The sequence below is a fragment of the Psychrobacter sp. Sarcosine-02u-2 genome, assembly GCF_002836335.1.
GTDB lineage: Bacteria > Pseudomonadota > Gammaproteobacteria > Pseudomonadales > Moraxellaceae > Psychrobacter > Psychrobacter faecalis.
Genome location: NZ_PJBX01000161.1, coordinates 1 through 57,671 on the forward strand (window position 1 = coordinate 1; position 57,671 = coordinate 57,671).

49 protein-coding genes, 1 tRNA gene and 1 pseudogene (1 of these 51 running past the window's edge) are annotated in these 57,671 nt (G+C 43.4%); 21 read left to right on the forward strand and 30 right to left on the reverse strand.

Annotated elements, in window-relative coordinates:
* Positions 1–65 precede the first annotated feature (65 nt).
* The 3 genes from CXF58_RS07555 to cobT are packed head-to-tail and all read right to left on the reverse strand — an operon-like array spanning position 66 to position 2,666.
* Positions 66–662 (reverse strand): histidine phosphatase family protein, encoded by a 597-nt coding sequence (locus CXF58_RS07555; RefSeq protein WP_068405510.1) that lies wholly within the window; start codon positions 660–662, stop codon positions 66–68.
* 37 nt (positions 663–699) lie between these two features.
* Entirely contained in the window at positions 700–1,599 is a 900-nt protein-coding gene (gene cobS / locus CXF58_RS07560; RefSeq protein WP_082894306.1) for an adenosylcobinamide-GDP ribazoletransferase, read from the reverse strand.
* The gene (gene cobT / locus CXF58_RS07565; protein WP_228706566.1) at positions 1,599–2,666 is read right to left on the reverse strand and encodes a nicotinate-nucleotide--dimethylbenzimidazole phosphoribosyltransferase; all 1,068 of its coding nucleotides are present in this window, start codon (positions 2,664–2,666) and stop codon (positions 1,599–1,601) included. Before cobT ends, cobS begins: the two co-directional genes overlap by 1 nt.
* Before the next feature lie 234 nt (positions 2,667–2,900).
* Between cobT and CXF58_RS07570 the strand changes: the two genes are divergently transcribed.
* Positions 2,901–4,256 carry a GntP family permease gene (locus tag CXF58_RS07570; protein ID WP_102077086.1) on the forward strand — a complete coding sequence of 452 codons (1,356 nt, stop codon included), beginning with the start codon at positions 2,901–2,903 and terminating at the stop codon, positions 4,254–4,256.
* An 82-nt stretch (positions 4,257–4,338) separates the two neighbouring features.
* The gene (locus tag CXF58_RS07575) at positions 4,339–5,484 is read left to right on the forward strand and encodes a glycerate kinase (RefSeq protein ID WP_102077087.1); all 1,146 of its coding nucleotides are present in this window, start codon (positions 4,339–4,341) and stop codon (positions 5,482–5,484) included.
* Positions 5,485–5,570: 86 nt separating this feature from the next.
* On the opposite strand, the gene CXF58_RS07580 is transcribed toward CXF58_RS07575, so the two are convergent.
* The 4 genes from CXF58_RS07580 to CXF58_RS07595 form a co-directional block, all read right to left on the reverse strand.
* Positions 5,571–5,993 (reverse strand): Replicative DNA helicase, encoded by a 423-nt coding sequence (locus CXF58_RS07580; RefSeq protein ID WP_102077088.1) that lies wholly within the window; start codon positions 5,991–5,993, stop codon positions 5,571–5,573.
* A 176-nt stretch (positions 5,994–6,169) separates the two neighbouring features.
* Positions 6,170–6,508: a RidA family protein gene (locus CXF58_RS07585; RefSeq protein WP_102077089.1), complete on the reverse strand. Its 339-nt coding sequence runs from the start codon at positions 6,506–6,508 to the stop codon at positions 6,170–6,172.
* A gap of 110 nt (positions 6,509–6,618) precedes the next feature.
* Positions 6,619–7,866 carry an NAD(P)/FAD-dependent oxidoreductase gene (locus tag CXF58_RS07590; RefSeq protein ID WP_102077090.1) on the reverse strand — a complete coding sequence of 416 codons (1,248 nt, stop codon included), beginning with the start codon at positions 7,864–7,866 and terminating at the stop codon, positions 6,619–6,621.
* Positions 7,867–8,099: 233 nt separating this feature from the next.
* Complete coding sequence (locus tag CXF58_RS07595) at positions 8,100–10,322, reverse strand: ATP-dependent helicase (protein ID WP_102077116.1); 2,223 nt, start codon at positions 10,320–10,322, stop codon at positions 8,100–8,102.
* Positions 10,323–10,678: 356 nt separating this feature from the next.
* Between CXF58_RS07595 and ychF the strand changes: the two genes are divergently transcribed.
* The 3 genes from ychF to CXF58_RS07610 all read left to right on the forward strand — a co-directional run bounded on the left by ychF (position 10,679) and on the right by CXF58_RS07610 (position 14,283).
* Positions 10,679–11,770, forward strand: coding sequence for a redox-regulated ATPase YchF (gene ychF, locus CXF58_RS07600; RefSeq protein WP_102077091.1), 1,092 nt, complete (start codon positions 10,679–10,681; stop codon positions 11,768–11,770).
* A gap of 191 nt (positions 11,771–11,961) precedes the next feature.
* A complete protein-coding gene (locus tag CXF58_RS07605; protein ID WP_102077117.1) occupies positions 11,962–13,425 on the forward strand; it encodes a deoxyguanosinetriphosphate triphosphohydrolase in 1,464 nt (487 codons plus the stop codon).
* Positions 13,426–13,602: 177 nt separating this feature from the next.
* Positions 13,603–14,283 carry a TetR family transcriptional regulator gene (locus CXF58_RS07610; protein WP_102077092.1) on the forward strand — a complete coding sequence of 227 codons (681 nt, stop codon included), beginning with the start codon at positions 13,603–13,605 and terminating at the stop codon, positions 14,281–14,283.
* 47 nt (positions 14,284–14,330) lie between these two features.
* On the opposite strand, the gene gspK is transcribed toward CXF58_RS07610, so the two are convergent.
* From gspK to CXF58_RS07650, 8 genes and pseudogenes are all read right to left on the reverse strand, one after another.
* Positions 14,331–15,434 carry a type II secretion system minor pseudopilin GspK gene (gene gspK / locus CXF58_RS07615; protein WP_228706568.1) on the reverse strand — a complete coding sequence of 368 codons (1,104 nt, stop codon included), beginning with the start codon at positions 15,432–15,434 and terminating at the stop codon, positions 14,331–14,333.
* A gap of 42 nt (positions 15,435–15,476) precedes the next feature.
* A complete protein-coding gene (gspJ, locus tag CXF58_RS07620) occupies positions 15,477–16,373 on the reverse strand; it encodes a type II secretion system minor pseudopilin GspJ (protein ID WP_102077093.1) in 897 nt (298 codons plus the stop codon).
* Positions 16,370–16,849, reverse strand: a complete 480-nt coding sequence (gene gspI, locus CXF58_RS07625) for a type II secretion system minor pseudopilin GspI (RefSeq protein ID WP_102077094.1) — start codon at positions 16,847–16,849, stop codon at positions 16,370–16,372. The genes gspJ and gspI overlap by 4 nt, the downstream gene beginning before the upstream one ends.
* Before the next feature lie 3 nt (positions 16,850–16,852).
* The gene (locus CXF58_RS07630; protein WP_102077095.1) at positions 16,853–17,557 is read right to left on the reverse strand and encodes a prepilin-type N-terminal cleavage/methylation domain-containing protein; all 705 of its coding nucleotides are present in this window, start codon (positions 17,555–17,557) and stop codon (positions 16,853–16,855) included.
* A gap of 203 nt (positions 17,558–17,760) precedes the next feature.
* Positions 17,761–18,444: a TetR/AcrR family transcriptional regulator gene (locus CXF58_RS07635; protein WP_102077096.1), complete on the reverse strand. Its 684-nt coding sequence runs from the start codon at positions 18,442–18,444 to the stop codon at positions 17,761–17,763.
* A gap of 232 nt (positions 18,445–18,676) precedes the next feature.
* Complete coding sequence (locus CXF58_RS07640) at positions 18,677–19,465, reverse strand: TatD family hydrolase (RefSeq protein WP_102077097.1); 789 nt, start codon at positions 19,463–19,465, stop codon at positions 18,677–18,679.
* Between the two features lie 194 nt (positions 19,466–19,659).
* Positions 19,660–21,447: pseudogene (locus tag CXF58_RS07645) on the reverse strand (GspE/PulE family protein).
* A gap of 70 nt (positions 21,448–21,517) precedes the next feature.
* Positions 21,518–22,393, reverse strand: a complete 876-nt coding sequence (locus tag CXF58_RS07650) for a tRNA (N6-threonylcarbamoyladenosine(37)-N6)-methyltransferase TrmO (RefSeq protein WP_102077098.1) — start codon at positions 22,391–22,393, stop codon at positions 21,518–21,520.
* A 445-nt stretch (positions 22,394–22,838) separates the two neighbouring features.
* Between CXF58_RS07650 and CXF58_RS07655 the strand changes: the two genes are divergently transcribed.
* Both CXF58_RS07655 and CXF58_RS07660 read left to right on the forward strand, forming a co-directional pair.
* Complete coding sequence (locus tag CXF58_RS07655) at positions 22,839–23,612, forward strand: ferredoxin--NADP reductase (RefSeq protein WP_068405560.1); 774 nt, start codon at positions 22,839–22,841, stop codon at positions 23,610–23,612.
* A gap of 138 nt (positions 23,613–23,750) precedes the next feature.
* Positions 23,751–23,837 (forward strand) — tRNA-Leu (locus tag CXF58_RS07660).
* A gap of 131 nt (positions 23,838–23,968) precedes the next feature.
* On the opposite strand, the gene CXF58_RS07665 is transcribed toward CXF58_RS07660, so the two are convergent.
* From CXF58_RS07665 to hppD, 6 genes are all read right to left on the reverse strand, one after another.
* Complete coding sequence (locus tag CXF58_RS07665; protein ID WP_068405569.1) at positions 23,969–24,667, reverse strand: hypothetical protein; 699 nt, start codon at positions 24,665–24,667, stop codon at positions 23,969–23,971.
* Positions 24,668–24,860: 193 nt separating this feature from the next.
* Complete coding sequence (locus CXF58_RS07670; RefSeq protein WP_102077099.1) at positions 24,861–25,562, reverse strand: IS1 family transposase; 702 nt, start codon at positions 25,560–25,562, stop codon at positions 24,861–24,863.
* Positions 25,563–25,658: 96 nt separating this feature from the next.
* Positions 25,659–27,083: a Na+/H+ antiporter NhaC gene (nhaC, locus tag CXF58_RS07675; RefSeq protein ID WP_102077100.1), complete on the reverse strand. Its 1,425-nt coding sequence runs from the start codon at positions 27,081–27,083 to the stop codon at positions 25,659–25,661.
* Between the two features lie 93 nt (positions 27,084–27,176).
* Complete coding sequence (locus tag CXF58_RS07680; RefSeq protein ID WP_068405575.1) at positions 27,177–27,521, reverse strand: 4a-hydroxytetrahydrobiopterin dehydratase; 345 nt, start codon at positions 27,519–27,521, stop codon at positions 27,177–27,179.
* A 120-nt stretch (positions 27,522–27,641) separates the two neighbouring features.
* Complete coding sequence (phhA, locus tag CXF58_RS07685) at positions 27,642–28,580, reverse strand: phenylalanine 4-monooxygenase (protein WP_102077101.1); 939 nt, start codon at positions 28,578–28,580, stop codon at positions 27,642–27,644.
* Positions 28,581–28,738: 158 nt separating this feature from the next.
* Entirely contained in the window at positions 28,739–29,851 is a 1,113-nt protein-coding gene (gene hppD / locus CXF58_RS07690) for a 4-hydroxyphenylpyruvate dioxygenase (protein ID WP_068405578.1), read from the reverse strand.
* A 154-nt stretch (positions 29,852–30,005) separates the two neighbouring features.
* Here hppD and CXF58_RS07695 point away from each other — a divergent pair, with 154 nt between their 5' ends.
* The 4 genes from CXF58_RS07695 (at position 30,006) to CXF58_RS07710 (ending at position 34,523) form a co-directional block, all read left to right on the forward strand.
* Entirely contained in the window at positions 30,006–30,935 is a 930-nt protein-coding gene (locus CXF58_RS07695; RefSeq protein ID WP_068405582.1) for a LysR family transcriptional regulator, read from the forward strand.
* 177 nt (positions 30,936–31,112) lie between these two features.
* A complete protein-coding gene (locus CXF58_RS07700; protein ID WP_102077102.1) occupies positions 31,113–32,309 on the forward strand; it encodes an amino acid aminotransferase in 1,197 nt (398 codons plus the stop codon).
* Positions 32,310–32,511: 202 nt separating this feature from the next.
* Positions 32,512–33,813, forward strand: a complete 1,302-nt coding sequence (fahA, locus tag CXF58_RS07705; RefSeq protein ID WP_068405589.1) for a fumarylacetoacetase — start codon at positions 32,512–32,514, stop codon at positions 33,811–33,813.
* Between the two features lie 134 nt (positions 33,814–33,947).
* Complete coding sequence (locus tag CXF58_RS07710; RefSeq protein ID WP_068405592.1) at positions 33,948–34,523, forward strand: VOC family protein; 576 nt, start codon at positions 33,948–33,950, stop codon at positions 34,521–34,523.
* A gap of 67 nt (positions 34,524–34,590) precedes the next feature.
* Here the strand turns inward: CXF58_RS07710 and CXF58_RS07715 are convergent, their stop codons facing one another.
* Complete coding sequence (locus CXF58_RS07715; protein ID WP_068405595.1) at positions 34,591–35,460, reverse strand: IclR family transcriptional regulator; 870 nt, start codon at positions 35,458–35,460, stop codon at positions 34,591–34,593.
* An 84-nt stretch (positions 35,461–35,544) separates the two neighbouring features.
* Here CXF58_RS07715 and maiA point away from each other — a divergent pair, with 84 nt between their 5' ends.
* The 3 genes from maiA (at position 35,545) to queA (ending at position 39,404) form a co-directional block, all read left to right on the forward strand.
* Positions 35,545–36,192 carry a maleylacetoacetate isomerase gene (gene maiA, locus CXF58_RS07720; protein WP_102077103.1) on the forward strand — a complete coding sequence of 216 codons (648 nt, stop codon included), beginning with the start codon at positions 35,545–35,547 and terminating at the stop codon, positions 36,190–36,192.
* Between the two features lie 689 nt (positions 36,193–36,881).
* The gene (gene dinB, locus CXF58_RS07730) at positions 36,882–37,967 is read left to right on the forward strand and encodes a DNA polymerase IV (RefSeq protein ID WP_102077104.1); all 1,086 of its coding nucleotides are present in this window, start codon (positions 36,882–36,884) and stop codon (positions 37,965–37,967) included.
* Positions 37,968–38,141: 174 nt separating this feature from the next.
* Complete coding sequence (queA, locus tag CXF58_RS07735) at positions 38,142–39,404, forward strand: tRNA preQ1(34) S-adenosylmethionine ribosyltransferase-isomerase QueA (protein ID WP_180952550.1); 1,263 nt, start codon at positions 38,142–38,144, stop codon at positions 39,402–39,404.
* 69 nt (positions 39,405–39,473) lie between these two features.
* Here queA and CXF58_RS07740 read toward each other — a convergent pair.
* Positions 39,474–40,225 (reverse strand): IS5 family transposase gene (locus tag CXF58_RS07740; protein ID WP_228706569.1). Its coding sequence is split into 2 segments (ribosomal slippage): positions 39,474–39,982 and positions 39,982–40,225, totalling 753 coding nucleotides; the frame shifts between segments, so codons are not numbered across the junction.
* Between the two features lie 134 nt (positions 40,226–40,359).
* On the opposite strand from CXF58_RS07740, the gene CXF58_RS07745 reads away from it, so the two are divergent.
* The 5 genes from CXF58_RS07745 to infA all read left to right on the forward strand — a co-directional run bounded on the left by CXF58_RS07745 (position 40,360) and on the right by infA (position 46,394).
* Positions 40,360–42,147, forward strand: a complete 1,788-nt coding sequence (locus CXF58_RS07745; RefSeq protein ID WP_102077105.1) for a type IV pilus assembly protein FimV — start codon at positions 40,360–40,362, stop codon at positions 42,145–42,147.
* Between the two features lie 57 nt (positions 42,148–42,204).
* Positions 42,205–43,872, forward strand: a complete 1,668-nt coding sequence (locus CXF58_RS07750) for a FimV/HubP family polar landmark protein (protein ID WP_102077106.1) — start codon at positions 42,205–42,207, stop codon at positions 43,870–43,872.
* Positions 43,873–44,019: 147 nt separating this feature from the next.
* Positions 44,020–45,120, forward strand: coding sequence for an asparaginase (locus tag CXF58_RS07755; RefSeq protein WP_228706570.1), 1,101 nt, complete (start codon positions 44,020–44,022; stop codon positions 45,118–45,120).
* Positions 45,121–45,157: 37 nt separating this feature from the next.
* Positions 45,158–46,030 carry a tRNA pseudouridine(38-40) synthase TruA gene (truA, locus tag CXF58_RS07760; RefSeq protein ID WP_227678648.1) on the forward strand — a complete coding sequence of 291 codons (873 nt, stop codon included), beginning with the start codon at positions 45,158–45,160 and terminating at the stop codon, positions 46,028–46,030.
* 142 nt (positions 46,031–46,172) lie between these two features.
* Positions 46,173–46,394 (forward strand): translation initiation factor IF-1, encoded by a 222-nt coding sequence (infA, locus tag CXF58_RS07765; protein ID WP_021814850.1) that lies wholly within the window; start codon positions 46,173–46,175, stop codon positions 46,392–46,394.
* A 231-nt stretch (positions 46,395–46,625) separates the two neighbouring features.
* On the opposite strand, the gene CXF58_RS07770 is transcribed toward infA, so the two are convergent.
* From CXF58_RS07770 to leuC, 5 genes are all read right to left on the reverse strand, one after another.
* Complete coding sequence (locus tag CXF58_RS07770) at positions 46,626–47,729, reverse strand: L,D-transpeptidase family protein (RefSeq protein ID WP_102077107.1); 1,104 nt, start codon at positions 47,727–47,729, stop codon at positions 46,626–46,628.
* Positions 47,730–48,152: 423 nt separating this feature from the next.
* Positions 48,153–49,256 carry a 3-isopropylmalate dehydrogenase gene (gene leuB, locus CXF58_RS07775; protein WP_102077108.1) on the reverse strand — a complete coding sequence of 368 codons (1,104 nt, stop codon included), beginning with the start codon at positions 49,254–49,256 and terminating at the stop codon, positions 48,153–48,155.
* 171 nt (positions 49,257–49,427) lie between these two features.
* Positions 49,428–50,186 (reverse strand): hypothetical protein, encoded by a 759-nt coding sequence (locus tag CXF58_RS07780; RefSeq protein ID WP_102077109.1) that lies wholly within the window; start codon positions 50,184–50,186, stop codon positions 49,428–49,430.
* A gap of 157 nt (positions 50,187–50,343) precedes the next feature.
* Entirely contained in the window at positions 50,344–50,994 is a 651-nt protein-coding gene (gene leuD, locus CXF58_RS07785) for a 3-isopropylmalate dehydratase small subunit (RefSeq protein WP_102077110.1), read from the reverse strand.
* 54 nt (positions 50,995–51,048) lie between these two features.
* Positions 51,049–52,467, reverse strand: a complete 1,419-nt coding sequence (leuC, locus tag CXF58_RS07790; protein ID WP_068407655.1) for a 3-isopropylmalate dehydratase large subunit — start codon at positions 52,465–52,467, stop codon at positions 51,049–51,051.
* 380 nt (positions 52,468–52,847) lie between these two features.
* Between leuC and CXF58_RS07795 the strand changes: the two genes are divergently transcribed.
* Together CXF58_RS07795 and putP are read left to right on the forward strand one after the other, a co-directional pair.
* A complete protein-coding gene (locus tag CXF58_RS07795) occupies positions 52,848–53,720 on the forward strand; it encodes a LysR family transcriptional regulator (RefSeq protein WP_068407658.1) in 873 nt (290 codons plus the stop codon).
* A gap of 547 nt (positions 53,721–54,267) precedes the next feature.
* Entirely contained in the window at positions 54,268–55,767 is a 1,500-nt protein-coding gene (gene putP / locus CXF58_RS07800; protein WP_102077111.1) for a sodium/proline symporter PutP, read from the forward strand.
* 94 nt (positions 55,768–55,861) lie between these two features.
* Here putP and CXF58_RS07805 read toward each other — a convergent pair whose 3' ends face one another.
* A complete protein-coding gene (locus CXF58_RS07805; RefSeq protein ID WP_319802576.1) occupies positions 55,862–56,416 on the reverse strand; it encodes a surface lipoprotein assembly modifier in 555 nt (184 codons plus the stop codon).
* 16 nt (positions 56,417–56,432) lie between these two features.
* Positions 56,433–57,671 carry the 3' portion of an outer membrane protein transport protein gene (locus CXF58_RS07810; RefSeq protein WP_025651395.1) on the reverse strand. The gene runs 243 nt beyond the window's last position, so 1,239 of the gene's 1,482 nt are visible here — the last part of the coding sequence; its start codon lies off the right edge, out of view; its stop codon occupies positions 56,433–56,435.

A 57,671-nucleotide genomic window follows, 5' to 3' on the forward strand; every position in this document is an offset into this window, starting at 1 on the left:
ATTAGAGGTTTTTATTGCTATATTGATGAAAGATAAACGATTATAAAAATTAGATAGAAAAATCATTACTCAAAAAGCTGGCTGTTATAAACAGTCAGCTTTTTTGGTTGAAAATCTAGTTTACGGCATTGTAAATAATTTACTGCTTGTGGCCAATCAGCCGCTATTTTTGGCGCCTCTTGCCGAGCGGCAATCATACTGGCAGCATTTATCCAGCCCGCATGACCGACTGCTAATACTGGTTTTTGACCACTATTTTGCGCAGCCATCTCATTTAACCAGTTTTCCACACGCTCAAATAACTGCTGTAAACTCTCGCCGCCCTTAGGGGCAAAATCTGCAAAATGATCACACCAATCATCAATCTCTCCTTTAGGAATTTGCGCCCAAGGCCTGCCATCCCAGCCGCCAAAATCAATCTCTGCCAGCTCAGGGGCGACATGATATTGAAAGCCATGCGGCGCCAATATTTCTCCGACTTTTAACGAGCGCTGTAGTGGGCTGACCCAAATCACTTTTGGCAATTGATGAAAACGCACGAAGCGCTGTATTTTATTAGCAAGGCGTTTAATTTTGCGTTTATCGACACTGATATCAGTCTGTCCGATACAAAAGCCATTAGCCGCAATGGGCTTTGGATGGCGCCAAATATACAAAACCATTCGCTATCATTATCCTTTCTAAATAGTACGCTTAAAATTAAATAAAAGGGTTCGAGGCAGCAAGTCCGATATAAATAGCAATTTCACTTAACTGCTGCGTGGCGCCTAACCCATCACCGGTATAGCCATCTAAACGCCTGCGCAACAAGCGCCGCATATAATCCGTCGCTACGATGCCTAGTAATAAAGCCAATGACCATTGCCAAATACCAATTTGCTGCACGGTATTAGGAAATAGGAGCACGACCAGCAAGCCCGCTAATATGAGCCAACCACTGCTCAATAATCCTTGTAATGGCGTCAGCTGCTGCGCCATCGGTTTGGCTTTAGCATGCTCAATCTCACCGCCGTAAGGCAATAGCGCCAGTAAACTAATACATAATAAACGTGAGAGCGTATGTCCAATAATCAGCGCCACAATAGCCACTGATAAAGACATAGACGCCAATAAGCTGATTTTGATAAGTAACGCCGAGACCAATCCTAGTACACCATAAGTCCCTAAGCGCGAATCCTTCATAATGGTTAAAGTACGCGCGCGAGTCAGACCACCACCTAGACCATCACAGCTATCCGCAAGTCCATCTTCATGAAAAGCGCCAGTGAGCCTAATTCCAAAGGCCGTACTTACCACTGCCGCCACCAAAGGCGTAAATAAAAAACTACACAGCCAAAATATACCTGCACAAAGCAACCCAACTAACAGACCTACCCCAGGAAAATGACGGCTGCTCTGGTGCAACCACTGCGGATTGTAATTGGCAAATTGCGGTACGGGCAGACGCGTTAAAAACTGTACTGCTACTAACAATAAACGCCATTCATACTTTATAAATTGACTAATACTTGGTTTAGACGGAGACTGGGGTAATGCATTTGGTTGATTCAATGTCTGATTTAATGGTTGTTTTGATGGCTTTTTTGATAATTGTGACATTAGCTATTTTGTCCACTGATACCAGCATCATTAAAACTTGCCATCTCATTGATAATCGCACAAGCCGACTGTAATAATGGATACGCCAGCGCCGCGCCACTACCCTCACCTAGGCGCATACCCATATTGAGTAACGGCTCAGCATTGAGCAGTTTTAATAAATGCGTATGTCCCGGCTCGACAGAATGATGAGCAAAGACAGCATATTGAGCAACACCAGGCGCTAGACGCTCGGCGACCAATAACGCACTACTAGCGATAAAACCGTCGATAAGAAGAATACGGCGCTCACTGGCTGCTTGCATCAGCGCCCCTGCCATCATCGCAATCTCAAGCCCGCCTAATGCCGCAAGTATGTCGAATGGCGTTTGCGCTTCACTGTGCCGCGCTAATACTTGAGTTAAAATACTTGCCTTGTGCTTTAATCCTGCATCATCAAGGCCAGTGCCGCGACCGATACAAGCATTAATCGGTATATCGCCCAATCTTGCCAGTAATAAACTGGCTGCGGATGTATTACCGATCCCCATTTCACCGACAACCAATAGATTGCCCACTGAGTTTTCGACAACTTTCATGCCGTTCTCTAATGCCGCTAAGCACTCTTCTGCTGTCATGGCAGGCTCGCTAAGGGCGTCGCGGCTTCCATGACGCACTTTATAATCGAGCAGTTGCGCGTGGTCTTTAAAAGGAGAATTGGCAAAGTCGGCATTGACACCAGCATCGACCACTTTTAGCTCCATATGATGCTGACGCGCTAAAACATTGATAGCAGCACCGCCTTGCAAAAAATTATAAACCATCTGCGCCGTTACCGCGCTAGGATATGCTGAGGTACCATGCTTGGTTAGGCCATGGTCGGCAGCAAATACCCGAATTTGCGGTTGCGTAATTTGCGGCGTGGTCGTACCTTGAATCATGCCCAAATGCACCGCGAGCGTCTCCAAGCGTCCAAGGGCGCCCAGTGGCTTGGTTTTTTGGTCAACGATTTGCTGCAATTGTTGGTACAGCTCGTTATTTTCTATGTTTGCAATCGTTGGTGCTATAAATGTGTTCAAGCAAACCACCCTAGTATTTATACAATTAAAACAAAACCCACATACTAGCAGAGTATCTCAGCTTTACCACGAATAAAATCAAATGAGAGCCGAATAGACTCCCTAGTAGGATAGATTTACGATAGAATATGCACCTTTAAAAATTCATATCACTATTGATGTTAAGCTAGACGCCAAACTCACTAAATGCTGTGTGAGTTGCATTAATAGCGATAAGAGATTAACAACTATATAGAGACAGTAATGATCGTATTTTGGCTGCTGCTGACCATTCTTTTTATCATTTTTGCCACTGCGAAGTTAAAATGGCATCCTTTTTTAGTATTGATACTATCTGCCTTTCTGGTCGCGCTTTTTTATCAAGTACCGCTTAATACGGTCGCAAAAACTATCTCTGATGGCTTTGGCGGTATCTTAGGATATATCGGGTTGGTGATTGTGTTTGGAACCATTATTGGCCTAATCCTTGAGAAAACGGGTGCCGCCATCGTGATGGCAGAAACCGTCATTAAAGTTTTGGGACCGCGTTTCCCTACTTTGACCATGTCTATCGTTGGTGCTGTCGTATCTGTACCCGTGTTCTGCGACTCAGGCTATATTATTTTAAACTCGTTAAAAGAGTCTTTGGCTGAGCGTTTAAAAGTTTCGAGCGTGGCAATGAGTGTCGCATTAGCGACTGGCTTATATGCCACTCATACCTTTGTGCCGCCAACACCCGGTCCAATTGCAGCAGCGGGCAACTTGGGTCTTGAGTCAAACTTGGGCTTGGTCATCATGGTCGGTGTTGTCGTCACCACCGTTGCGGTACTTGCTGGTTGGCTGTGGTCAAATCGCTTCCTTGACGCCACGCCTGACAATATTGATGCCCTTGACGCAGTCGCCGTACCAGATAATATGAAGACTCGTGACGACTACAGCAAACTGCCATCAGCGACTATGGCATTTTTACCTATTATCGTGCCCATTGTATTGATTTGCTTATCGTCTATTGCCAATTTACCCAGCACACCATTTGGTAGCGGCGGCATACTAACCGATATTCTCATATTTATTGGCAATCCATTAACCGCCCTATTAATTGGTTTGTTTTTATCATTCTTACTGATTAATACTGACCAAAAAACACAGCAGATTAGTGACAGCATCTCACAAGGCTTGGTAGTCGCAGCGCCTATTCTTTTAATTACTGGTGCGGGGGGCGCGTTTGGCGCTATGCTAAAAGTCACGCCAATCGGTGATTATTTGGGTACTACGTTATCTGCCCTAGGGCTTGGTATTTTTATGCCATTTATCGTTTCTGCGGCGCTCAAAACAGCACAAGGTTCAACCACTGTTGCTTTGGTCACTACTTCGGCGATGGTCGCCCCATTATTAGGTCAAATAGGTCTTGATAGTGAGCTTGGTCGCGTATTTTGTGTGATGGCGATTGGTGCAGGCGCGATGACTGTCTCGCATGCTAATGACAGCTTCTTTTGGATTGTTAGCCAGTTTAGTCGTATGAGTGTGGCGCAGGCTTACAAAGCCCATTCTATGGCGACAGGTATTCAAGGCGTGACCAGCATCATCTTTATTTGGCTATTGACCTTGGTATTTATCTAGCGCCTTAAGTAAATTATTGAAAGTCAATTTTTAAAATTTAAGTAATTAAAAAAGACTCAAAGAAACATTTAAAGAGAAAGTCATGAAAATTTTAATCGCCCCTGACTCGTTTAAAGAAAGTGTAGAAGCACTGGATGTCTGCCACGCTATTCAATCTGGCTTCAGCCAAGTGTTTCCTGACGCTGACTATAAACTGCTACCGATGGCGGATGGCGGCGAAGGGACTTCTGCAGTGTTGTCTTATGTGTTAGGTGGACGCTGGAAAGAAGTGCGTGTCCATGACCCTTTAATGCGACCGATTAACGCAAAATATTTATTACTCCCTGATGCAACTGCGGTCATTGAAGTCGCTCAAGCTTGTGGCTTACATCTATTGACGGTAGCAGAGCGTAATCCTGTCATTGCTAGCAGCTATGGCGTCGGTGAACTGATTGCGGATGCTCTAAATGAAGGCGTCAAGCGCATTATCATTGGTCTTGGTGGCAGTGCTACCAATGATGCAGGACTTGGTATGTTAACGGCGCTTGGTATGACGTTTCATGATAGTAATGACAACATCTTAGCCCAAGGCGGCGGCGCACTTGCTAACTTGCAACGGTTGGATGCGACCAGCTTTCATGCAAGCGTCTTAAACACAGTATTTGAGGTGGCTTGTGATGTCACCAATCCGTTATGTGGTGAATTGGGTGCCAGTGCCATATTTGGTCCTCAAAAAGGCGCTAGCCCGCAGCAAGTCCATGAGTTAGATAAATCGTTAACGCATTTTGTAAATGTGTGCGAGCATCATGGCTATCAAGGCCATCAAGAGGTAGCAGGTGCCGGTGCAGCAGGTGGACTGGGCTATGCGTTAATGAGCTTTTGCCAAGCGGAGTTAAAGTCAGGTTTTGATACAGTGGCAAAAGTGGCCAATTTATCAAAGCACATTGCCGAGGCAGACTTGGTCATCACTGGTGAAGGCAAGCTTGATGCTCAGTCTGCTATGGGCAAAGTAGCGGGTGGTATTAGCCAAATTGCTAAATTGAGTCATACCCCCGTGATTGCTATTTGCGGCAGTGTTGATGGGCTAAAATCCGCTCAGACTAGCCAGTTTGACGTCATTGTGCCCAGTATCCAAAAGCTAGATTCCCTCGATAATGTCTTTAAAAACGCTTATAACAATATTGAAATTACCGCTACTAATATTGCCGCAGCGATAAAATTGGGTCAACGCCTAAAACAGTATTTATAGAGCTATATTATAGATGCTTAATTGGTAAGCTCGCTTTTTGTATCATAAAAAATGCCTTTCTCAATAACCAATAGCTTTAATAAAAGCTACTCTGCCAACAACTTCGCCAACAATTCATTTATTTCGACTTTAAATTCTCTGTCTTCGATTTTATTAGCGCTGATTTTAGCGTTTTGTAGACTTTTGATCGCAGCATCGGTTTGGCCCAATTCGATTTGCAGCTCAGCCATAGAAAAAGCGATCGATGCCAAATGGTCTTTTGAATTAATGGCCGCGGCTTTATCTAACGCTTTTTGATAAATAACTAACGCTTCATCCAAATCCTCGGTAAAGTCAGCCAAGGTTTCCCACTGTTCAGGATGGTCTTTATCGCTTTTTTCATTTTCGTTACACAAATCTTTTAGCTGCGCATATAGCGCATCAAAGGTTTTTTGATCGTTCTTACTGTCCGCTTCTAGCAGCTTTTCTGCTAAAACATAGATAGATTTATATATTTTGGTATTAATCATGATGGGTGACCCTTTTGGTTGCACGTCAAATGCGCTAAATGATGTTGATTATAGACTAATTTATATAAATAGCTCATAGAAAAGGGCGTGATAGCAATCACACCCTTTTATTTTATATCGCTTTCAATCTTAGCATCTACGATACACAGTTAGATTCAGTCATTAAACGCTCGTAATTATTCAGCAGCGATAACGGTAATTTCGACCAATAACTCAGGACGAGCCAATGCTGATTCGCCGCATGCACGCGCTGGTGGCTGGACGCCTTCAAACCATTTATCCCACACTTCATTCATTGCGGCAAAGTCTGACATACTTTTTAGCCAGACGGTTGCGGATAGCAGCTTTGATTTGTCACTACCAACTTCTTGCAGTAATTTTTCGACTTTCTCTAAGCACGTTAAGGTTTGAGCTTTTATATCATCTTCGCTATTACCCACTTGACCGGACAGATAAATGGTTTGGTTATGAATCACAGTTTGACTCATACGTTGGTTACTATGCAGCTTTTGCATGGATTATTATCCTTAATTTTTGATGCTCTTAATGTTTCAGTTCTCTTAAACACCTGAACTTTCAAATATATAAACGACTCGATTTTTACTTAGACGTTATTTAGCAAAAATTAGCGAGAAAAACGCTCGGCACTAAAGGGTTTAATATCAACCAATAGCGGTTTTTCGTGAATCATCTCTTCGACGAGACGACCAGTCATCGGCCCCAAAGTGAAACCCTGATGGCTATGACCAAAGGCAAACCATAATTTGTCGTGCTGCGGCGCAGGACCGATGACTGGCTTCATATCCGGCATACAAGGACGTGAGCCCGCCCACGCTTCACTCTCGACGGCATCTTCTAGCGGCAGAATTTTGCGCGCAAGTTTTAATACGGTATTTAATTGACCAAAATTCTTTGGCGCATTCATGGTGGTCATCTCAGCGCCAGTGGTGATGCGGATACCTTGCTGCATCGGACCCATCACAAAACCCTTATCCATATCAAACATACTATGGTTGATGGTGTTTTTTTCCGTGACTTTAAAATGCTGGTGATAGCCGCGCATCGGGAACAGCGGCAAATCATAACCAAGCGGTTTGATTAAATCGTTAGACCAAGGCCCAGCAGCAATGACCAATTTATCACTATAAAAAGTGTCGTTGTCGGTAATAATTTTCCAGCCATCTGCTTCTTGGACGATTTCATTGACACCACTTTCTTTAATGGTACCGCCCATTTCTTGAAAGTTTTTTGCGTATGATTTCACCAATAAGCTCGGATTTGACACTTGCCAAGAGTTTAGCCAATGAATCGCGCCAACGAACTCGTCAAAATTGGCGCTTGGTTCCATCGCTTTTAATTCGTCAAGCGTCAAGACATTGTGCTCAACGCCCTGATCGCGGTCTTTGATTGCAGCATCAATAGCTGCTTTAAACGTCTCTTCAGAGCGATGCAACTGCAACCAGCCTTTACGGCTAATCAAATATTCAGCGCCAGATGCTTCAATCATGGTTTGGTGTTCACTGGTGCAATGCTCAATCAGCGTCTGCCACTCGGCTTCTATTTTTTTGATTGAAGCTGGCGTCGAGTATTTCCAATACTGCAATAATGCTTGATGATAGCGCAAGATTGCCGGAATGCGATAGCGAATATCGGTGCCTTGGTTTGGCAATACACGTATCATTTCAGTCAGCTGGCGCGGAAACGGATGGGTATGAATCGCCTCGCGCTGAATCAGACCGGCATTGCCATATGAAGTCTCAGAGCCCGGTAATTTTCTGTCCAATAGTAAAACTTTGGCGTTATTTTTTTGTAGATGCCAAGCCGCTGAGGTGCCGACCATACCTGCACCGATAACGATCACTTCGTAGCGCATAACACGTCCTTTTTTTAAAGTCTTAATACAGAATAACAAAGTAGAGAAATAACAGATAAGGGAGTAATAGTAACGCATTGCGCGCAAGATTAAACCCTTATGATATAAATATTTTTGCTATTCAATACTTTTAGTTATGCGTTTAAATGAAAGCTATTTTTGATAGGAATAATGTAAAAATAATTAAGAAAATAGGTCTATTTTGGCTAATTAAAGTGCAAGAAATAAACCAATCACCACCAAATCGGATCTTCATTCGCTAGCGTCTCTAAAAGATTCTTGCCAGTCTCGACCGTCAGCTTATCGGCAGGCAACTCAGCGATGAACCGTGACGGCTTATCAAAGTAACCTGAATAGCTTGAGAAATACTCGGGCGCGGTTAAAAACAATCTGCTCTTAGCACGGCTACAAGCAACATAAAACAGCTTACGCTCTTCTTCCAACTCTTCAAAATCACTGAGCGAGCGATAATGCGGCGTCATACCATCGACGAGAGAATTGACAAACACCACTGGCCATTCAAGCCCCTTAGCACTATGAATGGTCGAGATGATGACTTTATTATTACTATCTTCGTCTTTTTCAGGCTCGCTTGCGGTAGCAACTGAATCATTAGGCGGATCAAGGGCAAGATTTTCTAAGAACTTATCGAGACTGTCATACTCTGTCGCTAGGTTTTTGAGCACGCGAAAGTCTTCGCTACGTTCACGCCAATTCTCTTCAATCGTTTTTAGCAGAGGAATATAAAACTCTAAAATTAGCTCAATCACTATTTCCACTGACTCTGCCTGACTGGCTTTGGTTAAAGTCGTATGCAATGACTTAAGCTGGGGGCTTTTCTTTGCAAATGATGGTGCTAATAGCGGCTCGAAAGTGTTGTTAACGTTACTATTAACATCGCTATTAACATCGCTATTCACATTATTATTCACATTGCTATCGGCATTAATCGCTTGGGTTAAGCGCGTCGCCGTCACTGCCCCTACCCCTTTAAACAAGGTTAAGATACGGTGCCATGCAATGGTGTCATTCGGGTTATAAAGTATTTTAACAAAGGCTAAAACGTCCTTGATATGACGCCGCTCAATAAAGCGAATGCCGCCCACGACGATAAAGGGAATATTGCGTTCCATAAATTCAAGCTGAACGTAGTTGGATTGAAAAGACGTGCGGCACAAGACGGCAAAATCCTGATAATCGTAATCTGGTTTTAATTCGATAATTTTGTCAGCAATATATTTTGCTTCTTTTGTTTCATCACTTAAACGACGAAATATTGGCTTGATGCCTTCTATAGATGCGCCCGAGTACAATTGCTTTTGATAGCCCAACGTAATTTGCGCCGATAAAGCATTGATATAATCAAGCACCGCTGGCGTACTGCGATAATTTTGCTCTAATTTAATCAGTTTTGCTTCGGGGTAGCTTTCGCCAAATAATAAGATATTTTCATAATTGGCACCGCGAAAAGCATAGATGCTTTGGTTGTCATCACCAACGACCATCAGCGATACCGACGCCGGCGCACAAATGAGGTCAATCAGCTCTTTTTGCGGAATATTGGTGTCTTGATATTCATCGACCATGACATAACGATAGTGCTGTTGTAATAGCTTTCGAAAGGTATCATTGTGCTTTAGATGGCGCACCACTTGGCTGATGATGTCATCAAAATCATATAAATGATTGGCGCGCTTATATTCATGAAAGTCGATCGCCAATTGCTCAATAACTGGAATATGCACAGCGATATCAGGATAACTGCTTTCGATTAAGTCGCGAATATGAATGCGCCGATTTCTAGAAGTTGAAAAGATATTTTGCAAGGTTTTTTTGCGCGGAAACGCCTGATTGGTTATTTTGGTTGGATACTTTTTTTCTTTATTAATCAAATCAATCGCATCTTCACTATCGCCGGTATCTAAAATCGTAAAGCGCGGATTGATACCAAGTAGCCCAGAATATTGGCGCAATAACATATTGCAAAATGAGTGAAAAGTGCCGCTGGTGATATCGTTTAGCGCTTTGCTATTTATGTGGTCATTGTCCGAAAGACGGCTAGCCAGTAACGTTCTAGCACGACTTTTGATTTCATTGGCCGCTTTTCGGGTAAAGGTTAATAGCAAAATCTCTTTTGGCGCGACGCCATTTTCTATCAAATAGCTGGTTCTATAAGTCAAGGTTTTGGTTTTACCAGAGCCTGCACCGGCGATGACCAATACTTTGCCCTCAATAGTCGTGGCAGCCAACAACTGGTTAGGGTTCAGCTCACGAGCGTAATCCACTTGTAACCCTAAATGACTGGCAAGCCGTTGCTCTAATATTTCAGCATCCGCATTTATCAAGTTGGCCTCGAGCTTTTTAATCGCCTGCTCAAGCCGCGTCAGCTTGGGTTTCATGTCAACGAAATTTTGCGGATAATTATAATGGTGGGTAGCAAAAATGGTGGTCATTATTAACAATTGCCTTTGGTGTGGTTTATCGTGCTGGCTATTGATGACAGCGCAGCAGCATGCATCATCATTTATAGGTAGTAGTTTATCATAATAGACAGGGCGCTGAAGGTCATTGATAACGAACACTCATATGATACGATGATATTAAAGGATGGTATTAAACCGCGGTATTAAACAGATTACTAAGTATTGTGATTGAGCGTAAAAATTAAAATAGCAAGCACAACAACCTCACCCATTTTGGCTGAAATTTGCTACAATATGCCCAATTTTGCGTTCCTATTTTACCAAGCTTTATACTGACTAAATACCAAGTCTGTTATTGCCTGATTTTATTAATATATTGAGAGCATGTTATGGGTTTTAATTGCGGCATCGTCGGTCTACCAAACGTGGGTAAATCCACCCTGTTTAACGCCTTGACCAAAGCGGGTATCGCCGCTGAAAACTTCCCTTTTTGTACCAAAGATCCCAATACCGGTATTGTTCCTGTGCCAGATCCACGCCTAAAAAAATTGGCTGATATCGTCAAGCCCGAGCGCGTATTGCCGACAACGATGGAATTCGTCGACATCGCAGGTTTGGTCGCTGGCGCCTCAAAAGGTGAAGGTATGGGCAATCAGTTCTTGGCTAATATCCGCGAGACCGATGCGATTGCTCACGTGGTACGTTGCTTTGATGATGACAACGTCGTCCACGTTGACGGCCGCGTCAGCCCTATCGACGACATCGAAACCATCAATACCGAATTGGCATTGGCCGATTTAGAAGCCGTTGAGCGAGCTATTACTAACTTAAGCAAAAAAGCCAAAGGTGGCGACAAAGATGCGACGGCCATGCTCGATGTGTTCAAAAAAATCGAGCCATTATTAGCAGAAGGCAAAGCCGCCCGCGGTGCTAACCTAGACAAAGAAGAGCAAAAACTGATCAGAAGTTATGGTCTGATTACCTTAAAGCCAACGATGTATATCGCTAACGTGAGCGAGGATGGCTTTGAGAATAATCCATATCTAGATGCAGTGCGTAACTATGCCACTGGCGAAGATTCTATTGTCATTGCCCTATGCAATCAAATCGAATCTGAAATTGCTCAGCTTGATGAAGATGACAAAAAAGACTTCCTAGCTGAAATGGATATGGAAGAAGCTGGTCTTGATCAAGTGATTCGCGGCGGTTATGATTTGCTTGATATGCAAACGTATTTTACGGCAGGCGTCAAAGAAGTCCGCGCTTGGACAGTCGCTGTTGGCGCAACCGCTCCTGAAGCTGCTGGTGTGATTCATACCGACTTTGAACGGGGTTTTATCCGCGCTGAAGTCATTGCGTATGACGACTTTATTGAGTATGGCGGCGAAAAAGGTGCAGCAGCAGCCGGCAAATCACGTTTAGAAGGTAAAACCTACATTGTGCAAGATGGCGATGTGATGCATTTCCGTTTTAACGTTTAACGTTCAACGTTCAACGTTTAATATTTACAAGTACAAGCGGATTGAGTGTTTACACAGTCTTAGTAGAGAACAACCAAAAGCCAGCTTCAACGCTGGCTTTTTTTATTATAATAAAGGGAATAACGTTAAAGTAATTAACCTCTCTAAAAGCAAAAATAAAATACAATGATAAAAATAACGGACGATAAATGATGACTGCTTATGTTAATCAAACCACGAATTCTAGCGACCATTGGGCAAAATTATTTAGTGCTCAGCGTTTAGGCAGTCATAAAAAAGCCCCTGCCGAGGACAGCGCACGCTCCTCCTTTCATAAAGATTACGACAGACTGGTATTTTCACATTCCTTTCGTCAGCTGAATCAAAAGACCCAAGTTCATCCGTTGACCAACCAGCTTGGTATTCATACGCGCTTAACACATTCGCTAGAAGTTTCTTGTATTGGTCGCTCTTTGGGTATCATGGCAGCAGAGAAGCTGCATGATAAGTTGGGCGGCGGCTTACCGAACGGTGTCGCGCCCGCTGATGTCGGCGTCATTATCCAAGCAGCTTGCCTTGCCCATGATATTGGCAATCCACCGTTTGGTCATGCCGGAGAGTACGCCATTCGTGATTGGTTTATGCATCCTGACCGTAAGCAAGTCTTGCAAAATCTGAATAATAACGAGCAATTAGATTTACTGGCTTATGAAGGCAATGCACAAGGATTTCGTATATTAACCCGAAATGAGCACCACCCTGATTTAGGTGGTATGCGCTTAACCTGCGCTACTTTAGGCGCGTTTATGAAATACCCTTGGCTTGCCACTCATAGCAATCCCGTTTATCAAGACAACTCTATTGATCAAAACAACCGCATTTACCAAGGCAATCACACCACTAACATGCAAAAATTTGGCTGCTTTTATAGTGAGGCAGCGCAGTTAGAGGAGCTGGCAGCAACGTTAAACTTGCCATATTCAAAGCAGCACGATGGCTTTGCTCGTCATCCGCTAGCCTATTTATTAGAAGCGGCAGACGATATTTGCTATGCGCTGATAGATTTGGAGGATGGCATCAATTTGAATATGCTAAGCTATGCAGAGGTTGCGGCGATTTTTTATGAGCTGATTGGTGAGCGCCCTGATACGCTTGCTCTACCCACCCAAGTGTCAGTCAGACAGCATTTGGCATCGCTGCGGGCACGGGCAATGATGCGTTTGGTCAATGCCGTCACCGATGCCTTTGTAGCCAATAGTGATACTATGTTGGCGGGGACGCTACAAGGCAGCTTGTTTGCGCACTGTGAGCCGAGCGTACAAAGTGGCATCAACCAAGCTAAGCAATTGGCACGCGAAAAGATATTTAATCACCCAAGTAAAGTGCGCATGGAGCTGATGGCCAATCAATGCTTGCAGCGCCTGCTCGATGCTTTTATGCCACTCGCCTGGATAAAAGAGGCAAATAAAACCAATGCGCCGATAAGCCAAATATCCTTTGAGCAGCAGCGTTTGCTAAAATTACTCCAGCCGCATCTCGATGAACATCGCCGGACTCTAGCAGATAATACCTATGATAATATGCTTAATGTATTAGATTTTATCACTGGTATGAATGACCATGAAGCCTATCGACTGGCGCAAGAGCTACAAGGGCATTGGGGCACCATTGTTTAAACAACATGTTTAAGCATCTCGTTTAAAAAGAAGTCTAGAATTAATTTAAAACCAAGCTTAAAATTCAGTCTAAAACCAATTCTAAAAACTGGACAATCAACGATAACCGTCTATTTCATTCGTATTTTCGCAATGAAATGAGTATGATAGACATCTATCAGGTAATTTTGAAATATTATGAGTAGTCGCGAACAAAAGAAACTTCAAACACGGCACGCTTTTTTTAATGCGGTGCTCGATTTGTGTATGACAGGTCAGTCTTTTAGCTCAATCAGTCTCAGACAGGTCACGCGCGAGGTTGGTGTGGTGCCGACGGCGTTTTATCGCCATTTTGATGACATGGAGTCGCTTGGTCGCGCCTTAGTCATCGAAGAGTTGGGCGGTACGATGGCAACGTTAAGTGAAAACTTGCAAATTGGGCGCAAACGTAGCTTTGAGCGCCAAATCGCTAAAAGTATTCAGATGTTTTTATATATGGTCAGCGAGCAACCTTGCTACTGGCAGTTCTTAGTCAGTGAGCGTTATGGCGGCTCAGAAGCGGTACGCAAAGCCATCAATGAGCTGATTAAAAAACACGGTCAAAGCCTAGCAGAAGACTTAGCGCTACAGCCGGCGTTTACCCACATCAATACTTATGATCGTAGACTGTTGGCAGAAGCTGGGGTCAATATGTTTTTTTCTTGGATTATTGACTGGCTCGAGCTGACCTATACCGAAGACCATGATGATGAGGTCGACTTGGCAGAGATAGAAAAGAAAAAACAACTGATGCTGCATAATTGCACGCGCCAAGCACAAATGCTGTTTTATGGTGCTTATAATTGGAAATCTACCGAAGAAACCCGTTTAAATGATTAATTAGACTTAATTTTTGCATGCTATTTATTACTAATTATCTATAACCATTAGAAAATTGGCCTAAAAGCCCAAAGTCGTTGCGTTAGCACACGCACCTCTTTGGGCTTTTTATTATCAGAATTTTGAACGTTTTTAGCATTAACATCAGCGTTATTAGCATCATTGCTATTTTCATTACTGTTATTATTACTGCTATTTTCTTTTTCACTATCAGCAGCCGTTTTGCTAATAATAACGGTCGCAAAGCGTTGTCTTGCCTGACCAACCGTCGCATTATCAGAGGCGGTAATAAGTGCCATAAAGGCTTGGCTATCAACCGCTAGTAATGGCGTCAAGGCTTTGCGCGGCTCTGCTTTTACACTACTTAATACGGGCAGTTGCCAAACATCATCGACAGAGCTAAAGGCTTGTTTTGCTCGCAACTCAACGATACTCTGCATTTGCTGGCTGCTCGCACCTTCTACCAAGGCAGCAAGCAAAACGGGACTGGCGGTATTAATATTAATGGGTAAATAATATGGTACCGCCGTAATATAGGGACGCAGTGTCGCCAATACTTGCGCATCAACGCCCTTTACTTCTGCTAATTGATCGATACTAAGCAACGCTTGGTTGGGTAAAGCTGTATCCGCTCCGCGATTGGACTGCTGAGCATATACTACATTTTCATCACCGCCATCTTGGTAGACTTCGCTGTCGGCATCTTGATAATCAAGTACCGCAACGGCGATATCAGGCTCTAAATTTAGCTGTGTAAGCAGCCTTTGAAAAACGGCCAAGGCAGCATTATCAACGGCGCCATTGTGATATAAATTATTAATATTAAAACGACTGCCCTCATCGCGTAATTCGATGCCGATGCTATGTCCGCCTAGCGTATAAGGCGGTATTGGCTGCGCCCAAATATCCTGCTCGCTATCGGTATCATTTAATTTAGCATCAGCACGAATCAAGGTAACGGCCAATTGCTGACCTGCATTAATATCTTGTAAGAGCTGGTTTTGGTCAAACAATAAGCCGCTACGCCGAATAGCAATCTTTTGGCTGGCAAGCATTGCCCCTGCAACCACAGTAATACTAACCACCAATAATAAAATAGTCAGCAGCGCGACGCCACGTTGCGAATCGGCTTTCATAGAGATTGTAGGCATCGTTGGCCTTATTCGTGGCTTATTTGGCATAAATAGCCTCTATCATTGACCAAATGGGGCATTTTCAGTAGCGTTGCCTGATTTATTGTTTTCTACATTGCCATTGGCTGCATTATCGTTATTGGTGCCGTTATTATTTTTATCACCGCTATTAGCATTAGGATTGTTAGGCGTGTTTTTGTGACTGGTATTTGTACTGATATTTGGTATTGGCTGCGGCGTCAGTGCCCATTGCCAAGTGATCGGCATATCCTGATACGTAAAGTTAAGCGCAATCCCTTTTGGTAACAGTATAGTCTCAGACGTTTTATTGGCTGAATTCGCCAACTGCCCTGATACGGTATTATTACTGGTACTGTTATTGCTGCTGCTATCTTTATTGGGAAATTTGGCGCTTAATTCAGGTAAATAAGCTTGCCAGCGCCCTGCCGTGACGCCTTCAAGCAATACACTATCTAGGCTAATGCTGTCACTGCCACCAGCAAGACTGTTATATTGACGGCGAATTAAGCGCTCATCGGCAAAAATGTATTCGATATGCTGCACACTTGCGCTGCTTTGATAACGTGGGTCGGGGTCGGCAAAACGCATAAAGCTGATACGTTCAGCATCTAGACTCATAAAAGGTTCGGGCGCTGGTGCGTTTTCTTGATTGCTATTATTAGTATTATTCGTTGCGGCGTTATTGGACGAGGCGTTATTAATTGAAGAATTAGCACCCTGCGTATCCACTGCCTGATAAGGAATCATTTGGTTCATATCTTGCTGTAATTGCAAATAGGCATATTGCAAAACTGCTAAATTATCCGCATGAAATTGCGCCCGTTCACGCGCACGGTTAACGCCATCAAATACTTTCCAGCCAGCCACCGCTAACATGGCAAATATCGCCATCGCCACCATCAGCTCAAGCAAAGTAAATCCATGATTTGATTTCATGGATTGCCTCTATCTGGCGTTAGACCGCTCAAATCCAAACTACCAACCTCCTGCTCAGCGTTACTTAACATCACGTTGATATCCGTCACTGCGCTGCGTGCCTGTCCATCTATAATGGGCGCAACAGCGATATTTACCTGCTTTAATGCAGGTGTGATGGCGTCCGTGGCGGTCATTGTCACTTGCCAATCACGACCTTGGGTATTGATAGTTTGGGTTTTATTGGCCGTCAGCCACGTATCTTGAATACGCAAATCTGCTGCCGCGTTTTGTGCGACAAACTGCGCCAGCGTACGAGTACGTAAAACATCAACTGAGCTTAAATACGCACTACTCGCACGGCTCGCGGCAACGGCAACGACGGCTAGAATCGCTAAAGCAACCATGACCTCAATCAGGGTAAATCCGCGCTCATATTTTGATAGAGCGGGCTTTAGGTTTGTATAGGTATGTTCGGCCTTATTATTATCTATCATAAGTTAGCGCCCTTGCCCTATCGACATACTACCATCGGGCATAATTGTAATCACCTCGCCCACCAAACGCGAATTATGACGCACCTCTATTGTTACCGGTGTGGCCTGACCTGTGCCAAACCATAGTACTTGCGGTACATTTTGCTCGGTAAACCACGGCTGCAGCGCTTGCGTTTGTTCTGCGTTTGACTGACTACTCGCATCCAAGCTTTGCACGCTTAAGCTCACACCCATAGGCAAGGCAGGCAGACTAACTTCTGGCTCAATCTCCCAACTTGGTGTGGGCACTTTATCTGTAGCAGCTGATATATTCGTCAAATCTGCTGACAGCTCCATGGCGTTCTTAGGCGTACTATCGCCTCTAGAAGACGTAGAATCTTGAGTTTGATAAGCAATATACGGATTTGATAGCGTGACAATGACAGGCGTCATTTGACCTTGTTTATCGGATTGTAAGCTTAGACCCATAGGCGCCATACGCTCAGCCGATAAAAGTCGTACATAGCTCAGAGAATCTGTTAAATGCTCATAAAAGGCGCGGTTTTTGCGTGACTCACTGCTACCGACCGACAAGCTCATCATGCCAGCAAATATAGATAAAATAACGACCACCACTACTATTTCTACAAGGGTAAAGCCCGCTTGCCCGATACGGATGTGCGCGTGAGAGACTGTGATTGAAGATATAGAGGAAGTCGGTTTTGACATACAGAAGTCATCTAGAATGGCGTCACCTTATTAAAAATAACGCTATATTGAATGGTATACAAACGACGAAAGACATGACGAGTTATAAAAACTATGACTTCGTACACATGTTAAAAGATAAATTTAACGTGTTGCCATACAGAAGATAACAACACGGACCGTTATAAAATAATAGTTGACTGCGTTTAAAATAGAATAAAAAGCTAGTAATTGGTATTACGGTGCTCTTCTGATTCAGTATCGATTTGCTCTACCAATTCTTGCATATCTTCATCCATGACTTCATCATCGGCCGCTGGATAATGGCTTGGCAACTCAAGCATTTGCTGCACAAAAGCATAACGCAAGGTATCACGGCATCCTAAATAGCGCTGATAAAAGCTTGAGTTTAATAATCCTGCGCCGCCCTGACCCATCGCCCAAATCGAGGACAAATAATCGCGCGTACTTAGACTACTGTGCTGCTCTTGAAGATACGCGCTGATAATATCAATCAAACGTTTCATGCGCTGACGGCGTATATCATAAAGCTCACCGAACAGGCGATTCAGACCCGTCACCGATGCCGCCAAACGCTCTTCGATTTGGTTAAGGAGCATGGCTTTTTGCGGATTAAATAGTTGCTGGAAAATCATCCGCGCGACGCCTGCCGATGGACAGTCATCAATACGATTGATCTCAAACAATTGCTCTTCATAACGGATAATAATACGCAGGTAGAGCTCATCTTTACTGGAGAAATGCTTATATAAGGTGCCTTTAGCCAAATCAAGCTGGTCTGCCAAACTGTCCAAAGTGATATCACCATCGCCTGACTCAAGTAGCAATTGCTCCGCCATCGCTAAGATATTCTCTTCTCGTGCCTTGAACTGGTGCTGACGACTCATAATTTCTCCTAAAAACTGACAATATCATGCATACCACCGTCCCTTTTGTCAGTGTATTGGCAGTACGCTTATAAATTTTATAACGGCTACGCCAATACCATCAAAGGCAATATGCTTATGTTTGCTAAATAGTCATTGATAATCATAGGGTTAAGTTCAGCATCAAAAACACATTCAACACAGAACTACAAGACAAGCCTATAAATGACTGATTGGTCATAGCATAACCATTTTAGTGATACTGTGCCAGTAAATTTTCAAAGTTTTTTGCAGTCAATGCGCCGACTTCCTCGCCACTACAGCCATATAGTTGGGCAAGATAGCTTGCCACATATGGCACGTATGCCGGCTCATTAGGTCGGCCACGTTTAGGAACTGGTGCTAAATACGGGCTATCGGTTTCGATAAGTATTCTGTCTTTGGGCATATTTTTTGCGGCATCTTGAATCATTTGCGCACTTTTAAAACTGACGATACCTGAGAATGAAATATAAAACCCTAAGTCTAATGCGCGTTTTGCGGTTTCCCAGTCTTCAGTAAAGCAATGGATAATACCGTGTTCAGCGCCTTCTGCTTTTAGGATATCAAGCGTATCTTCTTTGGCGTCACGCATATGCACGACAAGCGGTTTCTTTAGCTGTTGGCTGGCATGGATATGACGCGCAAGGCTGGCTTGTTGCTCTTTTTTATTTTCCGTCGACCAGTAATAGTCCAGCCCCGTCTCCCCTATCGCCCACACGTGCTCAGCATCAGCCGTTTCTATCAAGCGCTCAACTGTCGCTGACTGCAATACGTTAATATCTTCACAAGGATGAATACCGACGCTCATACCAAGATTTAGCGCCTCGTCATTATAAGTGCTGACAATATTGGCAATCTCATCGTATTCAGCAAAATCACACATAATTGCCATCGCACGATTAACATTCGCCTCTTTCATCGCCGCAATCGCGCCGGACAATTGACCATCATACTTGGTTAAATCCAAACGGTTTAGATGGCAATGCGTATCTGTAAACATAAACAATCTCGTTAATAAAAATCAATAAATAGAATTATCTTAAAATATGGATTTGGTAATAGTAATAGTATTAATTGCTCTGATAAGCCGGCTTTTCAAGTCGTGTTTAACAAACGTCTATATAAAGGCTTTTTTATCAGAGCATTTTTTTAAAGAATAGTTTTTTTGAATGAGGCGTATTTTAGAGACGTCCTTTAATGCAGCGGCACCACACGCATCACCTCTTCTATGGTCGTTAACCCTTCGCTAATACGCTTTGCTCCCGATAAACGTAGCGGCTGCACGCCTTCGCGGTACGCTTACTGCTTCAACGTATCCAAATTGGCATCGGCTGCGACCAATTTTTTTAGCTCATTGGATAACGGCATAATCTCGTACAGACCAACGCGACCTTGATAACCCGTATGGCGACAGTGCTCACAGCCCTGCGCCTTATAAACTTGCGCAGGCACTGGGGCGCGCCAAGGTTGCACCAATTCTTGCCATTGGATAGCAATCTCGCTATCTGTGCTTACATCAACGGCTTGCTTACAATGCGGGCATAACGTCCGTAATAAGCGCTGTGCCATTACCCCCAATATCGTTGCTGAGGTTAAAAATGGCTGAATACCCAAATCATGTAAACGGGTAATAGAGCTTGGTGCGTCGTTGGTATGCAACGTTGATAGCACTAAATACCCCGTCAAAGACGCTTGCACTGCCATATTGGCAGTCTCAGCATCGCGAATTTCACCGACCATAATAATGTCTGGGTCTTGGCGCATCAAAGAACGAATACTATCGGCAAAATGCAAATCAACCCCAGGATTGACCTGCATTTGATTAAAAGCGGGCTCAATCATCTCAATAGGATCTTCAATGGTACAGACATTGACCTGCTCGGTAGCGAGCTGCTTAAGCGTACTATATAAAGTGGTGGTTTTACCAGAACCCGTCGGACCCGTCACCAAGATAATCCCATTAGGATGGGCGGTCAGCTCATGCCACGTTTCAAGCTGCTTATCCGACAGGCCAAGCTGGGCAAACGAGCGCACCAGCACTTCTGGATCAAATACCCGCATGACAAGCTTTTCACCAAAAGCAGTCGGCATGGTAGAGAGACGAAGCTCGGTCTCTAAGCCTTTGGGTGTACGGGTTTTTAGGCGTCCATCTTGCGGCTTGCGCTTTTCTGCGACATTGAGCCGTCCCAAAATTTTGATACGGGCGGTCACCGCCACTATAATGGCAAGCGGCATCTCATAGACACTATGCAGCACCCCATCGATACGAAAGCGCACCTTGCCTGTTTCGCGGCGTGGCTCTAGATGAATATCACTGGCACGCTGCTCAAAAGCATATTGCAATAGCCAATCGACCACTTTGACAATATGTTGGTCATTGGCATCGGGATTGGCATTATCGCCGAGCTGCAACAAAGCTTCGACGTTGGTGACGTCCGCTGCCGCGCGCTTATGTAGGGAGTTTGCGCCCGCAATCGCTTGCGTGACTTGATAAAACTCTTGGCGATAGCGATTGATTTGTTCAGGATTGATAAAGACCGTGCGATAGCTTTTTGATTTAATAAGCTTTTCAATATTGCCATGCCAGTCGGTATAAAATGGCTGGTCAGTACCAATAACCACTTCATCAAGCGTCACTTCAATCGGTAAAATGTGCTGCGAGCGCGCATATTCAAACGACATCAGCTGCGTTACCGCCGGTACATCGACCTTTAACGGGTCAATACGCACCAGCGGCATATCTGCTTTGGCAGCCAGCCACTGATTGAGCCACGCCAGCGTCAATTTATTCTCAGAATTATTATTAAGCGCGTGACCATTTGGCAGCCCAAACTCGCTAATCGTAATCAGCGGATGCTGTACCTTGTTACGGCGACTGGTAATGACAAGGTTATAGCCGCGTTGATCAATCACCCCATCTGCCAACAACTCGTCTAGGCACCAACGCAAATCAATCACGATCGAATATTTTTGAGCAGACATAGTTATCTTCTTTTATAGTTTTATTCTTATAAGATTTAGAGCATTTAGTCGGCAGCGATGTTTACTTTCATTATACTGTGACAATATTCATTATCTGCAATTCACCTGAGTCCAGAAACTGGAAACTGACATCAACCGATTTATAGCGCATAACAAATGACGACTCTGTCTCTGTACGTCGATAAGCAGGGCGCGGGTCTTGCGCTATCAAGGCTTTAATCGTATCGAGATCAGACATCAACAACTGTTTTTGGGTATTATAAATGACCGCTTTAACCGTTAACTTCTCATCTTTAGCGTTTTTTTCTACACCATTGGCAAACCTTTGAATGGCGATAATTTGCCCAAACTGCTCATAAGCCGATTCGGTAATCGTCACGTCCAACAAGTGCGGTGCCGAAGGCGCAAATCCGCTTTGAGCATCAGGCAAGGCATCACTATAAGCCACGTAAGGCTTGATATCGATAATCGGCGTCCCATCTATCATATCAGCCCCGCTAATAATAAGTAACACCCGTCCTTCGACAATCTCGATGCGCTTTAGTTTGACCACAGACAACCCTAGCGCAGATGGACGATACATACTGCGGCTGGCAAATACACCTGTTTTTTGATTGCCACCCAAACGCGGCGGACGCACCTGAGGACGAAAACTACTATCATTTTTGTCTTGCTGCTTATTATTGAGTGAATGCTTGTGTTTATCCAATTTGTCTTTATATAAATAGTTATGATGAAACTGCCAACTGATCCAAATATGGCTAAAATCTTCCAGTCCGGCAAATGCCGCTGGCGTATCATACGGCGCGAGCATTTCAATCACACTAGTCATAACCACAAGATTTGGCTGCCTCGGTGCGCCAAACTTTTGTGACAGCGGCGCACGGTGGTAACCAATAATGGGCGATATATGATAGTTAATAGCGGCGGAAGTCTGACAAGTCATAAATCAAATCCCAAAAGTAAATAGCTGATAATACATGGCATGCGGCAATGATAGAAAATTATTCGCTAACGATATTCCATTTTATCATGGTACAGACAGGCAGCTAGGCGGATTTTTATTTTAAAGTTTGTTATGATGAGCGAGAAATTTATTGAGAATGGCTTGCATTCATAAAGGGCAGGTTTATAAAGTACAAGCAGCAAAGTTTACTTTTACGGGCAGCGCTGTTGTTTGCTAGAATCTGACGCCTTATAAAACCTGATAATAATGTTAAAATAACGGTTTTTTATCCGTGTCATTTGCTTAACATGTCATTTGCTTATTAGCCTGAACTGATAATTGATAAGCGCTTAATCTTATTCACACTTTTTATTACTTTAAAAATTTTTGTTTACCACCATTTTTAATGGGCGAATACACATTACCACTTACTAACGAGGGCTTTATGTCAAAACTCCGCACCGAAACGGTCACTGAGGTTCATCACTGGAATGACTCTCTATTTAGCATCAAAACCACGCGCGACGATGGCTTACGCTTCCGTAATGGCGAGTTTGCGATGATTGGTATCGTTGTCGATGGTAGACCGCTATTGCGCGCTTACTCGATTGCCAGCCCCAACTACGAAGAGCATTTGGAGTTTTTCTCTATTAAAGTTCAAGACGGTCCGCTAACCTCGCGCTTGCAGCATATCAAAGTGGGCGATGAGTTATTGGTCAGCAAAAAACCAACGGGTACTTTGGTACTAGACGATTTATTACCGGGTAAGCATTTATATATGCTATCAACCGGCACGGGACTTGCACCCTTTTTAGCCTTATCACGCGATCCTGAAGTCTATGAGCGTTTTGACAAAATCATTTTGGTACACGGCGTGCGTCAGGTGAAGGATTTGGCTTATCGTGAAATGTTTGAAGAAGAGCTGCCAAACGATGAAATCTTTGGTGAAGAGTTCCGCGAGAAGTTTATCTACTACCCAACTGTTACCCGCGAAGAGTTTAGAAATACTGGGCGTATCACTGATCTGATGAAATCAGGCAAATTCTTCGAAGATATTGGTCTACCGCCAATGAATAAAGACGATGACCGCGTACTTATCTGCGGTAGTATGCCATTTAATGCGGATATCTCTGCAATTTTAGACGACTTTGGTCTTACTGTTTCTCCACGTATGGGTGTGCAAGCGGATTATGCCGTTGAACGCGCCTTCGTTGGTTAAAAATAAAATTTTATCGTAAATAGTATAAATAATTCTTGACGGCTAAAAATAGCCTGCTATAATACGCAGCCTATACAGAGTTAACCCTGTAGCCCAATTCGATAATGTTTGCAGTATATAAACTTTATCACCTAACACGCCGGTGTGATGGAATTGGTAGACATGACGGATTCAAAATCCGTTGCCTTTAAAAGCGTGTCGGTTCAAGTCCGACCACCGGTACCATATACGAAACCCTCGTAATCTATCGATTACGAGGGTTTTTTATGGCTTACTGTTTAAAGTTAGTTGTCCTATCAAAAAAAGACCACGCTAATTGGCTTAGCGTGGTCTTATCTCAACTCCACAGCATACACCTACTCGGCTGCATCCAATAGCTTATTAACCGCTTCTGCCATGTCATCATCTATGATGTTATCTTCTATATAGTCCACGAGCTGATGAATAGTAGTCAGATCCATTTCTCGAATACCCAAACTTGCCAGTTGCTCATTAATAGACGCCAAGCTCTCAGTATCTTCAGGATTATCTAATAACTGCTCATCAAAGCTATCACTGACAAACCAATACATTTTCTCTAACACGCTCTCTCTTCTCGTCAAGGTAGAATAATTATCGCCATGGATAAACAAATTAAAATGATAAGGTATTTCCACCTCATTGATAAAAAAAGTACGCTTACACTCTAGGGTATAGGCTTGTACTTGTTTCTCTTCAGCGCCTTCTTCATCACTTATATCTTCTGCAATCTCTTCTTTTACCAAGCCTTCTAATATTTCATAACGCCCAACTTTGACTTTGTGATTATAAATAATACAAGCGTCCGCAATCGCATCAAAAATCACCGCACTGACATCTAAGGTATGGTCGTCGATATCATAAAAGGCTTTTAAAAAAGGTAAGAACTCTGTGAGCTTGTCTTCTGGCACTTCAGTCAGAAACTGCTGCTCGTAAATGGTAATCATATCTTCAGGTGAATAGGTATTGGCGGTATTGGTCTCATTTCTGCCCGTAGGTTGCAAGGGTATCAGGTTATATGGATTATTATGGGTCATGCAGGACTGCCTTTTTATTGAAGTAAGCGAAAATCTATGTCCTCTATTATCTCTTATTCAGCCACTTTTAGATATATGGTTTAGGCGTTCAAATTAACCAAAAAAAACCACTCTAAGTTGCTTAGAGTGGTTTTTATGCAACCAATACTATCTCAGTTTATTTTCAGGTGGTGTTCTAAAAAGTATGCCGGCATCAGACGTAACCATAATTGATGTAAAAGAACACCATATCAAACACTTTGAAGTGATTATCGAGCTTCTTAGAGAAACAACAGGTCTTTCGAACGGCTCGTCGCAATCGGTGTCTAAGGCGACAGTTATTACCTTCTATGCCTACCGTATGAGATTTGCCAACTCGTTTGTGGTCAAATTTAAAGGCGGTTATAAAACTGTCCCAGTTATCCATACTGATAGAGCCATAGCTGACTTTCAGCTGCTTGAGACGAGCTCTTAGCTTCTTAGCTGTTTTCAGGTCACGTTTGCCCCAGACATAAGCAACAATCTCATTAGTAGCGCGGTCATAAGCATAAATAAGCCAAACTTTACGCTTCTTGCGATATACGTAAGTCCAGAACTCATCAACCTCTAAGCGTTCATAATAGCGCTTTTTAGGTGTAATCTTATAGACCGATGAGCCTATGGTGCTAAGGACTTTACCAATACTAATAGAGGCTATAAGGGCTATGTCTCTGACGCCGCAACCTCTAACCGTCATTAGCCGTATGATGTCTTCTATTTTAGAGTGACAGCCATGATAAGTTAAGGCATGGTCGCCAATAAACTGACGTTTGCAGTCCTTACATTGATAATTCTGCTTGCCATAGCTTTTTTTGCCATTTTTCTTTAGACTATTACTGTGACAGTCGGGGCAACTGATATCTATTTGTGTCTTCATAACCTCAAATATATCATCTTGCTCTGGCTGTCACTCCTCCTTTTATTTCCTCAGCATACTTTCTGATACACCACCTATTTTCAAAATGAATGTTCGCTAATTGGCCATTTGTACTTTTGGTTGCTTACGAATGCTAGAGCCATCTTTACAACTGATGGTGATACCTGTGAATCCAAACAGTATCGTAAGCAGCAGCGATAAATAACAGAAAAAGGCATAAGGCAAATATTCAAGTACCGGAACACCTAACGCTTGGCTGATAAATACCCCGCACACGCTCCACGGTACTAATGGATTGATAACCGTGCCCGCGTCTTCGATGGTACGCGATAGGTTTTTGGGGTGTAAATTCAAACGCTCAAAGGTCGGACGAAACGCAGTTCCTGATAATAAGATACTCAAATATTGCTCACCGATCAGCACGTTGATGCTTAAAGCCGCCATTGCCGCGGCAAAGATAGCACGTCCTGAGCTTGTCAGCATATTTCGAATACCTAACAATAACGCTGGTAAGATACCCAAAGCACGTAATAAACCGCCCAAACTTAACGCCAGTATCACAATAGTCTGAGTAAAGAACATACTTTGCATACCGCCACGTGAGATCATACCCGCCACTTCACCCAGCTCTAAATTTTCGGCGGGCGTATAACCAGCAAATAGATAACCGCCGAGCTGCCCAATACTTGGCGTGCTGTGCAGATAAGTAAGCACTAAAGCGGTCGCAATCGTGCAAATGATGGTATAGATGGCATTGACTCGGCATAGTGCTAATACCACTAGCACGACAAATGGCAGCACGGCATAACCATGGACTAAGCCGCTATCAACCAATTGCGATTGCAGTAAAGTCACTTGACCCAAATCACCCGTACCCGTCTGGCTAGAGAAGTACCAAAATAGCCCCGCTGTGATGAGCCACGCCGGTACTGTGGTATACATCATATTGCGAATATGCTCGAACAAATCAATGCCGACGACAGAAGAGGCAAGCGTACAAGTATCTGACAACGGCGACATTTTATCGGCAAAAAAAGCGCCTGAAACCACTGCACCAGCAGCAATAGCGACGTTGGCATCAAAGGCATTACTCATACCAATAAAAGCCACACCAAGTGTCGCGGCTGTGGTCAAACTACTGCCTAGAGCGACACCAATAATTGAGGTCAAAACAAAAGCCGAAATATAATAATACTGCGGTGAGATGAGATCAAAACCATAATACATAATGGTAGGAATAGCACCTGACATCATCAGCGCGGCGACCAGCAAACCAATAAAAAATAGTAAATAAATAGCACCAATACCACTGACAACGCCCGATGACATCTGCCCCTGCATCTTCTCAAAGCTTAGACCTTTATACATACCAAGGCCTAATAAAACAACGATTGCAAGCATCAATGACAGATGCGGTACCCAGCCAAAGCCGATCATGGTCACACCCATAATCGCGATGACAACGCTGGCAATAATAAAAGCTACCTTGGGAGATAGCTCGGTAAGTACTTGTGGAGGCATAACACATCCTTATGGTGCCATCATATATATTCTGGCGTTAGGGTTGGTTTTGGGTGGGACAAGTTTAATGAGTTGCAAAGATTATTGCCAGTCTCATGACTTACCCAGTAGGCTATCGGTCTTGGCTGCCATGATAAAATCATTGCGATGCAGACCTTTAATGCTATGTGACCACCAAGTGACGGTGACCTTGCCCCACTCTACCAAAATACCCGGATGATGCCCTTCTGCTTCCGCAATGTCGGCAAGCTCATTGGCAAATGCCATCGCTGTGACAAAATTTTTGAATTTATACTGACGCTGTAATTGCTTAATGCCGTCGACTTCGATGAGCGACCAATCAGGAATTTGTTGTAATAGCTCGCGTGCTTCTGTGTCGTCGACGGTTGGAGCGCCGATACGGCAGGCTTCACAGCTGGCTTGTGATAATGTCGTCATGATAATATCCTTTTAAGTTAACTATTATTTTTTTAATACCGTTACGTCCGTGTTAATACTGTTTTTACAGCATCACTTTTACCACATCGTTATTTTAACGATGCTAAATTTTTTAATGTATTAAGAGTTTTTTGGTGCATAAGTTGGTTCAAACAAACCAAGTGCCATTGCTTGTTTGACCTTGCCCATGATGTCGCTATCGACGATATCGAACAGCGTATCTAAATCATCAATGACATAATAAATCGGCTGAATATGGTCAATGCGATAAGGCGTACGCAGCACAGCAAGCAAATCAAATGCGCGGTGTTCTGGCTGATTTTGAGGTTGCTGCTGATGGTTGGATTGGTGCAACGTATCGCTACCATTAAGCGCATAAACCGTTTCAGAAGGCGAGCTCAAGATACCGCCGCCATAGATACGGCGATTGTCAGGGTGACTACCTACCAAGCCAAACTCGATGGTAAACCAATAAAGCCGTGCCAAAAACCACCTTTCTTCTTTACTGGCATCAAGACCCAGCTTGCCATAGGTCTCATTAAAAGCGGCAAAAGCAGGATGGGTCAGCAGCGGACAATGGCCAACGATTTCATGAAAGATATCTGGCTCTTCGATATAGTCCATGTCTTCAAAGCGGCGGATAAAGGTCGCTACCGGAAAGCGTTTATTTGCTAAGAGTTTAAAAAACTTACCAAAGCTGATAAGCGCAGGAACGGCAGCGGTTTGCCAGCCGGTGGTGGCCTGCAATATTTCGTCGATATCGTGGAGTTGCGGGATATGCGTCGATGGCAGATTTAGCTTTTCTAAGCCTTCTAGATAGGCTGAGCAAGCTCGATTGGGTATTTGCTTGGCTTGACGTGTAAGCAGCGCCTGCCACATGGCATTTTCATCGTCACTATAGTGAATATGACCCTGACTGTCTGGCTGATGCGAGAGGTAAGGTTGCTTCTCAGCCGTTAAATCGCTATGGCTAGCATCATCAGCGCCGAGAGCATTTGAAGACACACTCTTGGCACTGTGGGATTTTTGAATAGTATTGTTAGCTTGTAGGCGTTCCATGCCTGTGTTCCTTTTATTAGCGTTAGTACAGTCGCTTGTCGTCAGTAATTCTCAGGTATTTTTGATTTACCATCGCAAGCGGTACTTTGCTGATTAAGGACAAGACAAATTCCTTTTGCCCTACCCATTTATTATACTTATAAACGTTTAAGCTAAAACTATGGCGTTTCAGTTTCTGGCTGACCAATCGCGCCGCGACGAACTTGGTCACGCTCGATGGATTCAAACAAGGCTTTAAAGTTACCTTCACCAAAGCCTTCTTCGTAATCGCCTTTACGCTGGATAAATTCGAAGAATACGGGGCTACCAAGGATGGTTTCAGAGAAAATCTGTAGCAATAAGCGTGGCGTACCGCCTTCTGTGGTACCGTCTAACAAGATGCCGCGCATTTGTAGTTCAGCGACATTCTCGCCGTGGTTTGGTAAGCGCTCATCCAACATTTGGTAATAGGTATCATTTGGCGCTGTCATCAGCGGAATACCCATGTCTCTTAATTTGTCGATGCTAGACAACAAATCATCACTCAATAGTGCGATATGCTGGATACCTTCGCCATTAAATTGCATCAAGTACTCTTCAATTTGCCCACCGCCCTGCTTTGATTCTTCGTTTAATGGAATACGAATTTTGCCATCAGGCGCGGTCATCGCTTTACTGGTCAGACCCGTATACTCACCAGTGATATCAAAATAACGGATTTCGCGGAAGTTAAAGATACGCTCGTAGAAATCGGCCCAGTATGCCATGCGACCACGGTAGACATTGTGCGTCAGATGATCGATAACCTTAAAGCCAAAGCCTTTTGGATGCTTGTCGACGCCCGGTAGGTATTCAAAATCGATATCATAAATAGAGTTACCATCGCCAAAGCGGTCAATGAGATAAATAAGCGAGCCGCCGATACCTTTAATCGCTGGCAAGCGCAGCTCCATCACCCCTGTTGGCACGTCTACTGGCTCAGCGCCATTCTCGATAGCTAGCTCATACGCTTGCTGCGCATTTTTTACCCGAAAGCCCATGCTACAAGCGCCGGCGCCATGCTCACCTAAGAAATAGCTGCCATGGCTTTTTGGCTCACGGTTTAAAATAAGGTTGATATCTCCTTGGCGAAACAAGGCGACATCTTTTGAGCGGTGATTGGCAATATGAGTAAAGCCAAGGTTGCGAAATAGCGTTTCGACAAGCTCAGGCTCAGGTGAGACAAACTCAACGAAATCAAATCCTTGCAAGCCCATTGGGTTATCAAATAAATCTGCCTTTAACTCTGACATTGTCATCATCCTTAATTTCAATTGGTGGTATACATCACTAAAAGTTAGCAAAAAATAAGTTTCATCAATCATTCCTATTGACGAGTGATTTATATTAGATTAGCTTGATTTATAAGACTAATCGTATTTTTTGATTTATTTATCAGGTTTGCTTATGAATATCAGTATTCGCCAATTGAGCGCTTTTATCAGTGTGGCTGACAATGGCAGTTTTACCCGCGCCAGCGAGCAGATGCATTTGACCCAATCTGCCGTCAGTGGTTTGATTAAAGAATTGGAGTCCAGCCTTGGTATCGTGCTATTTGACCGCACCACCCGCCAGCTGTCATTATCCGTCGTTGGTCATCATTTATTGCCGCAAGCGCGGCGTATTTTAAATGAGATGCAGCTATTTGAAAATGAAGCCAGTAGCTTGACAAGTTTGGCGCAAGGTCAAGTCAGACTTGCGGTGTCGCAATTTGCTGCCTCCTCCATGCCAGCCGTTATTGCTCAATTTGCTAAAGCATATCCAGATATCAGCGTGTCTTTACTTGATTGCTCAGCAGAAAATGTTTTAGAACATATTCAAAACATCGAGGTAGATTTGGGCGTCGGTACTGAGCGTGGTTTTACGGAGCCTGACGATGACATCAGCGCCGATTTGTTATATCAGCTGCCGTTTTGTGTGGTAATGCCAGATAACCATGCGCTGGCGCAAAAATCAGAAGTCATTTGGCAGGATTTAGTAGACACGCCGCTTATTACCTTGCAAGGGCCATTTATCGAGCAAGTCACCGCTGAGCTTGATGAGGAAATTGCCAGCCATATTCAGCAGGCGCGCTACAAAGTCAACTTTATGTCGACCGCCCTTGAGATGACCCGCCAAGGTTTTGGCATTACCTTGTGCTTGCCTTATATGCCAGAGGTGATAGATTGGGTAAGCGCCAATGGTTTGCAAATGCGTCCATTGGCACAGCCGGTTAAAATGCGCCGATTCTTTATTTATCAACGCTCGTCACGCGCTTTATCGCCCGCCAGCATTGCCTTTAAGCAATTTTTGCAAACTTACTTTGCCAGCCACTTTGATGATTTGCAGCGTGTTTAAGAGCAACTCAAGAACTTATTACTTCAATTTAGCAAAGGCTAAAATCTGTCCAAAAACTTGCTAATAAACAAAAAAACGCGTTAATTAATCAGTATCGCTGAATCTAACGTTGAGTTAATCGCCAAACTGGTTTATGCTTTTTAACGCCTTAACTCATCTCCCTTGTAAGGAAAAAAAATGTTTGAACGTATCGATTATTATGCCGGTGACCCGATTTTAGGATTGATGGACAAATTTGCCGCTGACACCAATCCAGATAAAGTCAATTTGGGTGTTGGCGTTTATTATGATGAGGATGGCAAATTGCCTGTCCTTGAGTGTGTCAAAACGGCGGAGCAGCGCATTGCTGATCCTATCTCTCCTCGTCCGTACTTGCCAATGGCAGGCTTACCCGGCCACCGTAAAGGTTGTCAGGAATTGCTATTTGGTAAAGACGCGCAAATCTTACAAGACGGTTTGGTAGCAACCATCGCCACTATCGGTGGTTCTGGCGCATTAAAAGTCGGCGCAGAGTTTATCCATGAATGGTTCCCACAATCTAAATGCTACGTCAGCGACCCAACGTGGGGCAATCACATTGCTATCTTTGAAGGCTCTGACGTCGAGGTCGGTAAATATCCGTACTACGATAAAGCAACCAGCAGTGTTAAGTTTGATGAAATGATTGCATTTTTTGAAACTTTGAATAAAAACGATGTTGTCTTGCTGCACCCTTGCTGCCATAACCCAACCGGTATGGATTTGACTCGTGAACAGTGGGATACCGCGCTGACTGTCATTAAAGCGCGTGAATTGATTCCATTTATGGACATCGCCTACCAAGGCTTTGGTAAAGACATGGACAGCGACGCTTACGCGATTCGTAAAGCAGTCGAGATGGGTCTACCCGTATTTGTCAGTAACTCATTCTCTAAAAACTTATCGCTATACGGTGAGCGTGTCGGCGGTCTATCGGTCGTGTGCCCAAGCACTGACGAAGCGGAGCGCGTCTTTGGTCAGCTAAATGCAACCGTGCGTCGCATCTACTCAAGCCCACCATCACATGGCGGCCTCGTGGTCGATATCGTCATGAACGACGAAGCGCTACATGAGCAATGGGTTGGCGAAGTTTATGCCATGCGTGACCGTATCAAAGCCATGCGCTTAAAGCTAAAATCAGTATTGGAAGAAAAAGTCCCCGGCCGTGACTTCGATTATTTAACTGAGCAAAACGGTATGTTTAGCTTTACCGGTCTGACGCCTGAACAAGTTGAAAAACTCCAAAGCAAATATGGTATCTACATGGTTTCGAACTCACGTATGTGTGTGGCGGGCTTAAACAGCAGTAATATCGACTATGTTGCCAATGCCATGGTTGATGTTTTAAAAGACTAACTCTCTAGCGTAATTTTAGAAAAACTATGTGATTAAAAAGGTTGAGTCATGACTCAGCCTTTTTTTATGTCTGCCACTTTCTAAAAAAATGTATAAAAAACACTGTACAAAAAACCTTGCAATCTATTTGGCTATAAATTACATTATACGTAAGTAGTTAATTATAACGTAATTCAATACACGCTTTAGCAAGGAGCTTCCCATGTCAACGATTGACAAAAACCTCACCTCATTTATCGATATTGCCGCCGATTCCGACTTCTCTATTCACAACTTGCCTTATGGTATTTTTAGTGATGCTAAAGACGCTACTGGTAACAACAACCGTCGCGCAGGTGTTGCTATTGGTGAGCAGGTATTAGACTTATCAATACTCGAAGCAGAAGGTTTATTAAGTTTGGCAGGCGGCCCCTATTTTGATCAGCCAACCCTAAACGCCTTTATTGATTCTGGTCGCGGCAACTGGACCAAGGCGCGCAGCACCATTCAAACCTTATTGTCTGCTGATAGTGACACACTGCGCGACAACAAAGACTTGCAGGCAAAAGCGCTGTTTAAGCAAGCAGACGTCACCATGCATCTGCCTGTTCACGTACCAGGTTTTACCGATTTTTACTCATCTAAAGAACACGCGACCAACGTCGGCACTATGTTCCGTGACCCAAAGAACGCTCTACTAGCTAACTGGACTGAAATGCCCGTCGGTTATAATGGCCGCGCCAGTACCGTCATCGTTAGTGGTACGGATGTAATACGCCCATCGGGCCAGCTGAAACCCAATCCTGACGAACGTCCTATTTTCTCACCTTGTAAGCGCCTTGATTTTGAGCTTGAAACCGCCTTTGTCGTCGGTAAAGGTAATAACATCGGCCAACCGATTGCGGTAGATGAGGCTAATGATCACATTTTTGGCATGGTGCTACTCAACGATTGGTCAGCTCGCGACATTCAAAAATGGGAATACGTACCTTTAGGCCCCTTTAATGCCAAGACCTTTGCCTCTGAAGTATCACCTTGGATTGTGACCATGGATGCGTTAGCGCCGTTTAAGACTGCATGCCCAACGCAAGAACCAAAACCACTGGCTTATCTCAATGAAAAAGACAGTAACAATAGCTTTGACATCAATTTATCAGTCGAGCTGTTGCCTGAGAATAGCGATGAAGCAACCGTTGTTTGTGAAACCAACTTTAAATATATGTATTGGTCCATGGCGCAGCAGCTCACCCACCACACCATCACCGGCTGTAAAGTAGAAGTTGGTGATATGATGGGTTCAGGGACGATTTCGGGACCGACGCCAGACTCTTATGGCTCAATGTTAGAGATTGCTTGGAATGCCACCAAACCCGTCACTTTAAAAGGCGGCGAAACGCGCAGCTTTATCGAAGATGGCGATACCGTGATTATGAAAGGTTATAGCGAAAAAGACGGCATTCGTGTTGGCTTTGGTGAGGTACGCGGCAAGGTCTTGCCGGCGCTTAGCTTTGATTTTGACAAATAAGTCTATTTCATAAAGTAATTACAAATCAGACAAGCGTAAAAAAATTACTTAGGCTGTTAGACAATTATCACTACTTAGTTTAGCGAAATGCTGACAGCCAATTAAGTTGGACGCTTTATCAAAAGGAGTTTGATATGAGTTTTAAAATTGAAAAAATCCATCACGTGGCCTATCGCTGCAAGGATGCTAAAGAAACCGTTGAATGGTATAAAAAATATCTCAATATGGATTTTATCTTAGCATTCGCTGAGGACCATGTCCCCTCGACCAAAGCCTTTGACCCTTATATGCATGTGTTTTTAGATGCCGGTAATGGCAATGTCTTGGCGTTTTTTGAAGTGCCCAATCAACCTGAAATGGGTTTTGACCCCAATACGCCAAACTGGGTGCAACACTTAGCCATGAAGGTAAAAGACCGCGATGCGTTAATGGCGGCAAAAAAGCATTTAGAAGAAAATGGCATCGACGTAGTCGGCGTGACCAATCACGGTATTTTTCATTCTATCTATTTCTTTGATCCTAATGGCCATCGTATGGAACTTACCTACGATGATAGTACCTCAGAAGAAAAAGTCTCGATGATTACGGAAGAGATGAAACACGAGATGCTAGATGAATGGTCGCGCACCAAACGTGCGCCCGTTCATACGCAGTTTTTACATGCAGAAGAACTCGCTGAAGCAAGAGAAGTCGCACCCGTTGGTGAGTAACAGCGTCAATTTATGCAATAGTTAAAACTTATTTTATTCAGTAGTTAAGTTAAATAGTAAGTTTTGACTAAGCTATTTGATAGCGTCGCGCAATGGCTAGTATTTGCTCGACCACGTTATGTTGCTCACTCATCGGTAACTGCTCGGTGGTACCAATGATAGTAATGGCATATTCTAATGGCAAGCTTTCAGCAGATGGTTTGTCATTAGCAGATAGTTGATTGTTGCTAAGCGGCTGATTAGTGGTCGAGGTATTGCTTTCTAGTGGCGGCACAAGCACTGGAATGGTAATGGCATTAATCCCCATTAACATATCGCCGGTAACTGTGGCATAGCCTTGGGTAAGAATTTTGGCGCGCAACTGGTTAAAATTCTGCCATCGCTCTGCGATAATGTCTTTATCATTTGTCTGCCATTCAGCGATAACCAATGGCTTAATAATCGTTTCTGGCTGATAACTGGCAAACAGCTGCCCTGTTGCCGACGTCGTTAGCGGCATACGTGAACCGATACGAGTAATGATACTAATCGGGCTATCAGGCTCAACCGATTGAATGATAATCGGACCTTCGCTGAACCATTTGGCGATTTGAACCGCACAGTTTACCGTGCCTTTAATCTCTGTTGCCACATGCGTCAGGCGCTCTAATAGGTTGTGTTGATTGAAGTCCGCATGCCCAAGCGAATTTCCTCGAGCGCCAAGCCCATAACGCCCATCACTGAGCTTACGTGCATAATTTTTACGAATAAGACTGACCAAGTAGCGATGACACTTTGCTGGATGCATCTGTACAGCTTGAGCGACGTCCTTTAACATCATAGGCTTATTTTGATCGATAAGAACATCTAACACCGACAATCCAACCTCAAGTGACTGCACGCCACCTTGGTTTTTATTGGTAGTAGGATTGTCTGGCAGGTTTTCAGATACGGGCATGTTTTGCTCAATTAATTATTTACTTTATCAATAATTATACCCATTTATATACCCAACAAGACAACATAATAAAAGGAATAAATAATGATGACACTTTATGGCTATTTTCGCAGTAGCACGTCTTATCGTACGCGTATCGCGATGAACCTAAAAGGCTTAGATTATGACTATATTGCGGTTAATTTGGCGCAAGATGAACAATTAAAAAACGAATTTTTATCGCTTAATCCACAAGGATTGGTGCCTGTTTTACAAGCCGATGATTTGCTGTTATTTCAAAGTCCCGCTATCTTAGAATGGTTAGAAGAGGTTTATCCTAAAAATCCATTATTGCCTAAAGACGCTGCGGGGCGTATGCAAGTACGGGCGTTAAGCGCAATGATTGGCTGTGATATCCATCCGCTTAATAACCGCCGTGTTTTACAATATCTACGCAATGAGCTGTCGGTAGATGAAGCTGAGGTCATAAAATGGTGTAATCGCTGGATAAGTGAGGGTTTTGCTGCGTTAGAAAAACGCTTAGTCGCTGACAAAACTCACGGGAAATTTTGCTACGGTGACAGTCCGACCTTTGCAGATTGTTATTTAATTCCGCAAGTTTCTTCGGCGCGGCGCTTTGAAGTGGACTTAAATCCTTACCCAAGTATTGTCCAAATTGACGCCCATTGCCGCACGCTAAAAGCCTTTGCTGACGCCGACCCTATGCGGCAACCTGACGCACCAAACGCTTAACCTTAAAGAAACAACCTCTAAAAAAGGACTACCCTTAATTTAGAGGTTATTAAATAGGGATAGCTTTCTATTTATATCACTGCTCAAATTTTCATCTCTTTTTGCGTGACCGCCACTATCTTAATAGGTACCGCACATAGCCATGACATGCCGCCACTACAATAAAAGCAGCCATTTTTAAATGACACGATATAGGCGGTAAAATCATTACCACATTGATCCTTTATCGCCTCCTCATCACTTTCATCATCGACCGCACACTATACTCGCTTATAACCTCGTTTAAGTAGCGCGCGGGTTAAATCGCTCCCTTTTAGCTCATTATTCATACCAAGCTCCTTGGCTATCTTGCTTTAACATTACTCAATCCATAAGAATGATACTAGCCCTAACACCTTTCTATTTTATTAAAAAAATACAGCGTAGGTCGTTAAATTAGTCAACAACTTCCGATTTCTTCTAGAAACTCTAGTGTATAACTTTAGTAGCAAAACTGTAACATAAAAAAGCGATATTCCCGACAGACGGTAGGTATTTAAGGACAAGCGGTATAAATTTATACTTTTTTGCAAGATGCGCCTTATTCAAGGATAGATAAAATAATGAGCCCAAAATTAAGCTCAGTCTTTTATAATTTCTATTAGCAATAGAGGCTAAAACTCATAATAAAATCAGGTAAAATAGTGGTTATGACCGCTCTTATTCAACCTACCCCTCGTAAAATTATTCATATCGATATGGATGCTTTTTATGCCAGTGTGGAACAACGCGACTTTCCTGAACTGCGCGGCAAGCCCTTAGTCGTTGGCGGAGATCCAAATGGTCGCGGCGTGGTTGCGGCGGCAAGCTATGAGGTGCGTCAGTTTGGTGTACGCTCCGCCATGTCGTGTTATGAGGCGCGTAAACGTTGCCCAGATGTCATATTTGTGCAGCCGCGTTTTGATGTCTACCGCGCGGTCAGTCAAGATATTCGCCGTATCATGCACCGTTTAACGCCGCAAGTTGAGCCATTATCATTAGATGAAGCCTATCTTGATGTGACAGGATTGAGCGTACATCACGGCTCAGCCACGCTAATGGCGAATTGGCTGCGGGCACAGATTTTAGCGCAGACAGGGCTTAATGCCTCTGCAGGCGTGTCGTTTAATAAAATGCTCGCCAAGATTGCCTCTGATATTAACAAACCTAATGGTACGGCAGTTATCACGCCAGCGGATGCCGACGCCTTTATTAGCGCGTTGCCCATTGAGCGTTTTCACGGTATTGGTAAAGCGACTGCTCGGCGCTTGCATGCGATGGGTATCAGTAATGGCGCTGACCTACGACGCACGCCCGCTGCGCTATTGGTTAATGAATTTGGCAAGCGTGGTCAGTTTTATCACGACATCGCTCATGGCCGTGACGAACGCCCCGTTAAATCGCAGCGTACGCACAAGTCGGTTGGCTCTGAGACGACTTTTAGGGATAATTTGAGTCATGATGATGAGCTACGCAGACAAATCTATGAGCAAAATACCGATGCCTTTAATCAGTTACGCAAAAAACAGCTCATCGCCTATACCATTACCCTTAAAATAAAATACGCTGACTTTACCCAAGTTACGCGCTCACATACCTTGTCTACCGCTTTTGATAGCGCCGAATCTGCCCATTACTGGCTTGATAAGCTGTTTTTAGATATTCCGCGCTTACTGCCTATCAGGCTTGTCGGAGTGACGTTTTCTTCATTGATGCCTGCTACTCAAATTTTGCCACAGTTAGATCTGTTTGAATAATGGCACTTTACTTGCAAAGATAAAGCTAAATTTTAAGGACTTAATAACTATTGCTTAGGCTATTTAATTTATTTTCAGCTTTAATATGAACGGTAGCAGCTGAGGAAAACGTTCTTTCATATCTGCATTTCTGCTACAATTACGTCAAAATCTCTATATACTGAAAGACTGACTATGACTGATTCTCAACCTGTAAACTTAGATACGACTTGCGCCGATACTGCTGAAAAAAATCTTGACAAGAGCAGCGTTAAAAACACTAATAAGATGCTAGATAAAAATGCTGAAGTTTTAGAATATCTAAGTGTTGATGATTATGATTATGAACTGCCTGACAGCTTAATTGCCCGTTATCCTTTAGCGCAGCGTTCGGCGTCAAAATTATTATATTTAGCCACCAATCAGCAAAAAGATAGCGACAGCCAGATTATAGACAAACAATTCTCTGAGCTAGCCGATCTGCTAAATGCGGGCGACCTAATTGTCTTTAACGACACCAAAGTCATGAAAGCGCGCTTGTTTGGGCAAAAAGATACGGGCGGTAAGATCGAAGTGCTGATTGAGCGTTTGGTTAACATTTTAGATTTAAATAGCACAGTCTTACAGCTAGAAACGACAGATGGCAAGAGCATTAACCAAGAGCATATTGCCCTTTGTCATGTTAAAGCCAGTAAAGCACCTAAGCTTGGGCAACGCTTAGAAATTGCAGATGGTCATATGCAGGCTGTGGTCATAGGTCGTCAAGAGAACTTATTTATCTTAGCTTTTGAAGCGCCGATTTTGCCAGATTTAGAGCGTCATGGTGAGCTGCCTATTCCGCCCTACTTTGAACGCCACGCCGATGCGACCGACAATACCCGTTATCAGACGGTTTTTCATGACCCAGCCAAGCTTGCCAGCGTTGCTGCACCGACGGCCAGCTTACATTTTGATGAACTCGTCCTAGATAAGCTGGCTGCTAAAGGTATTCATACTGCTTTTGTTACCTTGCATGTAGGGGCTGGTACGTTTGCGCCAGTCAAAACTGACAACTTACTCAATCATACCATGCATAGCGAATACGCTCATCTGCCTCAAGTTACCGCCGACCTCATCAACCAAACCCATGCTAATGGCAAACAGGTGATTGCAATAGGCACGACAGTGACCCGCGTCCTTGAGACCGCTTATCAAAAAACAACGATCAATGGACAAGCGCTTTCTAGCTGGGCGGGTGATACTGATATCTTTATTTATCCTGGGTTTAGATTTGGTGTGATAGATAAACTGCTTACGAATTTTCATTTGCCAAAGTCTACGTTGCTCATGTTAGTCTCTGCTTTTGCAGGTAAAGCCGCGATTGAACAAGCCTACCAACATGCCATTAATAACCAATATCGATTTTTTAGCTACGGCGACGCCATGTTACTTGATAAAAAAATAAGAGCGCAAGCGTAAACATTAAGCAAACAATAAATATATTGTTTATAACGACGGTGAAATAAACTGGTAAACTAGGGCGTGTCTTCAATTCATCTTACAATGAACGATAGTACATGCCAGATAAAGCATTGACTTAAAATTACGAGCTAACTTTTCATAGCGAGTAGCGATACTACGAAAATGCTTGAGCCTTGCAAACATATTTTCAACAAGATGACGTAGCTTGTACAAGTAGCTATCAAATTCTGGATTAGGCTGTTTGGCATTCTTCCTTTTAGGGATGACAGGTATCATATTATGGCTTCGAGCTTTATCTCTGATAGTCTCTGAGTCATAACCCTTGTCAGCAATAAAGTAATCAGCTTGTCCAATCATGTCAATCAGTTCACCTGCAACTTGACTGTCGTGGACGTCACCCCCAGTGATTTTAAAATGGAGCGGATATCCATCGGCATCACAGGATAGGTGTATCTTTGTAGTTGCTCCGCCACGGCTTTGTCCAATTGCTCGATCTTCACCACGCCGAGCTCCACTTGCATGCTGGTGACAGCGAACATAGCTTCCGTCTGTGAATACCCATTCCGTATCAACTTCTGCTCAAAGGCTAAAAAAAAATTCTCCCATAAGCCAGTTTTCGACCAGCGGTTGAAACGACTATAAGCTGTTTTCCACGAACACAATTCTTCAGGTATGTCACGCCAAGGCGCACCTGTGCGTAGTTTCCACAGTATGGCTTCCATGACCTCTCGACTGTTTTGAGTGTGATAGCAGCCATGCTGTGTCATCGTTGATTGCAATTGATCCCAAAGCGTATCTGTTAGTGCTGTTCTTGCCATAACTTGTATTTCTCGCATTGTCTCAATAGATGCGGTATTGTAACTATTATTTATGGCTTATCCAATTGAAGACATGCCCTAAACGCTATTTTGTTATAACAACATAGTTGATACTTATTTTTAAAGGGCTGCACATGTCTTGTCATTTATCTCATCGCTTGACTACGATACATCGCTCAGTATCAATGGCGCTGCTTTATTCGGTCAGTTGTGCCGCACTTATGTCTAATGCCCAAGCGGCTACCATGGGTAAGACTATCATTACCTCAGCTCAGCATGAACCTTTATCAGCCAGTATTGTTGTTACTGACATTCAAACCCCTGATTTCTCCGCGAGTTTAGCTGACCCTACCCTTTATCAGCAAATGGGTTTGTCTCCTACTGATTCAATGACGGTTCGTTTTCAGCCTACTTCAGCCACCAGTGGGCATGTCTTTATTACGACCACAAAACCTGTCTCTCAACCTTTTGCTGATGTGGTTTTAGCGATTAATGATGGGGCGCAGCGTAGCGTTATCCCTAAGACATTGCTTATGCCACTTGATGGCAGTTTGCCCATCAATCCTTCAAAAAATAGTGTGACAGCAGCAAACAAACTTAATCTACCGACTGTTTCTCCTACTAACGCGCAACCGTTAACAGTGAGAAAAGGCAATCCGCCTCCATTATTACCTGTCTCTCAGACTCCACCCACTCAATTGCTAGCTTCAAAGCCAGTAACTATAGAAACCTCTGCCCTTAGCATTCAACTACCGAGTAGCCAAGCCTCGGCATCTCAAGTTAGTAATATTCAGGCGCTTACAGCAACCAGTTTATCGCCAGTCAGAACGATGACGCAAAATAACGCAACGACTTCTCCTGTCAATCGTTTGAATAATAATACCGATATAAATAAAGCCCATATAAATAAAAATGCAACTATGCAGACAAACACTACGCCAAACCCAACTGGTGCTTTAGACAAAAATAAAACTGCGCCAATGAGTGAGCAAATCTTTGATATTCTAAATGTAAAAATTACTCGTCAAATACAGCTTAAGAATAATAAAAACAACGATATTAGTAATAATGCCGTCATGGTCACTGCATCTACTACAGTAGCGCCTTATAGCAATAGAATAACTGCTCAAAGCAATGCTGACAATAACACTATTATGAACGCGCCTTTAAACAGGGCACCGTCTAGCGAAGTTTCTTATAGTAATGCTTCCACAAACCAAATCGCATCAAAACCTAATATCCTGACAACTGAGCCTTCTATAAAAACGGGCTTTTTAGGCTTAGTAAATACCGCAGCGAATAATGATAATAACTCCAAGATTACCTATACGGTACAACGCAACGATAACTTATGGGTTATTGCCCAGCAAATCGCAGAAAAAAACAATCTTGACGTTCAAACCGTGATGAGTGAGATTCAAGCACAAAATCCGAAAGCTTTTATTAATAAAAACGCCGATCAACTAAAAGCTAATGCCGAGTTAAGTCTGCCTAATTATGACGTGATGCCAACACAGAAGAAGTTGCAAGAAGCCATTAGTACTCAAAAGCAGTATCCTAGCCAAGCAAATACACCTACTACCAAAAAATCTGCTGCGCTAAAACCTGCCCCTAAAGCAGCAAATGAGAAACCCGTAACCAAAAAAACGCAGATATTACCAGCCGCCCAGTTTTCCGTGCTCGCTCCTGGTTATGAGGGTAGCGCCGATGGCACTAAAACTAAAAAAGGCGTGGCAGCGGGTAATGGGCTTAGTACAGATGTGTTAGATATTCTTAAGTCATCAAGACAAAGTACCGCAGACCAAGCGCAGCGTTTATCAAAGACCAACAATACGCTTGGCAGCTATACTAAAAAACTGCAATTACAAAACCAAAAACTGGCGGAGCTACAAGCTCGTCTCGAAAAATTACGCAATCAATAATTGCCTAGCCGATCAGTGTCGTATGCTGAAACCATGATCGTAGGTATAGGAGTAACTATGGACAATATGCTATATATTATCGCTGGATTGGTATGTATTGTACTAATAGCAGTCTTAGTCATGCGCAAAAACAAAGCGCAAAAACCACCAGCACAGTCAAGCATAAAAGCAGACAGAACAGCGACTTTACCAAAACATACCGCTATCAAAGGTGCCGCTACTCAAGCTAATGTCAATAGTGATAAGCGATTTGATCATATTGAGATAGCACAGCGTTTTATGGAGCAACAGCGCTATGATAAAGCCATTGAAACTCTCAATCGTGGTCTCGCTGAAAAACCAAATGATAGCCAGTTAACTCTTAAACTACTAGCAGTATACGCAACGATAGATGAGTCTGATAACTTTAGCAGAGTCTATGATTCTATTAAAATGTATGGTGATGCCCAAAGTATCGCTCAGGCTGATGACTTAAAAGCATTGCTGACTGAAGAACAAAATCAAGCAGCCGAACGTGCGTTGCCAGCTGATAACAATCAAGACGCTGGCTTTGAAAGTATCGATTTTGATTTACCAGCGAACAAAATCGAGAATAACGAGCCAACCATTGATCCCAGTATTAACGAACAAGCAGCTAATCGTCAAGAATATAAAAACGATTTAACCGCTAGATCAGATAGTACATTAGAAACTTCTAATGATTTTGATAATAGCGCGCAAGATTTTGACCTAAGTTTAGATGACTTAGAACAAGATATTGATGAGCCAGCTGCTACTAGTGCCGCACCTGTCATTGAGCTAGATATTGCCGATGAGGAAAGCTTATCAACATCGACGGTCAGCGGCGCAAATGACAACAATAGCGATAGTGAGCTGGATTTTGACTTCGACTTAGCAGAACAGGATAATACTGCGTCGGAAACTAATACTTCTTTGTCTAAAAATGATTTAAACAACGCTGATGATGAAATAACATTAAATGATGAAGATTTTGTCTTAGACTTAGCAGACTTAGAGCTTGATACAAGCGAAGCTAATGTGAATCTTAATAATGAGTCTATGACAGACGTCAGCTCATTAGAAGATGATTTTGCTTTATCTCTTGATATTTTAGATGATAATAACGACACACCAGTTGAAGTACAATCATCATCAGATGAAAATTCTGCTGTTATTGATGATAGCTTGAATGATTTAGATGAATTTGACAACTTTGTTCTTGAAGACCATCCATCAGAGAATAACCGTGTTTTGGAAAGCAATGTCATCGACGAGATTAGTTTCGAAGATGTGGATACGACTGACCTACAAACGAATGCGACAGCAGCCTCAAGTAACGCGCCAACTACTGACAGGTTCGATGACAATACTTTGATTGATGATGATTTTGACTTCGAGTCTTTATCCGCTGCACCAACAGCGACGACACCGGTTGAAGTTGAAAACGATTATGATGTCAGTAGTGATATCAATAGCACTGATACGCTAGATAACGCTACTATTGAGACTGAGATTGAAGCCACAGAGGACTTTTCATCACGTTTTGCCGCGGACTTTGATTTTGTTAAAACCTTAGACAGCAATCAAGTCACCTTAGACTTAGCCAGTCAATATGTGCAATTGGGCGAATATGATAGTGCCAAACGTTTACTGATTGAGGTCATTAACCAAGGTAATAGCGAGCAGCAGAGTCAAGCGCAAGCACTCCTAGATCGCACTGCATAAAAAGTAGCATTTTCTTCCATCAGCAAGTATTCTATTAGCATAAGAATACTTGCTGATTTTTTTGCAGTTAGCTTTTCTACTATTTAACGTGCTAAATTACTCGTATTATCATCACCTTTTCCAATACTCTCTGATTGTGGCCATACTATGCCCTCTTCTGCTATGAAAAGAACACTCTCCACACCTACTCAACTCATTTACGCTGGCGGCACTTTTGGCAGTTATGGACGTCCATTAGCGCCATTACCAGCAGATATTTTTTTGCCAACGCTGCAACAATTATTGGCTGAACACAGTGCAGCTACGCACCTAGCGCCCGTATCTTGGTTAAATAACGGTCTGATTAAGGACAGCAGCCAACTTACCCCTCACGATTTTATTCATTTTTATCAGCTGTTGTTATCGGCTTATGCACAAAGCCATAAACGCTTTGTTTTAATTACCGGTACAGACACCTTGAGTTACTTAGGGGCTTTTTTGGCTGAGGCTTTTGCTGGCAGCGATATTTGCGTTGTCGTTACGGGTAGCATGCGCCCCTTACTCGATAGTGATGTGCTAGATGCTCATACGATTGATACCCATAGCGACGCTTGGGACAACCTCACTGACGCATTAAAACTGGCGGCAGCTGGTGAATCAGGTGTGAAGATTAGCTTTGGCGGCGAATCATGGCCTGCCCAAACCGTGCAAAAGATACATAGTCATGATTTTATGGCGTTTACCGGTCACTCACGAGCGGCATATCCGGCCAATAGTTATATCAAAAGCTTATCAGATACCCGCCGCCAGCATTGGCTAGATGACCAGCAAGCACTGCTCAGCACTATCGAAGCTCGGGCGGAGCAAGCACGCGTTCACGCTTTATATTGTTTGCCAAATGATACGGACGTTTTAAACAATCAGCTGCGCGCCTTATTATCACAGCCGCCTTGTGGCATTATTTTATTAGGTTTTGGCGCTGGCAATGTACCTTACTCGCCAGCTTTAGCAGAAACATTGCAACTGGCTTATGAAAAAGGTCACATGCTGATATGTGCCAGTCAATGCCCGTTTGGCGGCGTTAGTGACACTTATGCGGCGGGCAGTTGGCAATACGATTATCACGTGATTGCCGGCGGCCGCTTAACCATTCCCGCGATTTATGCGCGCTTGCTATGGCTATTGGTGCGTTATGATACCCCGGCCAGACGGCGTCAGCGTTGGTTAAATAATGTCAATCAGGCCGGTACTACTATCAAAAAACGCTAAATAACTATTCACTGTTTATCACTCTATAAGCTTTAACATGACAATACCTGAGACAGAAAATATCAAAAATGACAACATTAAAACTGAAACCGCAACTGAAAACCGAGCAACTTATACCTTAGCCATTGCCATCGAGTTTTTAGGCACAAATTATCACGGTTGGCAACGACAACGAGAAGTGCTTGGCGTCCAAGAAGCGTTAGAAACCGCTATCAGCAAGGTCGCCAATGAGCCAGTAGAAGTAGTGGCAGCGGGGCGTACGGATTCAAGCGTCCATGCCAGCAATATGATTGCGCATTTTGTCACTCATGCTTATCGTCCTACCCATAACTGGCTACGCGGCATCAATAGCTTATTACCCGATGATATTGCTCTGCGCTGGATTCAACCGATGCCCGCTGACTTTCATGCGCGCTTTGGCGCGATTGCCCGCCGTTATCGCTATATCACTCTTAATCAAGCCCAGCGCCCTGCTATTTTAAACCATCAAGTGACTCATATTTATGAGCCGCTAGATTTAGCGGCGATGCAATTAGCGGCGGCTGATATTGCCGGTACTCATGATTTTAGTAGCTACCGCGCTGCCGCTTGTCAATCTAATCAGCCTATTCGCCATGTCAGTCACGCCAGACTATTTGCGCATGGGCAGTTTATCGTTTTTGATATTCAAGCGGATGGGTTTTTACATCATATGGTGCGCAATCTGATGGGCACCCTCTACGCTATCGGCCGACATGAGTTGCCGCCAGCCGCCTTTTTAGATATTTTAGCCAAAAAAGACCGTAGCATTGCACCGCCAACCGCTTCAGGTGACGGCCTGTACTTTATCAATGCCTACTATCCTGAGCGCTTTCAACAGTTATTGCCAAACGCGCCTTTGACGCCTGTTTGGCTTAACCTGCCTGATTAAATAATGAGCGAGCTTTATTAGCACAAGCGGACATACATATCACTTACAAGCTGTCAAGTAAAAATCAGGTTCTGTATTGCTTTAATCCGCTAACTTGCGTATAATATGGTCTTATTTTTAATTGATTGATAGATAAAAAATTATGGCAAAAGACGATATTATTGAATTTGAAGGTGAAGTCATCGACACCCTTCCAAATACGTTATTTAAAGTTCGCCTAGAAAACGGACACGAAATCATTGCGCACATTTCAGGTAAGATGCGTAAACACTATATTCGCATTTTAACTGGCGATAAAGTTAAGGTTGAGATGACGCCTTACGACTTATCAAAAGGTCGCATTACTTACCGTGGTAAAAACTAAAATTTTATTACCTAAAATGGTTATAACTGCATTGATGTAAATGCTTGAGTGGTTTAACTGATAATAATAATGACATTGCTAACCTACTCATTATTACCTAGCGAATTTTAGTGTTCTAATATCAGTTTTTTGCTTTTACCATAAAAAAATACCGCTATTGTAGCGGTATTTTTTTGTCTTCATTTTAAGGAGTAGGCTTCAAAGTCTAATTATTCTATACATAACAACTTCTTATTTAAACTCGACCGTGGCACCATCTTGAATCACACCTAACAGAGCTAAAGCATCCCAGTTAGTCAGGCGGATACAGCCAGCCGATGCTTGACGGCTAATACGCGCAGGATCTGGCGAGCCATGAATACCGTAAGAAGGCTTACTCAGCCCTATCCATACCAAACCGACCGGATTGTTTGGGCCTGGCGGAATGATAGACTTACTGCCATCGTCACCCGTATAGGTATAGTTAGGCTCATGCACTTTTACTTCTACCGTATGCGTACCTGTTGGTGAGGGCGTTGCAGTACTGCCTACAGTAGTCGGATAGCTAGCAATTAAGTTGTCTTTATCGTCATAAGCATATAACGTTTCGGTTGCTTTATCAGCAACGACACGGCTCACAGATTTGGTATTTGGATTGCCCGGGTTATAAACAGTAATGGTTTCGCCGGCGCTGAATTTAGCATTAGGATTGAGCGCTTTAAGATATTTTTCGCTCATATGGAACTTTTCTGCTAAGCCTTCCGTTACGCTTTCATAATACATGCCATCGAGCTTGGCTTTGGCTTCTGCGCCAGCGGGAATGGTGGTGGTTTTGATATTAACGTCATCTTCGCTCAGCTGATAACGAACCAATACTGGCTGCGTCGTTAGCTTTTCATTTTTAGTCAATGCTTGCCAAGTCTCGTTATTTAAAGTATCCGTTACCGTCAAGCCATTGGCTTTTTGAAACGCTTGCATGGCTTTGATGGTGTTCTTACCCCAATATCCATCAACTGCACCTACGCCATTTTGGTTCCAGTTTAATAGAGCTTGCAGCTTGGTAGTAGTATCACGATCTCTCTTCATTCCTTGTTTCCAAGTAGCACTATTTACCTTTTGCGCCTGCACTGGCAGATTTTCAGTTGTATATTTAATCGTTGGTAAGTACTTATTTAATGACGTCGCTGCTTTACTATTACTGGCAACTTTTTGACTGACGCCGTTGGTTACTGGGCTAATATCTTTATTATTGTCAGTTTTAGTATGGTCAGTGGCAGCAAAGCTTGGACTCATCACTAAAGCCGCCGATAAACCCAGTGCTGCTAATGCGCTAGTAATTTTTGTTACTTGATACATGTAAAACTCCTAGAATTTTTATTGGTATTGTTCTTATTAGAATTTAATGAAAAATTGCCTATCAAGACCCTTTGTTTATAAATATTTTATTTAGAGCTTAATGGTTTTTAAATTATTATGATGTCAGACAAAAATAGTGCAGATAAACAATCTCTACTTTAATAGGCTAATGAGCTATTTATAGTGACAGATCGGCGTGTGAGGATATAACAGCTTTGTGTTAATTAAACCTATATCCTGCGGTAGCTGTGTTAAAAAAAGGCTTTTTTTGCGACTATTTGAGTAAGTGTGTTACCTTCCATAAATGCGCCGTATAGGCATAAAAAAACCCATAACTTGCTTAGCAAATTATGGGGATATTACTCTTATGATTTAGAACTAATTAGGATGTAGAAATATCAGCTTCTATTAAAGCGGTATTCATTAGGCCAATTTTGCCAAAACCGCCTGCCCCATCTCTTTACAGCCTACTTGTTTAAGCCCCGTCTCACTACGATCGAGAATATCAATGGTACGTAAGCCATCGTCAAGCACTTCACTGACCGCTTGCTCAATCGCTTGTGCCGCGGTTTCTTGTTTAAAGGTATAACGCAGCATCATCGCCACCGATAAAATAGTCGCCAATGGATTGGCTTTATCTTGACCGGCGATATCAGGCGCTGAACCATGGCAAGGCTCATACATACCTTTACCTGCCTCATCAAGGCTCGCCGATGGCAGCATGCCGATAGAGCCGGTCAGCATGGCTGCTTCATCAGATAAAATATCACCAAACATGTTGCCCGTGACCATGACATCAAACTGTTTAGGATCTTTAATCAGCTGCATACAAGCATTGTCCGCGTACATATGCGATAACGCTACGTCATTATAATCCGCTTCCTGCATCTCAATCATCGTCTGCTTCCACAGCTCGGTGACTTCTAAGACATTGGCTTTATCGATTGAGCAAACCTTGGCGGGCGTACCGGCTGCTTGTGCGCGGGTTTTTGCCAACTCAAAAGCAACTTTACCGATACGCTGAATTTCACTGGTGCTATAAACCATGGTGTTATAGCCTTGCTGCTCGCCATTTTCTAGGGTACGAATACCGCGCGGCTCACCAAAATAAATACCGCCAGTCAATTCTCGAACGATTAACAAGTCCAAACCTGAGATAATTTCAGGCTTGATGCTTGAAGCATTAGCAAGCTGCGGATAAAGTTTAGCCACACGCAGATTGGCAAACAAACCAAGCTCGCTACGAATTTTCAGCAGACCACGTTCAGGACGTTTGCTACGTTCGATAGCATCCCATTTAGGACCACCCACAGCACCTAGTAACACAGCATCTGCTGCGCGCGCACGTTGAAGCGTTTCTTCTGGTAGCGGTTCACCCGTTGCATCAACCGCCACACCGCCAATTAATCCAGATTCTAGGGTCAAACCTAAAGCGAACTTATCATTGACAGCATTTAGCACATCAATGGCTTGAGTCATGATTTCAGGGCCGATGCCATCGCCTGCTAATGTTAAAATCGTTGCCATATTAATCCTTGTGGGTAAATGGGGAAGTAAGTTGTTGTTTATGGTATTGCTAGTTATAGTATTGCTAGCAGGCTTATATAGCCTGTTAAAAAACGACTTCTTGGGCAATGGGCTGCGCAAGAAGTCAGGGTCTATCGTCAATATTTAATAATTACTTGTATCTAACTTTATCTATCCAGCTTTGGTTTTCACTTTATTTTTCGCTGCTGATGGCGTTTGAGCGGGCGCTGCCTTAACCACACGAGTTTCTACAAACTCTCCTTGGTGCTCAGCCCCCATCTCTTTACAAAAACGGCGCTTTACGCTGTTGCCTTGATAAAGATCGACACACAATGGCTCTGGAGAAGCCGTTTCTAACAAGCTACCTGAATTTGCGCCAGATTTTTTTTGGTAAGCACGCAGCTGATACGTACCTTCTTCCATAAAGTCGTGAATCATCGCAAAACGCTCAACGTAGCCCAAATTATTTTCTGGATAAAAATTAATCTGCACTTCGCGCTTCGCAGGTGTGACTCGCGCATAATAATTGGTAAGCCCAGGCATAGCAGACGCAGTTAAGGGAACAATTTTAATGGCGTTTTTATGGCTCAGCGGTGTCATATCCATCGCAATGGGCACGGAGACCTGCTTATTGCCGGCACGACTTTTGCCATTTGCCTCTTGTGTCTTGACTAGCATAGTGGGATTGATCGGCTCATGAGTCTCACTGCTTATAATGCGTGTCTGATCAATGCGCGCTATTTCACAATGATACGTTCCCACGCAGGCGATATTTACTTCACCAGCGACGGGTTTTATTTTGCCTGTCCACGCTTTGGCATTCTCTGCCGAGTCTATCTGCTGATAGCCCGTCAACAATTGACAGCCAGATAATAATAAGCTTGCGGCAAGAGCCGTGCCTGTCCATACAGCAAAACGTGTTTTATTCATAATGGCGTCTACTATTTATAAGGAAGAAAATACAATAAGGTAAAAAATAGATTGCCATTCATTTTAGCCACTTAATGCCCATAACTCAACGCTGTATTAGCGCTGAGCTCTTTTTTATGTCGATTAAAATGTTCATATGAAGCGTTTTTATCAAAGACTAAGCTCTAACCTCATTGAATATCCAAGGTGTTTTTTGCATCATCTTATGCTCATATTCTTTGATAGCATCGCTTTGCTGCAAAGTCAGCCCGATATCGTCAAGACCATTGAGCAAACAATGCTTACGAAACTCATCGACCTCAAAAGCGTACTTTTCTCCGGTTGGGGTGATGACCACTTGGCGCTCAAGATCGGCAGTTAATTCATAGCCTTCATTGGCGAGCGTCGCTTTCATCAAAGTATCGACAATGGCTTCATCTAAAACGATTGGGAGCATGCCGTTTTTAAAGCAGTTGTTATAAAAAATATCGGCAAAACTTGGTGCAATAATCGTGCGAAAGCCATATTCTGAAAGTGCCCAAGGCGCATGCTCACGGCTTGAGCCACAGCCAAAGTTTCTACGTGCCAGCAAAATGGTTGCACCTTGATAACGCGGCTGATTTAGGACGAAATCTGGATTAATCACGCGAGTGCTACTGTCTTGACCCGGATAGCCTTCGTCAAGATAACGCCAGTCGTCAAATAGATTGACGCCAAAACCGGTACGTTTAATAGACTTTAAAAACTGTTTGGCGATAATTTGGTCGGTATCGACGTTTGCGCGATCGAGCGGACAAACGATACCCGTTTGGGTGTTATAAGCTTGCATAAGATTTCCTATCAAATATATTTATTATTGATAAATAAAGCACAGAATCAAAAGTTAAAACGTGCGCACATCGACAAAGTGACCTGCCAATGCTGCTGCTGCTGCCATCGCTGGGCTGACCAAATGCGTACGACCGCCATTCCCCTGACGACCCTCAAAGTTACGGTTAGAGGTTGAGGCACAATGCTCCCCGGGCTCTAGCTTATCGGCATTCATCGCCAAACACATAGAGCAGCCTGGCTCGCGCCATTCAAAACCTGCATCTGTAAATAAGGCATCCAAACCTTCTGCTTCTGCCTGCAATTTCACTTGCCCAGAACCTGCTACCACGATCGCTTCTTTAATATTATCAGCAACCTTACGGCCTTTAATCACTGCTGCGGCATCCCGTAAATCTTCGATACGTGAGTTGGTGCATGAGCCAATAAAAATACGATCAAGCTGAATATCAGTAATTTTTTGCCCAGCGTCTAAACCCATATAAGTATAAGCGCGTAACCAACCTTCTTCTTGCGCTTCATCAGCCGCTTGGTCAGGCGTTGGCACCGACTGGGTAATATCCACAACCATCTCAGGTGAAGTGCCCCAAGAAACCTGCGGCGCTATCTCACTACCATCCAACTCAATCACGCTATCAAATACCGCATCATTATCTGAATACAGGGTGCGCCAATAAGCTTCGGCTTGCTCCCACTGCTCCTCGGTTGGCGCATAAGGACGACCTTTGACATAGTCAATCGTCGTATCATCGACCGCCACCATGCCGACGCGTGCACCCGCTTCAATTGCCATGTTACAGACGGTCATACGACCTTCCATGCTCATGTCTTCAAATACTTGCCCTGCAAACTCAATGGCGTACCCTGTGCCGCCAGCCGTGCCAATTTTGGCAATGATAGCAAGTACCACATCTTTTGAGGTCACGCCAGCGCCAAGCTTACCGGTGACTCGGATTTGCATGTTTTTTGATTTCTTTTGAATCAAACACTGGGTGGCTAGTACATGCTCAACTTCTGAGGTGCCAATACCATGCGCTAAGCAGCCAAGGGCGCCATGAGTAGCGGTATGCGAATCACCACAAACCACCGTCATACCAGGCAAGACCAAACCTTGCTCAGGACCGACCACGTGCAAAATACCTTGACGCGCATCATTAATGGTGAATTCAGCAATATCAAACTTGCTACAGTTCTCATCCAAGGTCAGCACTTGCAGACGCGATACTTTGTCTTTAATACCAGACACACCCTCTAAGCGCTCTTTGGTCACTGTTGGCACGTTGTGGTCGGGGCTTGCGATATTAGCCGACAGACGCCATGGCTCTCGGTTGGCAAGCTCTAAACCTTCAAAGGCTTGCGGACTTGTCACTTCGTGCAGCAAATGGCGGTCGATATAAATCAGGCTCGAACCATCGTCACGCTTGCTGACTTCGTGAGCATTCCAAAGTTTGTCATATAACGTTTGACCGGCCATGTTGCTATCCTTTTATTTACTAATGACTAAATGGCTTATTACTTTACTAATGAAGGTATGACTTAATCTATTTGCTGGCGCACTTTAAGTTGCTGTTTACATCTAATATTTAATTAACCAGAGATTTTATAAAGGCAAATATTTTATAATAATGACTATTTATAGTGCTACAAGCTTGGTAAAACAAGCAATACGCTGTCAAAAATGCGCTTAACAGAATAAATATGTCACAATACGTCTTGATGTCTTGTGATTATAGCAGGCTAATCCTATAATAATAATTGATGATTTTTACATAGTCACAAACTTTTATTTCTAATTCATTTTGATTAGGCCAGCCAACTTTTAATTATAGCTCGCTACTAGCTAAGGACATCGGTGTGAATACCACAAATTTGACGACATTCGTCACGGTTATGCAAACAGGCAGCATTTCAGGTGCCGCAGAAAAGCTGTTTATCACTCAGCCTGCGGTCAGTAAACGTATTAAAAACTTAGAAGACGAATTTAACATCACCCTATTTGATACAGTCGGGCGCGGTATTGTTCCAACGCAAGCGGCCAGTGAGATGTTGCCTCATGCCAAACGCTGGCTTGAAGATTATGAAAACTTTAAAATCAATCTCCAGCACTCGCAGCATATTGTCTCGGGCAAACTTGTTATCGGCACCAGCCACCATATTGGCTTGCACCACTTAGCCCCAGTACTCAAGCATTTTATCCAAGCTTATCCTGCCGTGCAGCTAGAAGTGCATTTTGTCGATTCAGAAACCGCTCATAAAGCGGTGCTCGATGGCGATTTGTCACTCGCATTTTTAACCTTGCCACCCGTCTATGATAAACGCTTAACCTATCATACCTTGTGGTCAGATCCGCTTTACTTTATGACCGGTACGTTATCACCTTTGGCGACCAAGTCCAATGTGACGCTCGAGCAATTGGCGCGCTACCCTGCTATCTTACCGTCTGCCAATACCTTTACTAGCCAAATCACCTTAGCGGAATTTGCCAAACACAATCTAAAACCTTATGCCACTATGAGCACCAACCCATTAGAATCTATTCGGATGTTGGTATCTGTGGGACTTGGCTGGTCGGTACTGCCGCAAACCATGATCAGTCAAGATTTAGAACGTATCGATATGGCCGATAATATCGAATTGCAGCGCTATTTGGGCGTGGTCATTAATCCAAAACTCACCCAATCTAGTAGCGTAACGGCTTTACTAGATTTGCTTGCTCCGATTGACTAAACCATCTATTCAATCATTGGCAAGCGATTTTAAATTATTCGCTAATCAAGGTATTTATTCGATAAAAAGATATTTATTCGATAAATAGGCGCGTTCGCATTTGTGTGACTCATACGTTATAATACGTCTGACGTTGTTTAGATAACATAATTTTACCTTAACCTCACTGATAATCATATATTGAAGACTTCTAGTAATATATGATAGTAAGCAGTAGGTTTGATGGTTTTAAATGATTGGTTATATAAGCGGCTGATATTTATAAACGATGATTTGATGCGAGTGAGAAGATAAGATTGCGATACAAGTTTGCCGTTTGCATTTCATTACGACTTTGTAGGTATCAACCCACAACCACACCAATCATATAAAACTAACAGCAGATTTTGAATAAAAGCCATTATGTCCTACTTAATGGCTTTTTTCGTCTTTAGATTTTTTATCTTGAGATACGTTGAGATAGGGTTTTTTAAGCAGCGTCTTATAAGACTCAATTTTTCTCATTAAAAATAATGACAGCCAACTATGTTGGTTAAGGACAGTTTATATGAACGGAGTTTCTAGTGGTGTGCTGATATCACTTGGCGCCTATTTCTTAGTGATGATTGGGATTGGCGTGTATGCTTATTTTAAGCAAGCCAATGATACTGAAGGCTATATGCTCGGTGGTCGTAGCCTAGGTCCCGCCGTGACCGCTTTATCAGCAGGCGCATCGGATATGTCAGGTTGGTTGCTCCTTGGCCTGCCAGGTGCCATGTATGCTGACGGTGTGGTCAGTGCTTGGATTGCCATCGGTTTGACCTTGGGTGCTTTTTTAAACTACATTATCGTGGCACCGCGTCTTCGCGTTTATACCGAAGTCGCTGACAACGCCATCACTCTACCCGATTACTTTGCCAACCGCTTTGAGGACAAATCGCATTTACTGCGCGTCATTTCAGCCGTGGTAATTATCTTATTCTTTACCGTCTATACCGCCGCAAGTTTGGTCGGTGGCGGTAAGCTCTTTGAAAGCTCGCTCAATCTCTCTTACAGTACAGGTCTGTGGGTGACCGCTGGCGTCGTCGTCGCTTATACGCTATTTGGTGGTTTCCTAGCTGTATCAATGACCGACTTTGTGCAAGGTATTATCATGCTCTTTGCTATGGTAATTGTCCCTATCGTTGCTTTGACTGACCTTGGTGGCGTAAGCGCAACGACCAATGCTATCAGAGCCATCGATCCAAGCATGCTCGATATCACAAGTGGCATGACAGCTTTAGGTATTATCTCCTTACTCGCTTGGGGCCTTGGTTATTTTGGTCAGCCGCATATTATCGTACGCTTTATGGCGATTCGCTCAGTGAAAGATGTACCAACGGCGCGTAATATTGGTATGAGCTGGATGATTATCAGCCTGATCGGTGCTTGTGTTACGGGTATCGCGGGCCGCGCCTACGTACAAAAAACGGCAATGACGCTAGATGACCCTGAAACCATCTTTTTGGTATTCACGCAATTTTTGTTCCACCCACTTGTTTCAGGTTTCTTATTAGCGGCCATTTTAGCCGCAATTATGAGTACCATATCATCACAACTACTCGTGGTATCAAGCTCATTGACCAAAGACGTCTATAAGCTTTTCTTTGATAGAGACGCTCCAGAGGCGCGTCAAGTATTAGTCGGCCGTATCTCAGTTATTGTGGTTGCCGTTGTTGCTATTTTGCTGGCGTCTAATCCAGAAAGCTCTGTATTGAACTTAGTTTCTAATGCTTGGGCAGGATTTGGTGCCGCATTCGGGCCTTTGGTTATTTTCAGTCTGACATGGCGCGGCATGAACCGCAATGGCGCTGTCGCTGGCATGGTAGTTGGTGCATTGACTGTTATCCTGTGGGTCTATGGCCCGTTCGAGATGAATGGCGTCGCACTAAACAATTGGTTATACGCTATCGTTCCAGGCTTTATCTTAAGTACCATCGCTATCTTTGCTGTCAGTATCATGACTGGTGGTCCAAGACCGTCAGTATCTGCTAAGTATAAAGAGATGGAAATGAACTTAGATAAATAAGCCATTATTGTTTACGGTTCTGTTAATAATGCTGTTAATAAAAAGACCTCGCTAATCGTAGCGAGGTCTTTTAGTATCAACGTTTTATATCTTATTAGAAAGTTTTGGTTAGTAATACTGTCGCTGATTTTTCATCTCGGTCATCATAGTAAGCAAAATTGCTCGATGTGGTTTCATAATCAAACACCAAACGTGGCGTGAGTCCTAGTAACGTAAAATCTCGCTTCCATACTTGCAAGCCCAATGAGGCAGTTTTGTCTTCTCTGGTCGAGCCGGGCACGCCGCCTACGGCATTATAATAGCCTTTCCATGCGCCGCTTCCTGCGGGATATGCATCGGCAGGATCATCATATTTTTTTATACCATAGCCTACTGTCGCAAGTGTGGAAAGACCGCGTTTCCACTCACGGCTCCAACCAACATTTACTGAACTACGATCGTAGCTAATGATATTCGATTTAGGAACATCGTTCTGATAAGTGCCTACACCGCCATAAAAGTACTCTTTCGCGTCTTTAATATAAAAAGCATTTAAGCCTAAGAACTGACCATCTGTTTCACGGTTTGAATTGCTGTCATCCTCAAAGGTTTCTTTGGAGACAATAAAAAAAGCGACCCAACTGGATCGCTTTTCTGTTAATGCTTTAATGACTTACAATAAATTCTTATTTTCCTTGATAAGACAATTTCATACCAAGGATATAGCCGTCATTGTCTTGGAAGTCACCTACGATCTGCTTAGTAGGTAATTGTCCTTTAGCATCGCCGAACCATAAGTATTTACCGCCTGCTGATATCGCCCACTCAGGAGTAACGTTGTATTTAGCGCCAAGACCGACGCTATAATAGCCATCGATTGGTCCTAATGACGTTGTTGGATCACCTGAACCACTATCCCAACCAACGGTTCCGCTAACCGCTAAGGCTGGTGCTAAACGTTTGGCAAGACCAAGCTCTACTTGCCATTGGTCATCGTCATAATCGACTAAGTTTAAACCGTCAGGACCGTAGCTTCCTTTACTGACTTCATTATATAAAGGCGGCGTAATTTTAAAATCACCCCACGGTACCCAACGTACTTTTGCAGTGGCTAACATCGTTGGGTTAATACCAGTTTGGAAATCAAAGTTTACTGATTTTGGAGTAGTAATCTCCATGTTAGTAGTTTGAGTCGAAGGAAGCTTGCCACCACTTGCAATAGGAGCAATAGGATAGCTTTCATAAATATTCATACTATGGTCAATTTCAGATCTATATGTCAAAGCAGCTTTTAGGGCAATTTCTGGTTTACTATACGATACACCTGCCAACCAACCATAATCCTGATCAGGACTAACATGAGAAGTATAATTTGTCGCAGGACCATATGCACTACCACGCAATCTTACATCTGCCTTAATACGCTGAGCGACTGGGCCGCCATAAATTTGGAACTCTTTATTAGCACCGAACTTAGCTCCTAAAATAGCTGTCAGACTCTCAGAGCGCACTTCAACATTCGTACCTTCGGTATTAGCAAGCTGCTCAATAGCATAATCATTTAGCGCTCCTAATTTTTCACCAGCAGCAATTTGCGCTTTACCAGCCTCAATCTGAGGACGCAAAACTGGTTCTAGCGCAGGATTTGCTGCAATTGCCGCTTCACCTTGTCTAACTTCTTCTCTTCCTGCGGCGAGATCATCTTGAATAGACTCTACATAAGCATTTAAACTTCCAGCATTAGTAATACCTGGTATCTTTTGCTGCGAAATAAGCCCATCTATTGCTGCAGTTGGAGCACCCGTAAAGTTATTATCTCCACTATAAGCAGCAGCAGCACCAAACGGCTCATCGTATAGAACACCGACACTAAACGTATCATTGATATCAGTTTTTACACCATAACGGAAAAAATCATAAGATTC

Excerpts from the sequence above, each read along its gene's own strand:
- dinB (WP_102077104.1), top strand. The coding sequence starts at position 36,882 with ATGACCGCTCTTATTCAACCTACCCCTCGTAAAATTATTCATATCGAT.
- CXF58_RS07605 (WP_102077117.1), top strand. The coding sequence starts at position 11,962 with ATGACTGCTTATGTTAATCAAACCACGAATTCTAGCGACCATTGGGCA.
- gspI (WP_102077094.1), bottom strand. The coding sequence starts at position 16,849 with ATGATAGATAATAATAAGGCCGAACATACCTATACAAACCTAAAGCCC.
- truA (WP_227678648.1), top strand. The coding sequence starts at position 45,158 with ATGACAATACCTGAGACAGAAAATATCAAAAATGACAACATTAAAACT.
- leuB (WP_102077108.1), bottom strand. The coding sequence starts at position 49,256 with ATGGCAACGATTTTAACATTAGCAGGCGATGGCATCGGCCCTGAAATC.
- ychF (WP_102077091.1), top strand. The coding sequence starts at position 10,679 with ATGGGTTTTAATTGCGGCATCGTCGGTCTACCAAACGTGGGTAAATCC.
- CXF58_RS07635 (WP_102077096.1), bottom strand. The coding sequence starts at position 18,444 with ATGAGTCGTCAGCACCAGTTCAAGGCACGAGAAGAGAATATCTTAGCG.
- infA (WP_021814850.1), top strand. The coding sequence starts at position 46,173 with ATGGCAAAAGACGATATTATTGAATTTGAAGGTGAAGTCATCGACACC.
- CXF58_RS07650 (WP_102077098.1), bottom strand. The coding sequence starts at position 22,393 with ATGACTTGTCAGACTTCCGCCGCTATTAACTATCATATATCGCCCATT.
- putP (WP_102077111.1), top strand. The coding sequence starts at position 54,268 with ATGAACGGAGTTTCTAGTGGTGTGCTGATATCACTTGGCGCCTATTTC.
- leuD (WP_102077110.1), bottom strand. The coding sequence starts at position 50,994 with ATGCAAGCTTATAACACCCAAACGGGTATCGTTTGTCCGCTCGATCGC.
- fahA (WP_068405589.1), top strand. The coding sequence starts at position 32,512 with ATGTCAACGATTGACAAAAACCTCACCTCATTTATCGATATTGCCGCC.
- nhaC (WP_102077100.1), bottom strand. The coding sequence starts at position 27,083 with ATGCCTCCACAAGTACTTACCGAGCTATCTCCCAAGGTAGCTTTTATT.
- CXF58_RS07630 (WP_102077095.1), bottom strand. The coding sequence starts at position 17,557 with ATGTCAAAACCGACTTCCTCTATATCTTCAATCACAGTCTCTCACGCG.
- CXF58_RS07750 (WP_102077106.1), top strand. The coding sequence starts at position 42,205 with ATGGACAATATGCTATATATTATCGCTGGATTGGTATGTATTGTACTA.
- cobS (WP_082894306.1), bottom strand. The coding sequence starts at position 1,599 with ATGTCACAATTATCAAAAAAGCCATCAAAACAACCATTAAATCAGACA.
- CXF58_RS07665 (WP_068405569.1), bottom strand. The coding sequence starts at position 24,667 with ATGACCCATAATAATCCATATAACCTGATACCCTTGCAACCTACGGGC.
- CXF58_RS07715 (WP_068405595.1), bottom strand. The coding sequence starts at position 35,460 with ATGCCCGTATCTGAAAACCTGCCAGACAATCCTACTACCAATAAAAAC.
- CXF58_RS07555 (WP_068405510.1), bottom strand. The coding sequence starts at position 662 with ATGGTTTTGTATATTTGGCGCCATCCAAAGCCCATTGCGGCTAATGGC.
- CXF58_RS07580 (WP_102077088.1), bottom strand. The coding sequence starts at position 5,993 with ATGATTAATACCAAAATATATAAATCTATCTATGTTTTAGCAGAAAAG.
- CXF58_RS07590 (WP_102077090.1), bottom strand. The coding sequence starts at position 7,866 with ATGCGCTACGAAGTGATCGTTATCGGTGCAGGTATGGTCGGCACCTCA.
- CXF58_RS07745 (WP_102077105.1), top strand. The coding sequence starts at position 40,360 with ATGTCTTGTCATTTATCTCATCGCTTGACTACGATACATCGCTCAGTA.
- CXF58_RS07700 (WP_102077102.1), top strand. The coding sequence starts at position 31,113 with ATGTTTGAACGTATCGATTATTATGCCGGTGACCCGATTTTAGGATTG.
- CXF58_RS07670 (WP_102077099.1), bottom strand. The coding sequence starts at position 25,562 with ATGAAGACACAAATAGATATCAGTTGCCCCGACTGTCACAGTAATAGT.
- CXF58_RS07585 (WP_102077089.1), bottom strand. The coding sequence starts at position 6,508 with ATGCAAAAGCTGCATAGTAACCAACGTATGAGTCAAACTGTGATTCAT.
- maiA (WP_102077103.1), top strand. The coding sequence starts at position 35,545 with ATGATGACACTTTATGGCTATTTTCGCAGTAGCACGTCTTATCGTACG.
- phhA (WP_102077101.1), bottom strand. The coding sequence starts at position 28,580 with ATGGAACGCCTACAAGCTAACAATACTATTCAAAAATCCCACAGTGCC.
- CXF58_RS07780 (WP_102077109.1), bottom strand. The coding sequence starts at position 50,186 with ATGAATAAAACACGTTTTGCTGTATGGACAGGCACGGCTCTTGCCGCA.
- CXF58_RS07755 (WP_228706570.1), top strand. The coding sequence starts at position 44,020 with ATGCCCTCTTCTGCTATGAAAAGAACACTCTCCACACCTACTCAACTC.
- CXF58_RS07770 (WP_102077107.1), bottom strand. The coding sequence starts at position 47,729 with ATGTATCAAGTAACAAAAATTACTAGCGCATTAGCAGCACTGGGTTTA.
- CXF58_RS07610 (WP_102077092.1), top strand. The coding sequence starts at position 13,603 with ATGAGTAGTCGCGAACAAAAGAAACTTCAAACACGGCACGCTTTTTTT.
- CXF58_RS07655 (WP_068405560.1), top strand. The coding sequence starts at position 22,839 with ATGTCAAAACTCCGCACCGAAACGGTCACTGAGGTTCATCACTGGAAT.
- CXF58_RS07640 (WP_102077097.1), bottom strand. The coding sequence starts at position 19,465 with ATGTTTACAGATACGCATTGCCATCTAAACCGTTTGGATTTAACCAAG.
- CXF58_RS07695 (WP_068405582.1), top strand. The coding sequence starts at position 30,006 with ATGAATATCAGTATTCGCCAATTGAGCGCTTTTATCAGTGTGGCTGAC.
- gspK (WP_228706568.1), bottom strand. The coding sequence starts at position 15,434 with ATGCCTACAATCTCTATGAAAGCCGATTCGCAACGTGGCGTCGCGCTG.
- gspJ (WP_102077093.1), bottom strand. The coding sequence starts at position 16,373 with ATGAAATCAAATCATGGATTTACTTTGCTTGAGCTGATGGTGGCGATG.
- hppD (WP_068405578.1), bottom strand. The coding sequence starts at position 29,851 with ATGTCAGAGTTAAAGGCAGATTTATTTGATAACCCAATGGGCTTGCAA.
- CXF58_RS07710 (WP_068405592.1), top strand. The coding sequence starts at position 33,948 with ATGAGTTTTAAAATTGAAAAAATCCATCACGTGGCCTATCGCTGCAAG.
- CXF58_RS07680 (WP_068405575.1), bottom strand. The coding sequence starts at position 27,521 with ATGACGACATTATCACAAGCCAGCTGTGAAGCCTGCCGTATCGGCGCT.
- CXF58_RS07575 (WP_102077087.1), top strand. The coding sequence starts at position 4,339 with ATGAAAATTTTAATCGCCCCTGACTCGTTTAAAGAAAGTGTAGAAGCA.
- CXF58_RS07570 (WP_102077086.1), top strand. The coding sequence starts at position 2,901 with ATGATCGTATTTTGGCTGCTGCTGACCATTCTTTTTATCATTTTTGCC.
- leuC (WP_068407655.1), bottom strand. The coding sequence starts at position 52,467 with ATGGCCGGTCAAACGTTATATGACAAACTTTGGAATGCTCACGAAGTC.
- queA (WP_180952550.1), top strand. The coding sequence starts at position 38,142 with ATGACTGATTCTCAACCTGTAAACTTAGATACGACTTGCGCCGATACT.